The following is a 56,321-nucleotide window of genomic DNA, read 5'->3' as shown; positions in this document are numbered from 1 at the left end:
CCAGCCGTCAACCGAATCGTTGGTGGTGCCGGTCTTGCCGGCCACGTCGTCGCGGCGCAGGTAGCGGCGCACGCCGGCGCCGGTGCCGTCGTCGACCACGCTGCGCAGCAGGCTGTCCATGACGAAGGCGTTGCGGGCGCTGATCACGCGCGGCGCCGGGCTGTCCGTGGCGTTGCCGGGCTCGGCAGAGAACAGCAGCTTGCCTTCGCTGTCGGTGATGCGCGCGATCAGGTAGGGCTCGATGCGGTGGCCGCCGTTGGCAAAGACGCCGTAGGCCGCGGCCAGGCGCAGCGGCGAAGTGGTGCCGGTGCCCAGTGCCAGCGGCAGGTAGCGCGGCAGCCGTCTGGGCGCGAAGCCGAAGCGGCTGGCGAACTCCACCGCGTACGGGATGCCGATCGCCTGCAGCGTGCGGATCGCCGGCAGGTTGCGCGATTCGGCCAGCGCCTGGCGCACGGTGATGGGGCCGACAAAGCGCCCGTCGTCATTGGTCGGCTGCCAGCGCGAACCATTGGGCAGCGGCGCGTCGTTGATCAGCGTGCGGGGCGACACGCCGCGCTCCAGCGCCGCCGCATAGACGAAGGGCTTGAAGGTCGAGCCCGGCTGGCGCTGCGCCTGGGTGGCATGGTTGAAGCGGCTGGTGGCAAAGTCGGCGCCGCCCACCATCGCCTCGATCGCGCCGGTGGCGCCGTCCAGCGATACCAGCGCGGCCTGCGGTCCTTGCGACAGGTCCTTGACGAACTTGCGGTGGCGCCGCGCGTAGCCTTCCAGCCCGCCGTGCACCGCATCGTAAGCCAGCGTCTGGCGCACCGACGACACCGTGGTGTAGACGTTCAGGCCGCGCGTGTAGGCCTCGTCGCCAAAGCGCTCGCGCGCCAGCTGGCGCGCGAGTTCGGCCACGTATTCGGCATGCCCGGCAAAGCTGCCGGGGCTGTCGTCGGAGATTGCCAGGCGCGCGGCGCGGGCCTCGCGGTAGTCGTCCTGGCTGATCATGCCCAGCGCCAGCATGCGGCCCAGCACATATTCCTGGCGCCGCTTGGCGCGCGGGAAGTTGACCACCGGGTTGATGGACGAGGGAGCCTTGGGCAGCCCCGCCAGCATCGCCGTCTCGGCCAGCGACAATGACGCCAGCGGCTTGCCGAAGTACGCATGCGCGGCGCTGCCGAAGCCGTAGGCATGCTCGCCCAGGTAGACCTGGTTCATGTACAGCTCAAGGATGCGGTCCTTGGGCAGGGTCTGGTCGATGCGCCAGGCCAGCAGCATTTCATACCACTTGCGCGCCAGCGTCTTTTCGCGCGACAGGTAGAAATTGCGCGCCACCTGCATGGTGATGGTGGAGGCGCCCTGCGCATAGCCCTGGCCCAGGTTGGCCAGCGCGGCGCGCAGCACGCCGGGGAAGTCGACACCCTCGTGCTGGTAGAACTGGTCGTCCTCGGCTGCCAGCAGCGCCTGGACCATGCGCGACGGCATCTGCCCGAAGGGGATGAACTCGCGGTGCTCGCTGCCGAACTCGCCGATCTGCACGTTGTCGCTGGTGTAGATCCGCAGGGGCACGTCGGGCCGGTAGTCGCGCAGGGCGTCGACTGGGGGAAGCTGCCGCAGGCTTACCACCGCGGCAAAGCCGGCAAGCAAGGCACCGGCTGCAGCCAGCGCCAGTACGGCGCCGCCTGCCTTGACTGCGATTTTTTTCATGCGCGCATTTTACCCGCTGGCTGACTGGTGCTAGCGCCTGGCCGCCAGCGGCAACGGATTGCCGAGCTCGTCATGGTCGACGGGCGGCGTGCCGGCGGCGGCCGGCGGGGCGGGCCGGGCGGGCTGTGCCGTAGCCACGCGCAGCCTGGCCTGGCTGTGATGCCGGGCAAATTCGCACAGCGCCAGCCAGGTTTCCTCGCGTTCGATGATGGTGAAGTGATCCGTGGCTGGCACGGTCTGCAGCGCCACCGGGCCGGGCCAGGCGGCCATGAGCCGTTCAGAGCATTCATGGGGCACGACTTCATCGGTCTCGGCCAGCAGCACCTTGGTGCTCTGCACGACCTTCTTGCAGTGCGAGATCGAATCGAAATGGTGGCGCATCAGCTGGCGCAGCGGCACCAGCGGGAAGCGCTTGCGCACCAGTTCAAGCAGCGAGTCGTAGGGCGTGATCAGCTGCAGGCTCTCGAAGTCCTGCAGGTCCGCCAGCTGGATCGCGACGCCGGTGCCCAGGCTGCGCCCCACCACATGCACGCGGGTGTCGGGGAAGACACGCCGCGCATGCAGCAGGAACTGGCTGGCGTCGGCCACTGCGGCACCCTCGGACGGGAGGCCGTCGGAGTGTCCCAGGCCGCGGTAGTCGTAGGTGGCGAAGGCCATGCCGGCGGGCAGCCAGCGCGCGTACTGCAGCGTTTCGAGCACATCCTCGCCACGCCCGGGCAGGTAGAACAGCAGGTCGCGCACGTTGTCGCCGGGGGTATGGTAGATGTAGCCGCGCACCACGCCGCCGGGGATCAGGTGCGAGTAGCCAATGATGCCGTCGGGCAGGTCGCGCGGCGGGCGCCGGCGCGCATCGAACAGCAGCCGCTCCTGGTTGAGCGTCAGGTAGGTCCAGTAGCAGGCGAAGCCGCTGGCAGTCATCAGCGCGGCTGCCAGCGTACGGCGGGTGATCAATGGCATGGCTAGTCTTCAGTGTCGCTGCCAGGCGAGGCGCACCAGCGCCGGCCTTGCCGCCCAGCCGCGCAGCCTACCTCATTTTTGTCAGGCGCGAGCGCGCAGCGCAAGCCGGCCGGCGCAGTTCTTGTACGATATACCTCATTCACGCGCGCGCGCCCCCTCCCGAGACGACGCGCATACGGAGCAAACAGGCATGAGCGAGCAGAAACACGAGCAATACCGCGCCGAAGAGGCGCAGGCGATGGAACGCGTGGTCGCGGCCACGCGGCAGGTGCAGGTAGCCTTCACCGCCTTGCAGGCCCACTATCCGCCGCAGGGCAGCGGCAAGCCATCCAAGCTTGCGCTGCAGACGTTCGATGCGGCGCTGCAGGCGCTGGAAGATGCCCAGGCCACCTTCGACGAGATCCTGAACGACCTGCTCGACGAAAAACGCTGACCCCGGCCCGGCATGGCGCGGGGGCAATACATGGCCGGGAGCCTGTGATAAGGTTGCCGGACTACAGCCGCCCGGCCTGCCGCCGCACCTGAACTGCACGGCACGCGCCACGGGACGGCAGGGCAGCGGCCGCGACGCGCGCCGCCTGCTGATACAGGAGACCCGCCGTCATGCACCGTGCCGCCCATCCCGCCGCGCCTTCCGATGTTGCCCGCCAGGCTGCCCATGTCGACCCGGCCGATGCCGACCGTGCCGGCCTGATCGCCCGCGCGCATGCGCGCTCGGCCGGCTTCGGGCTGGATGCGCGCCATGCGCCCGGCTTCGATGCCGTCAGCCCGCGCGCGCTGGGTGAGCTGGTGGACGCCAGCCGCGACCTGTTCCGCCATGCCTTGCCGGTGATGGAGACCCTGCACGCGCAGATCGCCAATACCGACAGCATGGTGCTGCTGACCGACAGCAGCGGCGTGATCCTGCACAGCCTGGGCGACGGCGACTTCGTCGCGCGGGCGCGGCGCGTTGCGCTGGCGCCGGGGGTGTCGTGGTCGGAGCCGAGCAAGGGCACCAACGCCATCGGCACCGCACTGGCCGAGGCCCGCCCCACCCTGATCCACGCCAGCGAGCATTTCCTCGAGTCCAACCACCAGCTGACCTGCTCATGCGCGCCGATTGCCAGCCCGACCGGTGCCATCCTGGGCGCGCTCGATGTCAGCGGCGATCATCGCGGCTTCCACCGGCACACCATGGCGCTGGTGCGGATGTCGGCGCAGATGATCGAGAACCACCTGTTTGCCAACCACTTCCCGGACGCGCTACTGGTGCGCTTCCATGCGCGGCCCGAGTTCGTCGGCACGCTGTTCGAGGGCATGGCGGCGTTCTCGCCCGACGGTGCTTTCCTGGCTGCCAACCGCAGCGGCCTGTTCCAGCTGGGGCTGGCCCCGCACGCGCTGGCGGCAGCCGGCTTTGCCGGGCTGTTCGGCCAGCCGGTGCGCGCGGCGATGCAGGCGCGCAGCGGCGCGGCGGGATCGCTGCAGACGCTGACGCTGCCCAGCCGGGTACAGGTGTTTGCCCGCATCGAATACCTGGCCACGCCCATCGCGGTGCGCCAGCCCAGCGCCGAAGATCCGCTGCCGCCGGCACTGGCCGCGCTCGATACCGGCGACGCCGCCGTGGCCGCGGTGCTGCGCCGCGTGCGCAAGGTCAGCGGGCGCGATATCACCATCCTGGTCCAGGGCCGCACCGGCACCGGCAAGGAGTGGCTGGCGCGTGCCATCCACGCCGCCTCGCCGCGCGCCGGCGGGCCTTTCGTCGCGGTCAACTGCGCGGCCATCCCCGAATCGCTGATCGAGGCCGAACTGTTCGGCTACGAAGAAGGCGCCTTCACCGGCGCGCGCCGCCGCGGCAGCGAGGGCAAGGTCGTGCAGGCGCACGGCGGCACGCTGTTCCTGGACGAGATCGGCGACATGCCGCTGGCACAGCAGGTGCGGCTGATGCGCGTGCTGCAGGAGCGCGCGGTCACCCCGCTGGGCAGCGCCCGCGCGCTGCCGGTCGATGTGCGCGTTGTCTGCGCCACCCACCGCGACCTGCGCGCGATGATTGCCGATGGCACTTTCCGCGAAGACCTGTACTACCGCATCAATGCGCTGGCCGTGACCCTGCCGTCGCTATGCGAGCGCAGCGACCTGCCGCTGCTGGTCGATCGCATCCTGCAGCGGCAGGGCGAAGACGCCGGCTTGCAGTCCCCGGTGCATGTCGACGCGCAGGTGCTGGCGCTGCTGCGCCGGCACCCGTGGCCGGGCAATATCCGGCAGCTTGCCAACGTGCTGCGCACGGCGGCGATCCTGGCGGAAGGGGAGGCGGAGATCGGGGTGGAACACCTGCCGGAAGGGTTTGAGCAGGAGTGTGGCGATGAGGTGGAGCGCGGTGATGCAGCGGCTTCTGCGCAGCCGCCGGCATCTTCAAAGGCCAGCCGGATGCGCGACTGGGAAGCTGGCCTGATCCGGCAGGCGCTCGCCAGGCACGGCGGCAATGTCAGCCACGTGGCGCGTGAGCTGGGGGTGTCGCGCAATACGATCTATCGGAGGTTGAGGGAGGGGTTGGAAGGCGAGCCGGAATCGGAGCGCTGAGGCCATATCCCGTCGTGCCGGTTCGCTCCCTCTCCCGCAAGCGGGAGAGGGAGCGAACAATCGGCAAGCTTTTAACCACGCACACCCTCACAACCCCGGCTGCGCCGCCAGCCACGCAGCCTCTTCATCGCTGAACAACTCCGACCGGGTCAGGAACCGCTTCCCCGTCCGTCCCTCCAGCGAGAACATCCCGCCCGCCCCCGGCACCACATCGATCACCAGCCGCGTGTGCTGCCAGTACTCGAACTGCGCCCGCGTCATATAGAACTGCGCGCCGCCGATCTCGCCCAGGCAGACATCGGCCGCACCCACCAGCAGTTCGCCGGCGGGGTAGCACATCGGCGCGCTGCCGTCGCAGCAGCCGCCGGACTGGTGGAACATCAGCGGGCCATGCCGCGCGGCCAGCTCCGCGATCAGCGTGAGCGCGGCCGGGGTTGCCACCACGCGTGCGACCGGCGCGGTGGCGGGAGCGGACGTCGAGCCCGCCATGGTCAGAAGAACCCGAGCGCGTTGGGGCTGTAGCTCACCAGCAGGTTCTTGGTCTGCTGGTAGTGGTCGAGCATCATGCGATGGTTCTCGCGGCCGATGCCGGACTGCTTGTAGCCCCCGAATGCCGCATGCGCGGGGTAGGCATGGTAGCAGTTGGTCCACACGCGCCCCGCCTGGATGCCGCGGCCCATGCGGAATGCGCGCGCGCCGTCACGTGTCCAGACACCGGCACCCAGCCCGTAGAGCGTGTCGTTGGCAATGGCCAGCGCCTCTTCCTCATCCTTGAAGGTGGTCACCGATACCACCGGCCCGAAGATCTCTTCCTGGAAGATGCGCATCTTGTTGTGGCCGGCGAATACGGTCGGCTTGACGTAGTAGCCGCCCGCCAGGTCGCCGTCCAGCACGTTGCGCTCGCCGCCGGTGAGGCACTGCGCGCCTTCCTTGCGGCCCAGGTCGATGTACGACAGGATCTTCTCCAGTTGTTCGGCGGACGCCTGCGCGCCGATCATGGTGCCGGTGTCGAGCGGATGGCCCTGGCGGATCGCGGCCACGCGCTTGAGCGCGCGCTCCATGAAGCGGTCGTAGATCGATTCCTGGATCAGCGCGCGCGACGGGCAGGTGCAGACCTCGCCCTGGTTCAGCGCGAACATGGCAAAGCCTTCCAGCGCCTTGTCGAAGAAGGCGTCGTCGGCGGCCAGCACGTCCTCGAAGAAGATGTTGGGCGACTTGCCGCCCAGCTCCAGCGTCACCGGGATCAGGTTCTGCGACGCGTACTGCATGATCAGCCGGCCGGTGGTGGTCTCGCCGGTGAACGCCACCTTGCTGATGCGCGGGCTCGATGCCAGCGGCTTGCCGGCTTCCAGCCCGAAGCCGTTGATCACATTGATCACGCCCGGCGGCAGCAGGTCGCCGATCACTTCCATCAGCACCAGAATCGAGGCCGGCGTCTGTTCCGCCGGCTTGAGCACCACGCAGTTGCCGGCGGCCAGCGCCGGGGCCAGCTTCCAGGTGGCCATCAGCAGCGGGAAGTTCCACGGGATGATCTGGCCGACCACGCCCAGCGGCTCATGGAAATGGTAGGCAATGGTGTCGGCGTCGATCTCGGAGATGCCGCCTTCCTGCGCACGGATGCAGCCGGCAAAGTAGCGGAAGTGGTCGACCGCCAGCGGCAGGTCGGCGGCGGTGGTTTCGCGCACCGGCTTGCCGTTGTCGATGCTCTCGGCCACGGCCAGCAGCTTCAGGTTGGCCTCGATGCGGTCGGCGATGCGGCTCAGGATACTGGCGCGCTCGGTGGTGGAGGTGTGGGCCCACGCGGCCTTGGCGGCGTGGGCGGCGTCCAGCGCGGCGTCGACATCCTGCTGGCCGGAGCGCGGCACGCGCGTGAACGGCTTGCCGGTGATCGGCGTGATCGATTCGAAGTACTCGCCGCCGGCGGGCGGCACCCAGGCGCCGCCGATGTAGTTCTCGTACTGCTGCTTGTAGGGGTTGCTGACGCCCAGCTGGGCGATTTCCGCCATGTTCATGTCTCGCTCCGTTCAGTGATTTCTGTGGTGTCGTCACGGCATTCCGGCCGTGCGCACAGCAGGCAGATCGCAAGAGCTGTGCCGGGGCGGGAATCGAACGAAAGAACGGGGAAAAACGGGGGGCGCGTGCGCGTGGCACGGGTGGGATATGTCACGCGCCGGCACGGCTGTGCCAGCGCGTGACACCGGGTGTTCCAGAATGGAACACCCGGGGCAGGGCCTCAGTGCCCGGGGCCTGCGGCGCGCAGCGCCTTGACCGCGGCGGGCGTCACATCGGCCGGCTGGCCGCCCCAGGTGGCGCGCAGGTAGTTGGCCAGCTGCGCCAGCTCTTCGTCGCTCATGCGCGCGGCAAAGCCCGGCATGTCCTGCATGGCCTCAACGCCGGGGAAGCGCTGCGCCTCGATGCCGTCGAGCATCGACACGATCAGGTTGCGCGCGTCGGTGTTGCGCACGGTGGAGTTGCCGGCCATCGATACCGCCACGTGCGGCTTGCCTTCGCCCTCGCGGCCGTGGCAGCCGGCGCAGACCGCCACATAGTGGCGGCGGCCCGGTGCCAGTTGCCCGGCATCGGCGCTGACGGGCTTGACTGGCTGCGGTGCGGGCGGCTTGTCCCCCAGCAGGTAGGTCGTCATCGCTGCCAGGTCGCCCTGGTTCAGGTACTGGCTGCTCAGATAGATCGCCGCCAGAATCATTCAGATCCCGGCGGCCGGCCGTCCAAAGATCGGCCGGACAGGTGAAGGCGTTTAGCCCTGCCGCCGGCGCCGGCTGTCGGGCACGAAGTGCTGGAGCGAACCGTCGCCATAGGCGCGCTGCACTTCGGATATCACCACGTGATAGCCGTCATACCACTTGCGGTACTGGCGCTTGGCGTCCAGGTGCCGCGGGTGGGTGGCGAAGGCTTGCAGGGAGTCCTTGTCGCGCCAGTAGTAGCTGGCGTTGGACAACTGGCCATCTGGCGAGCGCCAGGACTCGGCACCGACAAAGCCGGGTATGCCGGCGGCGATCTCGTCGATCAGGGCGCTGAGGCGGTGGAACTCGTCATCGGCCTGGCCGGGCCGGTAAATAAATGCTGCGATATACATCAGGGGCTCTGCGTGGGAAACGGTTTCAGGCCGGGCGTGAGGTCAGCACCAGCCGCAGCGCCAGCAGCACCAGCACGGCTGCCAGACCGCGCGACTGCATCGTTGCGGCCTTGGGATGGCGTGACAGGAAACGGCGCACAGTGCCGCCAGCGGCTCCGAGCAACGCATGGAACACGGTGGCGATCACCGTCAGGACCAGGCCAAGCACAAGCAGCTGCCGGGCCACGCCGCCCTTGCCGGGATCCACGAACTGCGGCAGGAAGACCATGAAGAACAGCAACGCCTTGGGATTGAGCAGGCTGTTCAGCATGGCGCGCACAAACACCGAGCGCAGGGACGCCTGCGTCACCACGGCCTCTTTCAGCGCAAGCGGCTGCCGCAGCGCCTTGACCGCCATCCACAGCAGATAGGCCGCGCCGGCATAGCGGATCAGGTCGAACGCCGACGCCCATGCCATCACCAGGGCGGTGATGCCGGTGGCTGTCAGGACCGTGAGGATCAGGTCGGCCACGGCAATCCCCAGTGCCGTCGCAACGCCGCCCCGAGGGCCATAGGTGATGCCATGCGCCATCACAAATGCCATGTTCGGGCCGGGTGACAGGAGCAGCAGCATCACTGCCGCGGCGAAGATCGACAGGGTGGTCAGGGCAATCATGTGCAGGAAATGGTTAGCGTTGACTAGGCATGCAGGCTATTCTTCTGGTCTGATACACGCAAAGCATTGTTCTAGATACAAAGCATGGCCCACGCGCGCTACAAGACCATTGTTGACGAGATTGCTGCGCGCATTCATCGCGGCGAGCTGCCTCCGGGCACGCAACTGCCGACGGTGCGTGCGCTGATGAAGCAGTACGGCGTGGCGCTGGCGACCGCGGCACGCGTCTACGTCGAACTGGAGGCTGTCGGGCTGGTGGTCGGCGAGACCGGCAGGGGCACGTTCGTGCGCGATACCTCGCTGCCGCGCGGCCTGGGGCTTGAGCAGCATCCGGTGCGCGCCGGCGCGGTGGATCTGACCTTCAACTATCCGTCGCTGCCCGGGCAGGTTGAACTGTTGCGCGATGGCTTGCGCAGCATCGCGGCCTCGGGCGATCTCGACGCGCTGCTGCACTCCGCGCCGCAGGGCGGGCGCCCGCATGAACGGCAGGCCGTCGCCAGGCACCTGCGCAACCGCGGCATCCGGGTGCCGGGCAGCCAGGTGCTGATCGTCAACGGCGCGCAGCAGGGCCTGGCGGTGACGGTGATGGGGCTGCTCAATCCCGGTGACGTCTTGGCGGTTGACGCGCTGACATATCCGGGCATGAAGGCGCTGGCGCAGCTGTACCGGCTCGACCTGGAGCCGTTGCCGGCGACTGCCGCGGGCCTGGACCTGGATCGGCTTGCCGCGCTCTGCAAGCGGCGTCCGGTGCGGGCGGTCTACACCATGCCGACCATGCACAATCCGCTGGGCTATGTCATGAGCGAGACGGACCGCAGCCGTCTTGCGGCCCTGGCGCAACGGCATGATCTGCTGATCATTGAAGACGGTGCCTACGCCTTCCTTGCCGAACCGGCGCCGAAACCGGTGTTCACCTTCGCGCCGGAGCGGACCGTCTACGTCTCGGGCTTGTCGAAAAGCGTGGCATCGGGCCTGAGGATGGGATTCGTCGCGGCGCCCGGGCCGCTGGTGCCGGCCCTGGAGCGCGCCATTCGCGTGTCAACCTGGAACACGCCGTCGCTGACCGTGGCGCTCGGCTGCCTGTGGATCGAAGCGGGCACCGTCGATGACCTGGAGGATCGCAAGCGCAAGGACGCGCGGCGCAGGCAAAGCCTGGCGCGGCGCATCCTGCGCGGCTGCCGCGTCACGGCGCACCCGTCTTCGTACTACCTGTGGCTTGAACTCGAGGAGGACCTGCGCGCCGACCAGGTCGCGGCCGCCCTGGAGCAAGAGGGTGTGCTGGTGACGACGGCCGAGCCGTTCGCGGTCGGCGCGAGCGTGCCGCATGCGCTGCGGCTGGCGCTCGGATCGATCTCCGTGGATGCGCTGGAGCAGGCGTTGCGCAAGGTCCGGCGGGTGGTGGCCGGCTGAAGCGGCGGCAAAGGCTGCCGCTTCAGCGGAACACCAGCGTCCTGCCGCCGTTGCGCAGGACCCGATGTTCCGCATGCCATTTCACCGCCCGCGCCAGCGCCACGCATTCCACGTCGCGTCCGATGGCGGTCAGCTGCGCGGCGTCCATGGCATGGTCCACGCGCGCGACTTCCTGTTCGATGATGGGACCTTCGTCGAGGTCGCCGGTCACGTAGTGCGCTGTGGCGCCGATCAGCTTGACGCCGCGCTCATAGGCTTGCGCGTAGGGGCGCGCGCCCTTGAAGCTGGGCAGGAAGGAATGATGGATGTTGATGGCGCGGCCCTCCAGGCGGCGGCACAGGTCGTCGGACAAGACCTGCATGTAGCGGGCCAGGACGACCAGGTCGATACTGTAGTCGCAGACCAGGTCCCACAGTCTCGCTTCCTGCGCGGCCTTGCCTTGCGGCGTGGCATTGAGCAGCGGCAGGTGATGGAACGGGATGTCGTAGCTCGCCGCAAGCTGGTAGAAGTCCTTGTGGTTGGAGACGATGGCCGGAATCTCGATGGGCAGCTGGCCGGTGCGGTAGCGGAACAGCAGGTCGTTCAGGCAGTGGCCGATCTTTGACACCATCAGCATCACGCGCGGCTTGCGCGCGGCGTCGTGGAGGGACCAGTCCATCTCATGCGCGGCCGCCACGCCCGCCAGCGTGCTGCGCAGGGCAGCGAGCGCATCGCCGGCATCCTGGCCTTCTGGCAGCGGCCGCTGGAAGTGCACGCGCATGAAAAATCGTGCGCTGTCGCGATCGCCGAACTGCGCGGAATCGACGATATTGGCGCCGGCTTCCACCAGCAGGGCCGAGACGGCATGGACAATGCCGGGACGGTCGGGGCACGACAGCGTCAGGATGTAGCTGGCGCTTTCGGTCTGGATCACTGGCATGGGCACTCCGGTATCCGCTTGCATCAATGATCAGGCCTTGGTCCGTTCGCTGGCCGGATCGTACGGCGCGCGCAGGTGGACGCGCGCAGGCAGCAGTTGCCCGGCCAGGTCCACGTGATACGTGCCGCCCTCGATCCATGCCGCGTCGGCCGGACCATCGGCGCGTGCCAGCAAGCCCATGCCCACCGGACAGCCAAGGGTGTGGCCGAACGCAGCCGACGTCACGAAGCCGGCCGGGCGCACGGTGCCGTCCTGGGCGGTGCGCAGGATCGCCTCGCCGCCCCAGAGCATGGCCTCGCTGGCACCGTCCAGCGTGACCACGGCAACGCGCCGCCGCACCTGCGCGGCACCGCCGGCAGCGCGCAGCTTCAACAGCGCGTCGCGCCCGCGGAACGGGATGTCGGTGTTCAGCTTGCAGGCAAACGACAGCCCGGCCTCGAACGGATGGATGTCGGTGGTCAGTTCGCGGCTCCAGGCGCGGTAGCCCTTTTCGATGCGCAGCGATTCGATGGCGTAGTAGCCGGCGTTGACCAGTCCGAAGCGTTTTCCGGCCTCTTGCAGGGTGTCATGGACGTCCACGGCGAATTCCACCGGCACATACAGTTCCCAGCCCAGTTCGCCCACATAGGTCAGGCGTGTGGCGCGCACCGTGGCATAGCCGAGATCGATCTCTTTCGAGGTGCCGAACGGGAACGCCTGATTGGAAAAATCGGTGCGCGACACGCTCTGCAGCAACTCGCGCGAGCGCGGGCCCATCACCGCCAGCACGGCGTACTGGCCGGTGACATCGACGATCGCGCAGCGCTTGTCGGCGGGAATCAGGCGCTCGATATAGTTGAAGTCGCGCGTGGTCTGCGCCGAGCCGGTCACCAGCAGGTACTGGTCGTGCGCCAGCCGCGTCACGGTCAGGTCGGACTCATAGGTGCCGCGGTCGTTGAGCATGGCGGTGTACACGGTCTGCCCCGGCGGCACGGCCACGTCGTTGCTCATCACGTATTGCAACACGGCCTCGGCATCGGCACCCTTGACGATGTACTTGGAGAACGAACTCATATCGAACAGCGCCACTGCCTCGCGGCAGGCGCGGTGTTCCGCGCCGCTCCACGGCAGCCAGTTCTGCTGCCCGAACGAATAGCGGATCTCGGGCGATTGTCCGGCTGGCGCGAAGAAGTTTGGCCGCTCCCAACCCATCTTGCTGCCGAAATTGGCGCCGGCGGCATGCAGGTGGGCATAGAGCGGCGAGCGCCGGAACGGCCGCGCCGTATCCAGTTCCCGGTTGGGCCAGGGCATCGCGTAGTGCAGGCTCAGCGTTTCCTTGACGCGGTCGTGCAGCCAACTCTCGTTGCCGTTGAAGCCGGCAAAGCGGCGGATATCGACCGGCCACAGGTCCATGGTCGGCTCGCCAGCGACGATCCATTCCGCCAGCGCCATGCCGGCGCCGCCGGCAGACGCGATCCCCATCGAGTTGAAGCCCGCGCCCACGTAGAAATTGCGCAGCTCGGGCGCTTCGCCGAGGATGAAGTTGTTGTCCGGCGTGAAGGACTCGGGACCGTTGTAGAACTGCTTGACCTGCGCCGACTCCAGTGCCGGAACGCGGATCAGCGCGTTCTCCATCAGGATCTCGAACTGGTCCCAGTCATCAGGCAGCAACTGGAACTCGAACGGCTCAGGAATGCCATGCATGCCCCACGGCTTGGCATTGGGCTCGAAGCCGCCCATCACCAGCCCGCCCACTTCTTCCTTGAAGTAGATGAAGCCGTCCGGGTCGCGCATCACCGGCAGGTCAGGGTGCACGCCGGCAATGCGCTCGGTGACGATGTAATAGTGCTCGGCCGAGTGCAGCGGCACGGTCACGCCGCACATCTGCCCGACCTTGCGCGCCCACTGGCCGGCGCAGTTGACGACGATCTCCGCCTCGATCCGGCCTTCGTCGCCGGCCTTGTTGCGCCAGCTCACGCCCGTGGCGCGGCCATCGCGGCTGTGGATGGCGGTGACCTTGGTGTCCTGCGCGATCACAGCGCCGCGTGAACGCGCGCCACGTGCCAGGGCCTGCGTAAGGTCCGTCGGGTTGGCCTTGCCGTCGCCCGGCAGCCACACCGCGCCAAGCAGGTCGTCGGTGCGCATCACCGGCCACAGTTCGCCGGCCTGGGACGCAGAGATGACTTCGCATTCAACACCATAGGCCCGCGCCACCGCTGCGGTGCGGCGAAGTTGCGTCATGCGCTCAGCCGTGCGCGCCACCGACAGCGACCCGCATTGCTTCCAGCCGGTGCCAAGGCCGGTCTCCGCTTCCAGCTCGCTGTAGAGGCGGGTTGAGTAGCGGATCAGCCTGGTCATGCTCTCCTGCGCGCGCAACTGGCCGACCAGGCCGGCTGCGTGCCAGGTCGTGCCGCACGAGAGCTGCCCTTGCTCAAGCAGCACCACGTCTTTCCAGCCCAGCTTGGTCAGGTGATAGGCCACGCTGCAGCCAATGATGCCGCCGCCGATGATGACGACGCGGGAGTGGGAGGGCAGTGGTGGGGGCATGTAGGGCACCTTGGAAATGGATGATCAGCGTGTGGCTGAATCTTATTCCACAAAATGCCAAATAACAACACAAAATGCAACAGAAGCGGAAAAGCTCTCGGCGCCATGCGGCAGCAGCAACCAAAGCGCCGAAGGTCAGAAGGGCCTTTTCACCTCAGGATCGCCATGTCCGGCGAACAGCTTCAGCGTCAGGCGCTGCGCAAGGTTGCCATACGGCGGATAGAACAAGCCGATGGGAAAGAAGCGATGCCGCTTGAACACGGTGCGCGCGTGCGACAGCTCCCGGAACCCCTCCTCGCCGTGATAATTGCCCATCCCTGACTGGCCGACGCCGCCGAAGGGCGCATCGTGGTTGACCACGTGCCAGGCCCAGTCGTTGATCGTGACCCCGCCGGAATGCGTGCGCGCCAGCAGCTTCTCGCGTTCAGGCTTGTCATGGCTGAAGCAGTACAGCGCCAGCGGGCGTGCTTGCTGCTGCACCATTTCGATCGCTTGCTCGTGCGTGTCGTAGGGCACCACGGGCAAGACGGGGCCGAAGATCTCCTCGCGCATCAGGCGCATCTGCGGCGTGCAATGCGTGACGATATGGAGTGGCATGCGCCGCCCGCCGCCAACCTCGCCGCATGCGATGACCGTCGCGCCCCTGGCGCGTGCATCGTCCAGCAGGTCCAGTATCCGCGCCGCGTGGCGGTCGGTGGCCAGCGCTGTGTAGTCGGCATTGGTGTCGGTAAGCTTGCCGAACAGTTCCCCAAAACTCTGCTGCAATGCGTCGACGAAGGCGTCCACCTGTTCTCGCGGCACCAGTGCATAGTCAGGTGCCACGCAGATCTGCCCGCAGTTGATCCCCTTGCCATGGGCGATGCTCCTGGCGGCCTCGCGCACCGGATAGTCGCGCAACACGATGGCAGGCGACTTGCCGCCGAGTTCCAGCGTGACCGGCGTGAGGTTGCGCGCTGCCTGGGCCATGACAATGCGGCCCACCGCCGGCGAGCCGGTGAAGACTATGTGGTTGAAGGGCAGGGCGGTGAAGACGGAGGGGTCTTCTAGCTCCTCGCCGATCAGCGCAACATGGTCCTCGGCGAAGACCTCGCCCAGCATCTTCCTGAGCGTGGCGTTGGTGGCCGGGGTGGTCTCCGGCATCCTGATCATGACGCGGTTGCCTGCCGCCAGCGCTGTCACCAGCGGCCCGAGCGACAGGTAGACCGGGAAATTCCAGGTGGCGATAACCCCGACCACGCCCTTGGGCTGGTATCTCACCTGGAGGCTGTTGGTCGCAAACAGCAGTTCGGGCCTGCGCCGGCTCGGGCGCATCCAGCGGCGCAGGTGCGAGATCGCGTGCCGGATTTCGAGCGTGGTGGGCAGGACTTCCAGCATCTTGGTTTCGGCCACGGCCCGCTCGCCGAAGTCGCGCGAAATTGCCTCGGCCAGCACGTCCTGGTAGCGCCGCAGTTGCCGCTTGAGTGCGAGCAGGTGGTTCCGTCTTGTGGCGGCGTCCGGGCAGGTGTCCTGCAGGAAGGCTTGCTGCTGGGCAGCGAATAGTGCTTCCACGCGGGCATGCTCAATGGCCTGGCTGGCCTGCTGATCTGTCAGCGCGCGGTCATTCACGCCGACCTCCGCTGTTCGGTGGCCTGCGGGAGCGTGTCGGATCGGGTTTCCACTTCGGTATAGGCGCGGCCGCCGAAGCGCAGCGCGGAATGTTCGCGACGAGACTGGAACAGCGGGTAGAACATCTGGATGAACCAGCGCTCCTGACCAAAGATCAGATCGTCCTGCAGGCCGACCTTGGCCGGGTACTTGCGCGTGATGTAGGCGGTGCCGAACAGGATGTCCCAGAAGAACAGGAGATTGCCAAAGTTGCCCTTGTAATGCCCGATGCCGTCCTCGTTCGTCAGCGCGTGATGGGCCCAGTGCGTGGCAGGCGTCGAGATGGTCCGTTCCAGCAGCCACATCAGCGGGCGCAGTGCACGGATCCTGTACAAGGGCTCGTCCCAGCGCCATGCGCTATGCGCCCCGAGAATCACGGCGATCTTGATGACGATGTAGACGCCGTAGACCTTGGCAAAGCCGAGGTACAGCAACACACCCGCGAACCAGAGACCCGGCATCATCAGGTAATAGAAGAAGTTGTTGCGGTACGTGATGCGGATGCTCATGTATTGCGCGGTGTGGTGCGCACGGTGCAATGGCCACAACAACGGGGTATGCGAGATCCGATGCCACCAGTACTGGGTCAGGTCATCGCAAACCAGCAGGATCGCGGCCATGGCCCACCAAGGCAGGTCCGCCCAGGCGCCACGCTGCTCCGGAATCAGCCACGTGCAGAGCAAGTTCGTGGCGAGCAAGAGCAGCGGCTGCACGACTGCCAGCAAGCTCAGGAACATGGCCAGTTCCAGCCGGGTGTCGTCCTGTGTGGCGTGAACGCTATGTTTGTAGCGCCGTGTGACGATCTCCAGCCCGGCAAAGCCAAGCATGAGTGTCACGATCAATACGTTCTGTAGCTGCGGACTCATTTGGGTGTCTCCGATCTCGCTTTATGGTCTGTATGACTCCAGTGTCCGAATGACTGTAGGCTTGCCGTGTCAATGCGTCCAATGCATACGCAATGTTCTAATGCGTAGAGAGCATTGAAATGATGGACCTCCGCCGCCTCAGCCACGTCGTGGCGCTCGCCGATGAGCTGCATTTCGCGCGGGCGGCGGAGCGCGTTCACCTTAGCCAGCCAGCCTTCAGTCGCAGCATCCAGGCCATCGAAGGCGACCTTGGCATCCGCCTGTTCGATCGCGACATCGGAGACGTGCGGCCAACCCCGGCCGGCGAATTCGTGATCGCGCGGGCGCGGCGGCTGCTGTTCGATGCACGCTGCCTGCAGCGCGATGTCGATCTCTATCGCGACAGTCAGTTGGGCGACACGGCATTCGGCATCGGGCCCTTCCCGGCCGCGACCCTCTTGCCGCCGGTGCTGACCGAGCTGCGCCGACTGCATCCGGAGGTTGCGTTGCGCGTGGAAGAGAGCAACTGGCAGCAGTTGCTGGAACGCTTGCGCGCGGAGGATATCGAGTTCTTCGTCGCCGACGTGCGCGACCTGCCCGATGACGCGGCGCTGGATGTCCGTCCCCTGGGAAAGCAGCGCGGCGACCTCTACGTCCGCGCCGCGCATCCGCTTGCCGGACGTCAATCCTCATTGAAGGACGCCTGGGCATACGGCGTCGCGGCGACGAAGCTGCCAAGCCCGGTGCGAGCTGCGCTGGCAAGGTTGCTTGGTTTGCCTGCGGGCCAGGACGCCGTCCTTGCGCTGGAATGCGATGACATTGCCGTGCTCCGGCGCGTGGCGTTGTCCACCGACACGGTGCTTGCCGCGACGCAGGAGTCGATGCGGGCAGATGTTGAGTCAGGCGCGCTGTTGCCGCTGCAAATCCGCGGGCTGCCCTCGCTGTATTCCGAAATGGGGGTGGTGAGCCTTCGCAACAGGACGGCATCGCCGATGGCGCAGAATGCCATCGCCTGCTTCACGCGGGTAGCCCGCGAAATGAACAGCTAGCTGACGCGGATCGCTACGGGAAAATGACCCCTACCGCGCCATCTGCAGCGTCACAATGCCGGCAAGCACCAGCGCCGTGGCAATCAGCCGCCGCCGATCAAATGACTCGCGCAGCAGGAAGTGGCCCAGCAACGCGGCAAAGATCACGCTCGATTCACGCAGCGCCGCCAGCTTGGTCACGGGCGCCAGGGTCATCGCCCACAGCATCAGCGCATACGAGCCCACCCGGTTGATGCCGCCGATCCACGCGCGCTTCCATTCCGTGCGCATCAGCGTGACCAGCGCGGTGCCGCGCCGGCTGAAGGCATAGGTCGGCATGAAGATGTGCGACATCGCCTGCAGCCAGACGATGTAGGTGAAGACCTCGCCGTAGCGCTTGACCGCGGTGCCGTCGATCACGGTGCCGCCCGCCAGGCAGGCCCCGGCCAGCAGCGCAAAGCCGAGCAGGTCGGGCGATTGCCGGCGCCAGCGCACCAGGCTGACCAGCCCGCAGCAGATCAGCGCGATGCCGGCATAGCCGCCTGGCCCCAGCCGTTCGCTGCCGGCCAGCAACAGCAGGATCGCCACCATCATCGGCGCCGAGCCACGCATCAGCGGATAGGCCTGGCTGAAGTCGCCGCGGTTGTAGGCGGCCACCAACGACAGCTTGTAGCCGACCTCCAGCGCCACGGTGGCCAGCAGGAAGGGCCAGACCTGCGGCGCGGGCAGCGGCACCAGGAACAGCAAGGGCAACGCCACCAGCAGGCAGAAGGTGTCGATCAGCGCCATCGACGACAACCGGTCGCCGCCGATCTTGACGATGGCGTTCCACGACGCATGCATCAGCGCGGACAGCATCACGGCGGCAAAGGCGAGGCCGTGAAAGTCTGGGGGGAGGGACATGAAGGGTGGGTTTGCGAACCGATGGTTTGCTCCCCTCTCCCGCAGGCGGGAGAGGGGAGCCCGCTGCCAGGCGCTGGAGGAAGGTTGCTTAAGCCGCTTCCGCCAGCGGCGCCTGCGCCTTGATCCCCATCTCGCGCAGCACCTCCCCGATTGCCGTCACGACATTGCGCATCTCGTTGTCATCAATCGCACCAATGCACCCGACGCGGAAGGTCTCCATCTGCGTCAGCTTGCCCGGATACAGGATGTAGCCGCGCTCGCACACCTTGGCGTAGAAGGTCTTGAAGTCATAGCGCGCATCGGCCGGCGCATGGAAGGTGACGATGATCGGCGCCTGCACCGCCGCCGGCAGGAAGGCGCGGAAGCCGAGCGCGGCCATGCCCTGCACCAGCGTGTTGCAGTTCTTGCGGTAGCGCGCGCCGCGCACCGGCTGGCCGCCTTCTTCCAGGAACTGGTCGAGCGCGGTGCGGAAGGCCGCCACCACGTGCGTGGGCGGCGTGAAGCGCCACTGCGTGGTCTTCTGCATGTAGACATACTGGTCGTACAGGTCCAGCGCCAGCGAGTGGCTGTTGCCCTGGCTGGCTTCCAGCACGTCCTTCTTCACCAGCACGAAGCCCATGCCCGGCACGCCCTCGATGCACTTGCCGGTGGCGGCCACCAGCGCGTCGAACGGCATGGTGCGGGCGTCGATCTCGATCGCGCCGAACGAGCTCATCGCGTCGACGATCAGGCCCTTGCCCAGCCGCTGGCACAGCGCGGCGATATCCTGCAGCGGGTTGAGCACGCCGGCGCCGGTCTCGCAGTGCACCTGCGCCACGTGGGTAATGGACGGATCGCGCCGGATGGCCTCTTCGATCACCGCGGCGGTGGCGGGCTGGTCTTCGGGGATCGGCAGTTCCACGCTGGCGCGGCCCAGCACCTTGCAGATCTTGAGGATGCGCTGGCAGTAGGCGCCGTTCTGCGGCACCAGCACCTTGCCGTCGCGCGGCACCACATTGGCAATGGCGGCTTCCACCGAGAAGGTGCCGCTGCCCTGCATCGGCACGCACACATGGGTGCCTTCGCCGTGGACGATGCGCACCAGGTCGTCGCACAGGCTGCGCGTGATGGTGTTGAAGGCGGCGTCCCACGAACCCCAGTCGCGCAGCATGGCCTGTTTGGTGGCGAGCGAAGTGGTCAGGGGGCCGGGGGTCAGAAGGATCGGGTCGTTGCCACGAATCATGGTGAGCTCCTGATTGGGAAGGAGTGGAAATAGGGGAAGGTCAGTCGTTGCCCTGGCGCCAGGCCTGGGTCTTGCAATCGAGCACGCGCTGCAGCAGGTAATAGAGCAGGCAGGCGAAGGCCGAGGTCAGCACCACCAGCGTCGCCATTGCCGCCGCGGGGCCGATGTCGCCGGATTCATCCAGGTTGACGATCTCGACCGAGGCCAGCTTGGTGTCGGCGCCGTACAGGAACACCACTGCCGAGACCGTGGTCATCGCATTGATGAAGAGGTAGCGCGAGATCTCCAGGATGGCGGGCAGGCAGGCCGGCACCGTGACCTTGAAGAAGGTCTTGTAGAACGGCACCTTGAGCGACGCGGACACGGCCTCGAACTCGCTGTCGAGCTGCTTGAGCGCGGTCACCGCGGTCAGGTGGCAGGAGGCGTAATAGTGGACGATGGTCACCAGCACCAGGATCCCCAGCGTCTGGTACAGCCCGTGCATCGGGTTGGCCTGCGGCACGAAGAAGAAGATGTAGCCCAGACCCAGCACCAGCCCTGGTACGCCCATCGGCAGCACCGCCATCAGCCGCACGAAGCTGCGCAGCCAGTCCATGCCGCGGGTCTTCTCCAGCAGGTAGGCGGTGGCGAAGATGAACACCGGCCCGATCACTGCGGCCAGTCCCGCCATGCGCAGGCTGTTCAGGTAGGAATCGACCACGCCGCCCTCGACCAGCCCCACCCGGTAGTGGTTCAGCGACAGCGAGAAGTTGTACGGCCACAGCTTGACGAAGGACGCGTAGACCGCCATGCCCATCACCGCCAGCATCAGCGCCGCCATCAGCCAGCAGAACACCGCCATGGCCAGGTCGAAGCGGCGGCTGCGGCGCGGCACGTAGGGCACCGAGCGTGCCGACATCAGCGCCATCTGGCGGCGCTGCACGCGCGCATCGACGTAGTAGGTGACGGCCACCGGCACCAGCAGCATCAGCGATACCACCGCGCCCTGCGAGAAGTCCTGCATGCCGATCACCAGCTTGTAGATGTCGGTGGCCAGCATATGGAAGTTGCCGCCGATCACCTTGGGGATGCCGAAGTCCGAGATCGCATAGGTGAACACCACCATCGCCGCGCTGACCAGGCCGTAGCGCGCACCCGGCACGGTGATGGTGAAGAACTTGCGCACGGTCGAGGTGCCCAGCGCATCGGCCGCCTCATACAGCCGCGCGTCAGTCAGCGACAGCGCGGTGATCAGGATCATCAGCGCATGCGGGAAGGTGGCGAACACCAGCGAGGCCACGATGCCCAGCGGCCCGTAGATCTGGGCGCTGCCCATCCACGGCTTGAACAGCCCCTGGTTGCCGAACCAGAAGATGAAGGAGATCGCCGCCAGCAGCGATGGCGCCAGCAGCGGGATCAGCGCCAGGTTGCGCAGCAGGCCCTTGCAGGCGATGCGGCTGCGCGTCAGCGCATAGGCAAAGCTGAACGCCAGCGGCACCGTGATGCAGGTGGCCAGGGCAGAGATCCACAGGCTGTTCCACACCGAGCGCAGCAGCGCGGGCGACTCGAAGTACGCGCGGAAGTGCGCGATGCCGGCCAGGCTGCCGTCGCGGTTCTGCACGCTCTTGGCCAGGATCATCACGATCGGCGCCAGCACGAAGCATGCGAGCGCCAGCGCGGCCAGCGCCAGCAGCACGTGGGCGAGGCGGTCGGTCCAGTGTGCGCGCACCGCGGTGGCGACCAGTGCCGGCGGCGCGGGCTGCGCGCCAGGGTTGGCAGGCCCGGCCGGCCCGCTGGTGGCGGGGGCGGGGATGGTATCGGTGGCCGGCATGGTGGCAGACGTAGTGGCAGTCGTAGTGGCCGGCGCCGCAGTGAGGCTCATGCGCATGCGTGGCGGAAAATGCGGATACGGTCAGCGGGAATGGCCAGGCGCAGCAGGTCGCCGGTGTTCGGGCGCAGCTCGTGCAGGTCATTGAGCGAGAGGTCGGCGTACAGTGCGCCGGACGCCGCGTCAGGCAGGCGCAGCGTCAGCCGCGAGAACGCGCCGAGGAACTCGATCTTGTCCACGGTGGCCTCCAGCACGTTGGGGCCATGCTGTTCGATGCCGCGCACGCATACGTCTTCGGGGCGGAAGAACACCTGCACGTCCTCGTCGGCGCAACAGCCCGGGGGCGCGGCGCAGCGCATGCGCACGCCGCCCAGTTGCAGCTCGCCGTCGCCGCAGACGCGCGCGCCCAGCATATTGGTCTTGCCGACGAAGTCCGCCGCGAACGGCGTGGCCGGGCGTTGGTAGATCTGCGCCGGCGTGCCTACTTGCTCGATCGCGCCCTGGTTCATCACCACGATGCGGTCGGCCATCGATAATGCCTCTTCCTGGTCGTGCGTGACCAGGATGGTGGTGATGTTCAGCCGCTGCTGCAGCGCGCGGATCTCGCTGCGCAGCCGCACCCGCACGCGGGCATCGAGCGCTGACAGCGGCTCATCGAGCAACAGCAGGCCGGGCGAGGTGGCCAGCGCGCGCGCAATTGCCACGCGCTGCTGCTGGCCGCCGGAAAGCTGCGCCGGGTACTGGTTGCCGCGCTCGGGCAGCCCCACCAGCGTCAGCAGCTCATCCACGCGGGCGCGGCGCTGGTCGCGCGGCATGCGGCGGTTGACCAGGCCGTAGGCCACGTTGTCCGCCACCGTCAGGTTGGGGAACAGCGCGTAGGACTGGAACACGATGCCGTAGTCGCGCTCCATCGGCGGCAGCGTGGAGATGTCGCGCCCGCCCTGGTGGATGGTGCCTGCGCTCTGCGACTCCAGCCCGGCGATGATGCGCAGCAGCGTGGTCTTGCCGCAGCCCGACGGGCCCAGGAAGCACAGCAGCTCGCCCTGGCGCACGTCCAGGTCGATATGTTGGAGTGCCACGAAGGCGCCGCTGCTGCCGCCGAAGCGCTTGTGGATGCCTTTCAGGCTGAGGTAGGTCTCGGCCGTGGATGGGGAGGTCTGCATGGCGTGTGGACCCGGTGTGTTCTGTTGGAGGACCCGGCGTCCTCTGCCCCAGGGGGCGAGGGTGCCGGTACAGGACGGTGCTCAGGCGCTCAGGGCTGCTTCTCCGACTTGCTGGCATAGCGCTTCTGCCACTCGGTCAGCACGCGCTCGCGGTTCTTGGCAATATGGCTGAAGTCGTTCTTGACCAGCATCTGCTCGTAGTTGGCCGGGATAGTCTCGATCTTCTTCGCCACGCCGGGGTAGGCGACGATGGCCCAGTCCCTGGCAAACAGCTGGTTGGCTTCCTTGCTGGCCAGCCAGTCCATATAGCGCTGCGCGGCCTCCATCTTCCTGGTGCCCTTGACGATGCCGGCAGCCTCGATGTCGTAGCCCAGGCCTTCCTTGGGGAAGATCATCTCGATCGGCGCGCCCGAGGCCAGCGTCTTGTGCGCGCGCAGCTCGAACGAGATGCCGATCGGGAACTCACCCGAGCCGGCCTGCTTGCATGGCTTGGACCCCGAATGGGTGTACTGGGCGATGTTCTCGTGCAGTGCATCCATGTACTTCCACCCATCCTGCTCGCCATAGAGCTGCAGCCAGGCGGTCACGTCCAGGAAGCCGGTGCCGGAAGAGGCCGGGTTGGGCATCACGATGGTGCCCTTGTAGATGGGCTTGGCCAGGTCCTTCCAGGTCTCGGGGCGCGGCAGGTTGCGCTTCTTGGCTTCGATGGTGTTGAAGCAGATGGTGGCGCCCCAGACGTCCAGCCCCACCCACGACGGCGGCGTGGCCTTGTCGCTGTAGTCGCGCGTCAGTTTCTCGAAGCCCTTGGGCGCGTAGGGCGCCAGCATCCCTTCCTGCTTGAGCAGTTCCAGGCTCGACGCCGCCAGCCCGGCGATCACGTCGGCCTGCGGGTTGCCTTTTTCGGCCAGCGCCTTGGCGGTGATGACGCCGGTGGAATCGCGCACGTACTTCAGTTCGATATCGGGCGCCACCTTGGCAAAGCCCTCGGCGTACGGCTTGAGGGTCTCGATCTCCCACGCCGTGTAGACGGTGAGGGTGGTCTTCTGGGCCAGCGCCGTGCCGGAGGCGGCTAGCGCAAGCAGGGCGGCGGCGGTGCGCAGGGTGGATGTGAAGGACGGTTGCATGGGGACTCCTTCTGGCATTGTAGGTGGAGATATGTGTCGATTTGGTGAATATGTTGCATTGCCACGGGGCGTGCCGCACAACATTGAATCACCGTGAAACCCTTGTTTTACAACACTTGCAAGACATGTTCCTGGTTTTCCGCGCTCCATACGTCACCAACTGCGCCACACCGATGTCTTGATTGTTGACAATATACAAACCGCTTGCTTTAATGGCAACAAGGATTTTCGATATTGCGCAATCCGTCACAAACGGGAGTTTTCATGTCACGCCAAGCACCGCTGGCGAGCGAAATCACCATCCTGCAGAGCCAGTCGCTGGCCACCCTGGTGCAGCGCGAACTGGAACTGCGGATCATGTCGGGCGACCTGCCCCCCGGCGCCAAGCTCAATGAGATCGAGGTGGCAGGGCAGCTCAATGTGTCGCGCGGACCGGTGCGGGAAGCCTTCCGGGCGCTGGAGCAGGCCGGCCTGCTGCGCACCGAGAAGAACCGCGGCGTGTTCGTGCGCGCCATCTCGGTGGAAGAAGCCGATGAGATCTATGAACTGCGTGCGGTGCTGGATGAGTTCATCGGCCGGCAGCTGGCCGCCCGCATCACGCCCGAGAGCCTGCGCGAACTGCGCGCGCTGGTGGAGTCGCTGGGCGCCGCCAGCCAGGCGCGCGATGTCGATGAATACACGCGGCTGAACCTGGAGTTCCACGACCGCATGGTCGAACTGGCCGGCAACCGCAAGCTGCTGGATACCTACCGGCGCCTGGTCAAGGAGCTGACGCTGTTCCGGCGCGAAGCGCTGTCCGGCAGCCATGCCGCCATGCCCGACTCCACCCGCGAGCACCGTGCCATCGTCTCGGCGATTGCCGCGCGCGACGGCGAACTGGCCGCGCGGCTGATGCGCGAGCACGTCGAGCGCGGCCGCGCCCGCATGCATGCCGCGGTGGACCCGGCCAGCGCCGACAAAGGCGCTGCCGCCTGAATCCGACCGCATCCATGGAAAGTACCGACCCCATTCGCGCCCAAGCACAGGAACCCCAACATGCCTGACACCAATGCCCGCACCATTACCGTCAACCAGCGCACCTATCGCTGGATGCAGCAGCCCGTCGTGGTGGTCTGCGTCGACGGCTGCGAGTTCGACTACCTGGAAGCCGCCGCCGCCAGCGGCCGCGCGCCCTACCTGAAGCGGCTGCTGGAAGCCGGCTCCGCCTTCCGCGGCGCCTGCGTGGTGCCCACCTTCACCAACCCCAACAACCTGTCCATCGTCTGCGGCGCGCCGCCCGCGGTGCATGGCATCTGCGGCAACTACTTCTTTGACCGCGGCGCCAACGGCGGGCGCGGCGAGGAAGTGATGATGAACGACCCCAAGTACCTGCGCGCCGGCACCATCCTGGCCGCGTTTGCCGACGCCGGGGCCAGCGTCGCCGTGGTGACCGCCAAGGACAAGCTGCGCCGCTTGCTGGGCCACGGCATGCAGGGCATCTGCTTCTCGTCGGAGAAGGCCGACCAGGCCACGGTGGAAGAGAACGGCATCGACGGGGTGGTCGAGCTGGTCGGCATGCCGGTGCCTGACGTGTACAGCGCGGAGTTGTCGGAATTCGTCTTCGCCGCCGGCGTGCGGCTGATGGAGACGCGCCGCCCGGACCTGATGTACCTGTCCACCACCGACTATATCCAGCACAAGTTCGCACCCGGCTCGGACGGCGCCAACGCCTTCTACGCCATGATGGACAAATATCTGGCGCAACTGGACGCGCTGGGCTGCGTGGTCGCGCTGACCGCCGACCACGGCATGAACGCCAAGCACGACGACGCCACCAAGGCGCCCAACGTGATCTACCTGCAGGACCAGCTGGACGCATGGCTGGGCCGCGGCGTGGAAGACGGCGGCGCGCGCGTGATCCTGCCGATCACGGATCCCTACGTGGTCCACCACGGCGCGCTCGGGTCCTACGCCACCATCTATCTGCCCGACGATGCCGACCCGGCCGCGATCCAGGCCCGGCTGACCGACCTGCAGGGCGTGGAAAGCGTGCTGACCAACGCCGAGGCCTGCGCGCGCTTCGAACTGCCGCCCGACCGCGTCGGCGACCTAGTGGTGACCAGCGACAAGCATGTGGTGCTGGGCACCAGCCGCAGCCGCCACGACCTGTCCGGGCTGGACGCGCCGCTGCGCTCGCACGGCGGCGTGTCGGAGCAGACCGTGCCGCTGGTATTCAACCGCGCCACGGCCGGCATTCCCGGCAAGGCCCAGCTGCGCAACTTCGACATCTTCGATGTCGCGCTGAACCATCTGCACTGAGTGCATTGAGCCGTACCGAACTCTATTGACCGGAGGAGACTCTTGAACGCCCCCCAATTCCCCGCTGGTGCCGTCAACCCCCATTTCCGCGCCGAGGCCCTGCGCATCGACGGCCAGAAGATCGTGCGCGAGCGCGTGATCGAAGTGCGCAATCCGTATGACGGCACGCTGGTCGGTACCGTGCCCAAGGCCACGCTGGACGATGTGCGCCGTGCCTTCGAAGTGGGCCAGGCCTACCGCTCCACGCTGACCCGCTATGAGCGCGCCGCCATCCTGAACCGCGCCGCCGCGCTGCTGCGCGAGCGCACCGAGGAAGCGTCGGACCTGATCACGCTGGAATCCGGCCTGTCCAAGAAGGATTCGCTGTATGAGATCGGCCGCGTCGCCGACGTACTGGGCTTTGCCGCCACCGAGGCGCTGCGCGACGATGGCCAGTTGTTCTCGTGCGACCTGACTCCGCACGGCAAGAAGCGCCGCGTGATGACCCAGCGCGAGCCGCTGCTGGGCGTGATCTGTGCCATCACGCCGTTCAACCACCCGATGAACCAGGTGGCGCACAAGGTGGCGCCGTCGATCGCCACCAACAACCGCATGGTGCTCAAGCCGTCGGAAAAGGTGCCGTTGTCGGCGTTCTACCTGGCCGACCTGCTGTATGAAGCCGGCCTGCCGCCGCAGATGCTGCAGGTGATCACTGGCGACCCGCGCGAGATCGCCGACGAGCTGATCACGCACCCCGCTGTGGACCTGGTGACCTTTACCGGCGGCGTGGCGATCGGCAAGTACATTGCCAGCAAGGCCGGCTACAAGCGCGTGGTGCTGGAACTGGGCGGCAACGACCCGCTGATCGTGCTGGACGACGCCGACCTGGACCGCGCCTCGGACCTGGCGGTGCAGGGCTCGTACAAGAACTCCGGCCAGCGCTGCACCGCGGTCAAGCGCATGCTGGTGCATGAAGCCGTGGCCGCGCGCTTTACCGAACTGGTGGTGGAGAAGACCCGCGCGTGGAAATACGGCGACCCGATGGACCGCGGCGTCGACATGGGCACCGTGATCGACGAGCAGGCCGCGCAGCTGTTCGAGGCCCGCGTCAATGAGGCAGTGGCGCAGGGTGCGCGGCTGCTGGTGGGCAACCAGCGCAACGGGGCCAGCTATTCGCCGACGGTGCTGGACCGCGTGGACCCGTCGATGACGGTGGTGCGCGAGGAAACCTTCGGGCCGGTTTCGCCGATCATCACCTTCCGCGACGTGGACGATGCCATCCGGATTTCCAACGGCACTGCGTTTGGGCTGTCCTCTGCCGTCTGTACCAACCGCATCGAGGATTTCACGAAAATCGCCAATTCACTGCATGTGGGTACGGTCAACCTTTGGGAGGTGCCGGGCTACCGTATTGAACTGACGCCGTTCGGCGGCATCAAGGATTCGGGGCTGGGCTACAAGGAAGGCGTGCAGGAGGCGGCCAAGAGCTTTACGAATCTGAAGACGATTACGTTGCCTTGGGGGTGAGGAAGGGCGGCGCATCCCTGGCAAGCCGGCCATTGCGCCGGCTTTTGCCTGCATTGCGCTAGAATCGGCGCCCAACAGGTACTTTCCCGCCCATCGCGCCCCAATCCGGAGTCACCGTGCTCGCCGAACAACGGCAGAAATACATCCTCGACCAGCTGTCCGCCACCGGCGCGCTCGCCATCAGCGAACTCGTTACCGAGCTCGACGTCTCACGCGAGACCATCCGGCGCGACCTCAACGCGCTGGCCGCGCGTGGCCTGCTGGTGCTGACCCACGGCGGCGCGCTGGCCTCGGACCGCACCGAGCCCGATACCCAGACCCGCGCCGCGGTCAATGCCGAAGGCAAGCGCGCCATCGGCGTGCGTGCGGCGGAGCTGGTGCGCGACGGCGCCTCGCTGATCCTGGACTACGGCACCACCACCCACGCGGTGGCGCAGGCGCTGCATGGCCACCACAACCTGCTGGTCTACACCAACGACCTTGCCATCGCCCAGCTGCTGGGCCGGCGCAACGGCAACCGGGTGATCGTGCTGGGCGGGGAGCTGCAGGACAACGAAGACGCCACGCACGGCTGGGACACCATCGAACAGCTGTCGCGCTACCACACCGACTTTGCCTTTGTCGGCATCGGCGGCGTCACGCCGCGCGGCGAGATCTGCGATTTCTCCCGCGCCGCGGCGGAGCTGCGCAGCCGGATGCTGCTGGCCGCCGACGTGGCCTGCGTGGTGGCTGACCATACCAAGTTCGGGCGCAATACCGGGGTCAACATCAAGCATTCCGAACTGGCTGCCTGGCTGATCACTGACATGGCGCCGGAGCCCGAACTGGGCGCAGCGTTAAAGGAACGGGGCACCAAGCTGCTCATCGCCTGAAGGCCGGGGAGCCCCCGCCGGACACAGCGCTGTCCGCTGATCGCACGGAAATCCCGCCTCACGCACAAAAATGCGGCTCTCACGCCGCTGTCACAGGTGTTTTGACTGTTGTGTGCCCCACGCTGGTGCTAAAGTGCCGCATTGTCCGACATTCACGGCCCGCCGTGAATGTGCAGACAACCGGAGGCCACCCACCTTCCATCGGCGCAACGCCAGACGGCACCACAGACCGGCACCAAGCCGGCAAGGCTGCCGGATCCAGCCACTCCAGCACAGCAGAGACATCCGTGAATTCTCCCTCCCTTGACGCATTCCTGGCGGGGGTTGCCCGCCGCGACCCCAATCAACCTGAATTCCTCCAGGCCGTGAAGGAAGTGATGATGACGCTCTGGCCCTTTGTCGAGCGCAATCCGCGCTACTCCGACCAGGCCCTGCTTGAGCGGCTGGTGGAGCCCGAGCGCGTGATCCAGTTCCGCGTGGCCTGGACCGACGACCAGAACCGCGTGCAGGTCAACCGCGCCTTCCGCGTGCAGCACAGCTCGGCCATCGGCCCGTTCAAGGGCGGCATGCGCTTCCACCCGACCGTGAACCTGTCGGTCCTGAAGTTCCTGGGCTTCGAGCAGACTTTCAAGAACGCGCTGACCACGCTGCCCATGGGCGGCGGCAAGGGCGGCTCGGACTTCGATCCCAAGGGCAAGTCCGACGGCGAAGTGATGCGCTTCTGCCAGGCGCTGGTGACTGAGTTGTTCCGCCACCTGGGCCCGGATACCGACATCCCGGCCGGCGACATCGGCGTGGGCGCACGTGAAGTCGGCTTTATGGCCGGCATGATGAAGAAGCTGTCGAACCAGTCCGCCTGTGTCTTTACCGGCAAGGGCCTGGCCTACGGCGGCAGCCTGATGCGCCCGGAAGCGACCGGCTACGGCACGGTCTACTTTGCGCAGGAGATGCTGCACCGTCGCGGGCGCGCTTTCGACGGCCTGCGCGTGCTGATCTCCGGCTCGGGCAACGTGGCCCAGTACGCGGCCGAGAAGGCGATCGAGCTGGGCGCCACGGTGCTGACGCTGTCCGATTCCGGCGGCGTGTTGCACTACCCGCAGGGCATGACCACCGGGCAGCTAGCCGAAGTGATGGCCTTCAAGAATGAAGAGCGCGGCCGCCTGTCCGACTTTGCCGCCCGCCACGGCATGACCTTCGAAGCCGGCCGCACCCCGTGGCACGTGCCCGCCGATGTGGCGCTGCCGTGCGCCACCCAGAACGAGCTGGACGGCAACGACGCCGAGACCCTGCTTGGCAATGGCGTGATCTGCGTGGCCGAAGGCGCCAACATGCCGTCGACGCTGGAAGCCGTCGATCGCTTTGTCGACGCGAAGATCCTCTACGCCCCGGGCAAGGCCAGCAATGCCGGCGGCGTTGCCACTTCCGGACTTGAAATGTCGCAGAACGCCATGCGCCTGTCCTGGCACCACGCCGAGGTCGACGAGAAGCTGCACGCAATCATGAAGGACATCCACCAGAACTGCATCCACCACGGCCAGAAGGCGGGTGGCTATATCAACTACGTGGAAGGCGCGAACATCGCCGGCTTCGTCAAGGTGGCCGACGCCATGCTGGCGCAAGGCGTGATCTGACCTGAAGTTCCGGCCGGCGCAATGCCGGCCGTGGCCGGGCGGGTGCAGGCACGCGCCCGTCTGGCGCATCTCCCCCTGATTCTTCCCCCAGGCAGTACCCATCCCGCAGCGCTGGGCAGCGCCCCCCATGCCGTCGCCCGCCGCCACGGCCCGCCGCCCGGCTGATCTCCCGATTATTCGCAAACCACGAACACTGTCCTCGGACTTTGCCACGTAGTCAGTGCAAGGCACCTTGCCTACTATGCACACACACCAAGCAAACGACGCAGGTGAATGAATGTGTCGGTAGCAACCACTAACTTTCAAGCCAGCCTGCTCAGGCGCCCCCGACCGGAGATCCTCATGACGAACCCCAAGCTCGAAGTCCTGACCCCGCAAAACAGCCAGATCATCTTTATCGACCACCAGCCGCAGATGGCTTTCGGGGTGCAGTCGATGGACCGCCAGGCCCTGAAGAACAACACCGTTGGCCTGGCCAAGGCGGCCAAGATCTTCAATATCCCGACCACCATCACCACGGTGGAAACGGAGTCGTTCTCGGGCTTCACCTACCCGGAACTGCTGGATGTGTTCCCGGACCACAAGCTGCTGGAGCGCACCTCGATGAACTCCTGGGACGACCAGAAGGTGCGTGATGCGCTCAAGGCCAACGGCCGCAAGAAGGTGGTGGTGTCCGGCCTGTGGACCGAGGTCTGCAACAACAGCTTTGCCCTTTGCGCCATGGCCGAAGGCGACTATGAGATCTACATGGTGGCCGATGCCTCCGGCGGCACCTCGAAGGAAGCCCACGACTACGCCATGCAGCGCATGGTCCAGGCGGGCGTGGTACCGGTCACCTGGCAGCAGGTGCTGCTGGAATGGCAGCGCGACTGGGCCCACCGCGACACGTATGACGCGGTGATGAAACTGGTCAAGGAGCACTCGGGCGCCTACGGTATGGGAGTGGACTACGCCTACACCATGGTCCACAAGGCCGCGCAGCGTACCGCCACGCCGCATGAGGCACTGGCCGCCGTGCCTGCCCGCTGAGCCGGCACTGAACCCGCCGCAAGCTCACCCGATCCCCCCCATTGCATCCAGGAGCCCCATCATGAGCATCATCACGACGCAGGACGGCACGCAGATCTTCTACAAGGACTGGGGCAGTGGCCAGCCCGTGGTTTTCTCCCACGGCTGGCCCCTCAATGCCGATGCGTGGGATGCGCAGATGCTGTTCCTGGTGCGGCAGGGGTTCCGGGTGATCGCCCATGACCGCCGCGGCCATGGCCGATCGGACCAGCCGGCGCAGGGCAACGACATGGACACCTATGCCGATGACCTGGCCGCGCTGCTGGACGCGCTGGACCTGCGCGATGCCACGCTGGTGGGCCATTCCACCGGTGGCGGCGAGGTGGCGCACTACATCGGCCGCCATGGCACCGGCCGTGTCGCCAGGGCGGTGCTGATCGGCGCGGTGCCGCCGATCATGCTCAAGACCGCGGCCAACCCCGGCGGGCTGCCGATCGATGTGTTCGACGGCATCCGCAAGGGCGTGGCCGACAACCGCTCGCAGTTCTACCAGGACCTGGCGACGCCGTTCTTCGGCTTCAACCGCCCCGGCGCAAAGGTCTCGCAAGGCACCATCGATGCCTTCTGGGCGCAGGGCATGGCCGGCGGCATCGTAGGCCAGTACGCCTGCATCAGGGAATTCTCGGAAGTCGACTACACCGAGGACCTGAAGAAGTTCGACGTGCCCACGCTGATCCTGCATGGCGATGACGACCAGATCGTGCCCATCGACGCTTCGGCGAAGCGGTCGGCGGAACTGGTCAAGGGCGCGACCCTCAAGGTGTATCCGGGCGCTTCGCACGGCATGTGCGTGGTCAATGCCGACCAGGTCAACGCCGACCTGCTGGCCTTCCTGAAGGCCTGAGCCAGATGTCAGTCACCCGCCGGCAATTTATCGCTTCGGCCGCCGCGCTCGGCGCGGCGCCTTTTTCGGAGACCTTCGCCATGTCGCCTGGCAGCCAACCCAGCCTCATCCTCGTCAACGGCAAGTTCACTACGCTCGACAAGTCCAAGCCGCAGGCGGACGCCGTCGCGATCCGCGACGGACGCTTCGTCGCCGTCGGCACGCGCCAGGACATCATGAAGCTGGCCGGCGCGCAGACCAAGGTGGTCGACCTGAACGGCCGGCGGGCCATTCCCGGGCTGATTGACAGCCATATGCATATTATCCGCGGCGGCCTGAACTACAACATGGAGTTGCGCTGGGACGGCGTGCGTTCGCTCGCCGACGCAATGCGCATGCTGAAGGACCAGGTCGCGCGCACGCCAGCGCCGCAATGGGTGCGGGTGGTGGGCGGCTTTACTGAGCACCAGTTCGCCGAGAAGCGGCTGCCCACCATCGACGAACTGAATGCCGTGGCGCCCGATACCCCGGTATTCATCCTGCACCTCTATGACCGCGCCATTCTGAACGGCGCCGCACTGCGTGCCGTTGGCTACACCAAGGACACGCCGAACCCTCCGGGCGGCGAGATCGTGCGCGATGCACGCGGCAATCCCACCGGCCTGCTACTGGCCAAGCCCAACGCGACGATCCTCTACGCCACGCTGGCCAAGGGCCCGAAGCTACCGCCCGAGTACCAGAAGAACTCGACGCGCCACTTCATGCGCGAGGTGAACCGCCTGGGCGTGACCGGCGTGATCGATGCGGGCGGCGGCTACCAGAACTATCCCGAGGACTACAGCATCATCGAGGAACTGCACAAGGAAGGCCACCTCACGGTGCGCCTGGCCTACAACCTGTTCACGCAGAAGCCCAAGGAAGAGCTGAGCGATTTCAAGACCTGGACGTCGACCGTGAAGCCAGGCCAGGGCGATGACCTCTATCGCCACAATGGCGCCGGCGAAATGCTGGTCTACACGGCGGCCGACTTCGAGGACTTCCGTGTCGAGCGCCCCGACATGGCGCCGTCAATGGAAGCCGACCTGGAGCCGGTGATCCGCCTGCTGGCCGAAAAGCGCTGGCCGTGGCGCCTGCATGCGACCTACGACCAGACCATCACGCGCGCGCTCGACGTCTACGAGAAGGTCGCCAAGGACATCCCGTTCAGCGGCCTGAACTGGTTCTTCGACCACGCCGAGACGATTTCCGACCGCAATATCGACCGCATCGCCGCGCTCGGTGGCGGCATCGCGGTGCAGCACCGCATGGCCTACCAGGGCGAGTACTTTGTCGAGCGCTATGGCGCACGCGCTGCCGAAGCCACGCCGCCGATCAAGAAGATGCTCGAGAAGGGCGTCAAGGTCGGCGCCGGCACCGATGCCACGCGCGTGGCCTCGTACAACCCGTGGGTGTCGCTGTACTGGCTGACCACCGGCAAGACCGTGGGCGGCATGTCGATGTACCCGCAGGCCAACCTGATCGACCGCGAGACCGCGCTGCGGCTGTGGACCGAGGCCAATACCTGGTTCTCGTCCGAAACCGGCAAGAAGGGCCAGATCAAGGCGGGCCAGCTGGCCGACCTGGCGGTGCTGTCGGCGGATTACTTCAGCGTGCCGGGCGACGAGATCCAGGACATCACCTCGGTGCTGACCATCCTGGGCGGCGAAGTGGTCTATGGCGACGGCGACTTCGGCAAGCTGTCGCCCGCCATCCCGCCGGCGATGCCCGACTGGTCGCCGGCCCGCCACGGCAGCCAGTACCAGCCGCGCCCGCAAGCCCAAAAACTGGCCTTGAACACGGCGTGCGGCTGTGCCAGTTCGTGCGGCGTGCACGGCCATGCGCATGCCAGGGCCTGGACGGCCGGCGTGCCCACCTCGGACGAGAGTACGTTCTGGGGTGCACTGGGTTGCTCATGCTGGGCGTTCTGATGCCGCTGCATTGCCGATACCAGGAGGCCCGACCATGACTGCCCATCCCATCCTCCCCACGGCGGGCGCGGCGGCCACGCCCTCGGCCTGGCTGCGCTGGCTGGCGCTGCTGGCACTGTCCGCGCCCTACCTGCAGGGTGGACTGGTCAAGGTGGCTGACTTTGGTGCCGCCATCGCCGAGATGCAGCACTTCGGCCTGGCGCCGGCCGCACCGCTGGCGGCGGCCGTGATCGTGCTGGAACTGGGCGCGGCCGCACTGATGCTGAGCGGGCGGCTGCGGTGGCTGGGCGCGCTGGCGCTGGCCGTCTTCACCGTGCTGGCAACCTTTGTCGCCAACCGCTTCTGGCAGGCGCCGCCGGATGCGCGCTTCGGGCAGGCCAACGCCTTCTTCGAGCATATCGCGCTGGCCGGCGGCCTGTGCCTGGTGGCCTGGGAAGACCTGCGGCAACGCCGCGCGGCCATGGGCCAGGCATGAGCCAGGCCGCCAAGCCCGCGCCGATCCCCGGCGCCGGCGCCCCCGCCGGCGGCAGCTTCGCGCCGCTGGCGCATGGCACCTTCGCCGTGCTACGCATTCCCCGTCCCCAAGGACCCCCATGCACAACCAGCTGTTTATCGACGGCCGCTTCGTCGATGCCCTCGACGGGGACACCCTCGACATCGTCAATCCGCACGACGGCAGCCTGATCACGCGCGTGGCCGCGGGCGCGCAGCTCGATATCGACCGAGCCGTGGCCGCGGCACGCCGCGCCTTTCCCGCATGGTCGCGTCTCGCCGCCGGCGAACGGGGCAGGCTGCTGGCACGGCTGGCCGACGCCATCGAGGCTGACACGGGGCTGGCCGAACTCGAAAGCGCCGACACCGGCCATCCCATCCGCGATGCGCGCGGCCTCGACGTGCCGCGCACCGCGGCGTGCTTCCGCTATTTCGCGGGCATGGCCGACAAGATCGAAGGCACCGTGGTGCCGGTCGAACCCGGTTTTCTCAACTACGTGCAACGGGCCCCGGTCGGCGTGGTGGGGCAGATCGTGCCGTGGAACTTCCCGCTGATGTTCACCGGCTGGAAGCTGGGGCCGGCACTGGCGGCGGGCAACACGGTGGTGCTCAAGCCGTCGGAGCTGACGCCGCTGTCCGCGCTGCGCGTGGCGGCGCTGGCGGCTGACGTCGGTTTCCCGCGGGGCGTGATCAACGTCGTGCCCGGCTTCGGCAACGTGGCCGGGCAGCGGCTGGCCAACCATCCCGACGTGGACAAGATCGCCTTCACGGGCTCCACTGCCACCGGGCGGCGCATCGTCGAGGCCTCGCGCGGCAACCTCAAGCGCATCCAGCTTGAGCTGGGCGGCAAGGGCGCCAATATGGTCTTTGCCGATGCCGACCTGGATGCCGCGGTGGCGGGCGCGGCCTGGGCCAGCTTCCACAACCAGGGCCAGGCCTGCATTGCCGGCTCGCGCCTGCTGTTGCATGAGGGCATCGCCGATGCCTTCCTGGAGCGCTTCGTGGCGCTGGCGCAATCGATCCGCGTGGGCGATCCGGCCGACCGCGCCACTGAGATGGGGCCGCTGACCTCGGCCGCCCATCGCGACCGCGTGCTGGAGTCTGTGGAGATGGCACGGGCCCAGGGCGGCACCGTGCTGGCCGGCGGCAAGGCGCCCGCAGACCCCCGCTTGCGCCAGGGCTTCTATGTCGAGCCCACCGTGGTCGCGGCGCGCCCGCAGGACCGCATCGCCCAGGAAGAGGTCTTCGGGCCTGTCGTCACGGTGCTGCGCTTTGCCAGCGACGAGCAGGCGCTGGCCATTGCCAACGCCACGCAATACGGGCTGGGCAACGGGCTCTGGACGCGCGACCTGGCCCGCGCGCACCGCCTCGCGCGAGATATCCGCGGCGGCATGTGCTGGATCAACTGCTACAAGCGCGTCCATCCGGGCAGCCCCTTTGGCGGCGTAGGCGAATCCGGCTACGGGCGCGACATGGGGTTCGAGGCGATGCACGGCTACACCGAGTCACGCTCGGTGTGGATCAACGTGGATGCCGGCGTTGCGCCGCACTTTGCGCGCTGACGCCCGCGCGGCACCACCAACCATTTCAGGGAGAAAGCAATGAAGCTCTATCTGGTATCACTGGCCGCCGGCATCCTGGTCGGCATCATCTATGCACTGTTGCAGGTGCGCTCGCCGGCGCCGCCGGTGGTGGCGCTTATCGGCTTGCTGGGCATGCTGATCGGCGAGCAAGTGGTGCCGCCCGTCAAGCGCCTGCTGGCGGGCGAGCCGGTCACGGTGGCCTGGTTCCGTGGCGAGTGCGTGCCGAAGATCACCGGCGCACCGGCGGCGCCGACGGCGGCACGCCCGGCAGCGCGGGACGCCGGGGACCAGACGCAGGCGCATTAGGCATCGCGCTAGCCCAGCGCCAGCGTGCGTTGCCGCGCCAGTTCCGCCCAGCGCGCCGCTTCGGAAGCGACCAGCGCATTCATCGCCTCGCGTCCGCTGGCCACGACTTCGAAGCCATTGTCGTAAAGGCGCTGCGTTACGGCCGCTTCGCGCAGCGTCTGGCTGACTGCGGCGGCCAGGCGGTCGAGTTGCGCGGCCGGCGTACCGGCCGGCGCGATCATGCCGACCCAGGAGTAGCTGACCAGGCCCGGCCAGGTGTCGGCCAGCGTGGGCACCGTCGGCAGATACGGATTGCGCGCAGAAGCGCTGACCGCCAGCGCCCGCAGCTTGCCGGCCTGCAGTTGCGCCAGCACCAGCGGCAGGCTGGCAAACATCGAGTCGACATGGCCGCCCAGCAGGTCTTTCAGTGCCGGGGCGCCGCCGCGGAACGGCACGTGCAGGCCATGGGTGCCGGCGGCCTGGTGGAACCATTCGGCGGTCAGGTGGTTGGAACTGCCGACACCCACGGAGGCATAAGACACCTCGCGCGACTGCCGGCACGCCCGCACATAGTCCTGCAGCGTGCGCCACGGCGAAGCGGCCGGCACCACCAGCGCCATCGGCGCACGCACCATGTAAGACACGCCGGTGAGATCGCGCCCGGCGCGGTAAGGCCGGTTCGGATAAGCCATCGGCTCGGTCGCATACGAGTCATAGACCAGGCCGATGGTGTGGCCGTCGGCCTTGCTGCGCGCCACGATGCTGGTGCCGATGGTGCCGCCCGCGCCGTCGTGGTTCTCGATCACCACGGTCTGGCCGAGCCGCCGTCCGAGGCCCGCATGGACTTCGCGCGCGGTCTTGTCGACCACGCCGCCTGGCGCAAACGGCACGACCAGCACCAGCGGGCCGTTGCTGCGCGCCTGTGCGCCGGCGCGGCCGGCCAGCAGCACGGCCGCGGCGCCGCCCAGCACCAGCCGGCGGCGATGCAATGCTCGGATCTGCATGACGGATCTGCCCCTCGTTCGCTATGATTGCCGTCGAACTGCCTTCTGATCGCGGCTGGAATGGCGCCGCGCGTCAACGTTGTGCAACCAAGCGCGGCAAGTTGCCGGGCGCTCGCATCGGCCCGGCGAGCGCCAGATGGTAGCACTGCCGCGTGTCAACATCGATCCCTTCGCCGCCGGGTTTGCCATGGACCGTTTTCTAAGTATCGAAGCCTTTGTCAGGGTCGCGGACACGCTTAGCTTTGCCGAGGCCGCGCGCCAGCTCGGCGTGACCAATTCCGTCGTCAGCCACCGCGTGCAGCAGCTCGAGAAGTACATCAACGCGCCGCTGTTCCATCGCAGCACGCGGCACGTGCGCCTGTCGGAAGTGGGCGAGACCTACTACCGTCAATGTGCCGATGTGGTCGCCAACCTGGCCGACCTGACCGACCAGATGCGCGACCTGCGCGCCACCCCGGCCGGGCGCCTGCGCATCCAGGTGCTGCCCGGGTTTGCCATCCGGCACTTCGCCGACATCCTGGCCGGCTTCAGCCAGCAGTATCCGGATATCGAACTGGACATCGTCGTCAACGACCGCGTCATCGATCCGATCGAAGAAGGCTTCGACGTGGCCTTCCAGATCTTTGCACCCCAGAACGATTCGCTGATCGCGCGGCGCCTGTTCACGCTGCGCCGCATCTTCTGCGTGGCCCCGGCGTTCATCGAACGCTGGGGCAAGCCGGAGCGGCCGGCGGACCTGATCTGCAGCAAGGTGGCGCTGTATTCCGCCTATCCGACCCGCAACAAGTGGACGTTCTCGCGCGACGCCGAATCGGTCGAGATCGACCTGGCCCCGCGCATGCGCACCAACTCCGTCCACCTGTTGCGTGACTACGCCGTCAGTGGCGCCGCCGTGGTCTGCCTGCCCACGCTGGTCGCCAGCGAAGACCTGCTGGCCGGCCGGCTGGTGCCGGTGCTGCACGACTATTCGCTGTCATCGTTCGAGTTCGCGGCCGTGTATCCGGCCACGCAGCGGCAGGCGCTGAAGGTGCGGGTGCTGGTGGACTACCTGGCGGAAAGCCTGCAGGGCGAGCCGCCGTGGGATGTGCCGTTGATGGAGCGGGGATGGGTGCGGTGAGGGCGCCTTCAAGGAGCCGGGACCCGCGGCGGTAGTGCCAGGGTCGTCGCCTGCCGCGGCGGTGGCACGGCTTGCGGCTACGATAGCGTAGGTCCCCAATCGTTCATCCACACAGGAAGCAAGCGATATGCTGGAACTCAGACCGGGCTGCGAGCATTGCAACAAGCCCCTGCCACCCGCATCCACCGAAGCCCGCATCTGCTCGTACGAATGCACCTTCTGCGCAGACTGCGTCGATACGCTCGGCAATGTCTGCCCGAACTGCGGGGGCGGCTTCGTGCCGCGGCCAGTGCGCCCGGCACGCGACTGGAAGAACGGTAACTACCTCGGCAACGACCCCGCCAGTACCAGGGTGAAGCACCGGCCGGTGGACCTCGAGGCGCACGCCCGCTTTGCCGGGGCGATTGCCCCGGTCCCGCCCGAGCAGCGCTAGCGGTGGTCTGCGCTAGCCTTTGGTTTTCGGCTTGAGCAACTCGCCAGCCTCCTTCACATTCTGCTCGGCGCGCTTGCTGATCACCGCAAGCGCCTCGGCCTGCGCCTTCTGCGCGGTTTCGGCCAGCGCGCGCATGTTCTCCAAGGCCTGGTGCAGCTGCTGCTGCACGAATTCACTGTGCTTGGCCATGGCCTCGGCGGGATTGCCAGCGGTGCTGTACTGCTGAGCGGCCGCCTGCAGCTGCTGCATGGTCTGGGCGAAGATCTCCTGCTGCTTCTGCACTACGGCCTGGATACCCTCATAGGCCAGCTTGTTGGCCTCGGTCAGGGCCTCGATGTCCTTGCGGCGCGCTTCGATTACCGCGCTCATGTCCACGCCCGGCAGGCGGAACTGTTCCATCATCTTGGTGAAGTCTGCAAAGGGATTGGGAGGCGTGGCCATGCTGGGTCTCCTTCTGGAAGGACTGGCAGGGTGGCCGGCGGCGGGGTTGGCATGCTCCCTTCGGCCGGATTCCTGTCCACTATAGCCGGTATCCGCACACTTCTGGCCGTCAATCGAGGAAGACCCTAAAGTTTCCGGACCCCATGCCGTTGGTATCCATAGCCCGCAAGTGCGTCGGCCCGGCCGGGCCCGTCCGCGGACGATGAGAGCGAAGAACATCGCGCCGGTCTCAGGCGCGGACCGGCACTTCGCCGTAACCAGTGCTAATCAGGTAGAAGACATGAAGAATCTAGGCATCGGGGTCCGCCTCGGCATCGGCTTTGGGGTGGTATTGCTGCTTTCTGCGCTCATGACGGTATTCGGCATGATGCGCCTGCAACAGGTGGCTGAGCGCACGCACGCAATGATGCAGCAGCCGCTGACCAAGGAGCGGCTGGTCAGCGACTGGTACCGCCTCATGCACACCAGCGTGCGCCGCACCACGGCGGTGGCGCGCAGTGCCGACCCGTCGCTCGGCGCATTCTTCGCGGACGAGACCAAGGCGTCGATCGAAGGCATCGCCGCGCTGCGCGACAAGCTCCAGCCGATGCTCAGCTCGGCCGAGGAGAAGGCCGCATTCCAGAAGATCCTGAGTGTGCGCGACCCGTACAACAACGGCCGCGACAAGATCACCAAACTCAAGCAAGAGGGGCTGACCGAAGAGGCCAACCAGGTGCTGGAGAAAGAGTTCGTTCCCGCCGGCGACGCCTACCTGGGCGAGATCCAGAAGCTGCTCGACATCCAGCGCGCCAGCATCGACGCCACCGCGCGCGAGATCAACGGCATCTACGTCAACGCCCGCAACAGCCTGATCGGGCTGGGCGTGGTGGTGCTGGCGATCGGCATCGCGTTCTCGGTATGGCTGACGGCGGGCATCACACGGCCGCTGCATCGCGCCGTGGCGGTGGCGCGCACCGTGGCGTCGGGCGACCTCACCAGCCGCATCGACGTCGACAGCCGCGATGAAACCGGACAGCTGCTGCAGGCGCTGGCGGACATGAACGCCAATATCCTGCGCATCGTGCGCCAGGTGCGCGCGGGCACGGAGTCGATCGTGTCCGGCACCAGCCAGATCGCGGCCGGCAACACCGACCTGTCGCAGCGCACGGAAGAACAGGCCTCGTCGCTGCAGCAGACCGCGGCCAGCATGGAAGAGCTGACCAGCATCGTGCGCCAGAACGCCGACAATGCGCGCCAGGCCAGCACACTGGCGGTCAATGCCTCGGACATCGCCGAGAAGGGCGGCGACGCGGCCGGCAAGGTTGCCGAGACCATGGAAGAGATCAACGGCGCGTCGAGGAAGGTGGTCGACATCATCGCCGTGATTGAAGGCATCGCTTTCCAGACCAATATCCTGGCGCTCAATGCCGCGGTGGAAGCGGCGCGTGCCGGCGAGCAGGGCCGCGGCTTCGCCGTGGTCGCGGGCGAGGTGCGCACGCTGGCGCAGCGCAGCGCGTCCGCCGCCAAGGAGATCAAGGCGCTGATCGGCGATTCGGTCGATCGCGTCGAGAAGGGTTCCATGCAGGTGACGCAGGCCGGCCAGACCATGGTGGAGATCGTTGCCGCGGTCAAGCGCGTGACCGACATCATGGGCGAGATCAGCGCGGCCTCGGCCGAGCAGAGCGCGGGGATCGAGCAGGTCAACCAGGCGGTGACGCAGATGGATACCGTGACGCAGCAGAACGCGGCGCTGGTGGAAGAGGCCGCTGCTGCGGCAGGCTCGCTGGAGGAGCAGGCGCAGCGGCTGAAAGAGGCAGTGTCGACGTTCAGGCTGGCGGCGTAAGCGCAAGCCGCTGGTTTTCTCCCATCTCCCACAAGCGGGAGATGGGAGCGCACTCATCGCGGCGCGACGCTCACCGCGCCTTCAAGAACTCCCCCACCTCCAGCAACACCAGCTCATTGTCGTCCGCCTGGTTCGGCTCGCGGCTGCTGCTGAAGGGCAGGTTGTTGTCGTTGCCCACCACGATATGCGTGGCGTCGACCACGTCGACGTTCTCGATGGTGAAGAACGGGAACGCCAGCACGCCATCCGTCAACGGCTTGCGCGCAAGCTTGCCCGGGTCGGCAATGCGCAGCAGGTCGATATAGCCGATCTTGCGCAGCGGCCCGCCGGCGTTGGCATCGCTCAGTTCGACCTTGTACACGCGCTTGAACTTGGCCACGTCGTCAAAGCAGTCCGGGCGCTTCTGCCCGGCCGGGCAGGCCTTGTCCGGCGTGCCTTCGCCGTTGTCGCGCTCGATGATAAGGCCGGTGGTAGCATCGATCATGTTGAAGTCGCCAATGGCATGGCCGGCGCCTTCCAGCACGTATTTCCAGTGGCGGCCGGTCCAGGCCTGCTGCCTGACATCAAACTCCAGCACGCGCAGGTAGGGCTTGCCGCCTTCGTTCTCGTAGCCCTTAGCGGCCTCGTCCCACAGCGCGCCTTCCAGCAGCGCGTACAGCTTGCTGCCGTCGGGCGAGGACGCCATGCCCTCGAAACCCTTGGAGCGCCGCACCTGGAACTTCACGCTGCCGTCCGGCGCGCCGGGCGCGGTGACGGCGGGATGGTCGGGCGAGCGCACCACCTTGCCGTCGACCATGGTGTCGAACACGGCCAGCACCTTGCCGTCCATGTCCGCCTTGATCAGGAACGGGCCGAATTCGTCGCCGATCCACAGCGCGCCGCCGGCGAACTGGAAGCTCTCCGTATCGAAATCCGACCCCGTCAGGTAGCGCTGCCTGGTGCCCTCGTGGACGATGCGGAACGGCACCTTCTTGTCCGGGTCGTGCAGGAAGATGGTCTTCAGGCGCTGCAGGCGGCCGCTGCCGAAGTCCAGCTTGTAGTGGTTCAGGTACAGCATGAAGTCCGGCGAGTTGGCCTTGGCCCCGGCGCCGTTGTCGGTCAGCACCCAGAAACTGCCGTCGGCCATGCGCTTGATGCCGGAATGCCCCTGTGCCGGCTGGCCGCGGAACGGCAGCGACACGCCGGTGGGGCGTCCATTGGACTTGCCTTCGACCGTGCCCGGCGTGTCCACGCGCTGCGCGGTGGTGAACTTGCCGCTGACCTGCAGGTCAGCGGGCGCGTCCTTCGGCACGGCAAGCAGGGTCTGGGCCGGCAGCACCGCGTGGCCGGCCAGCGTGGCGGGGTAGGCAGCAGGGGCCTGCGCCCAGGCCTGCGCCGCCCCCAGGCAGCCCAGTGCGATGGCCGCCGGGGCCAGCAGCAAATGACGAGACATTGTGGTTTTCCTTGGCGTTGAAGAGGACAAAACCCTGCATTGTCGGCGCCAAGTTTGACAGAACTGTGATCTGCGGGGCGCACGGCCCGGTCATGTTGCGCCGCAGCGTAGGCGCCATGCGGGCACCGTGCCGGTGCAATCTGCGAACAATCATGCTGCGCGGGCCGCCCAACGCGGCACCGGCGTCCGGATTTTTGCCGATAGCCGCGCAAAAAGCAGTGGGTTTTCAGGCCCCTGAAAGCAAACTGAGGCAAAATTCTACTTTTCGCCTAGTTTGCCGTCGGCTGTGACCCAGCAGGCGGATGTCCCACCACCCGTTCGAGGATCTGAGAGAAGCAATGAGTAACCAGCAACCCACCATCATCTACACGCTGACCGACGAAGCTCCGCTGCTGGCGACCAGTGCGTTCCTCCCGATCATCCAGACCTTCACCAAGCCGGCCGGCATCAACGTGACCACCAGCGACATCTCGGTGGCTGGCCGTATCCTGGGCGAATTCCCCGAATTCCTGACCGAAGCACAGCGCGTGCCGGACAACCTGGCCGAGCTGGGCAAGCTGACGCAGCTGCCGGACACCAACATCATCAAGCTGCCGAACATCAGCGCCTCGGTGCACCAGCTGGTGAGCGCCGTCCGTGAACTGCAGGGCAAGGGCTACAAGGTGCCGGACTATCCGGAAGACCCGAAGACCGACGAAGAAAAGGCGATCCAGAAGCGCTACTCCAAGTGCCTGGGCAGCGCCGTGAACCCGGTCCTGCGCGAAGGCAACTCCGACCGCCGCGCACCGGCAGCGGTCAAGAACTTCGCGCGCAAGCACCCGCACAGCATGGGCGAGTGGAGCATGGCTTCGCGCACGCACGTGGCGCACATGAAGCATGGCGACTTCTACCACGGCGAAAAGTCCATGACCCTGGACAAGGCGCGTGACGTCAAGATGGAACTGGTCACCAAGAGCGGCAAGACCATCGTGCTCAAGCCCAAGGTCTCGCTGCTGGATGGCGAGATCATCGACAGCATGTTCATGAGCAAGAAGGCGCTGTGCGACTTCTATGAAGAGCAGTTCGAAGACGCGCGCAAGACCGGCGTGATGCTGTCGCTGCACGTCAAGGCCACCATGATGAAGGTGTCGCACCCGATCGTGTTCGGCCACGCCGTCAAGATCTTCTACAAGGAAGCCTTTGCCAAGCACGGCGCGCTGTTCGATGAACTGGGCGTGAACGTCAACAACGGCCTGGTCAACCTGTACGAAAAGATCGAGTCGCTGCCCAGCTCCAAGCGCGAAGAGATCATCCGCGACCTGCACGCCTGCCACGAGCATCGCCCGGAACTGGCGATGGTGGATTCGGCCAAGGGTATCTCGAACCTGCACGCACCGAACGACGTGATCGTCGACGCTTCGATGCCGGCCATGATCCGCATCGGCGGCAAGATGTGGGGTGCCGACGGCCGTCCGAAGGACACCAAGGCCGTGATCCCGGAAAGCACCTTTGCCCGCATCTACCAGGAGATCATCAACTTCTGCAAGACCAACGGCAACTTCGACCCGACCACCATGGGCACCGTGCCCAACGTGGGCCTGATGGCGCAGAAGGCCGAAGAATACGGCTCGCACGACAAGACCTTCGAGATCGCCGAAGACGGCGTGGCCAACATCGTCGACCTGGCCACCGGTGAAGTGCTGCTGACGCAGGACGTCGAGCAGGGCGACATCTGGCGCATGTGCCAGGTCAAGGACGCGCCGATCCGCGACTGGGTCAAGCTGGCCGTCACGCGCGCGCGCAACTCGGGCATGCCGGCCGTGTTCTGGCTGGACCCGTACCGTCCGCACGAGGCCGAGCTGATCAAGAAGGTCGAGGCCTACCTGAAGGGCTACGACACCACCGGCCTGGACATCCAGATCATGTCGCAGGTGCGCGCCATGCGCTACACGCTCGAGCGCGTGATCCGCGGCCTGGACACCATCTCGGTGACCGGCAACATCTTGCGCGACTACCTGACCGACCTGTTCCCGATCATGGAACTGGGCACCAGCGCCAAGATGCTGTCGATCGTCCCGCTGATGGCGGGTGGCGGCATGTATGAGACCGGCGCCGGCGGTTCGGCACCGAAGCATGTCAAGCAGCTGGTGGAAGAGAACCACCTGCGCTGGGATTCGCTGGGCGAGTTCCTGGCGCTGGCGGTGTCGCTGGAAGACGTGGGCATCAAGACCGGCAACGCGCGCGCCAAGATCCTGGCCAAGACGCTGGATGCCGCTACCGGCAAGCTGCTGGACAACAACAAGAGCCCGTCGCCCAAGACCGGCCAGCTGGACAACCGCGGCAGCCAGTTCTACCTGGCGATGTACTGGGCGCAGGAACTCGCCGTCCAGTCGGAGGACGCAGAACTGGCCACCAAGTTCGCGCCGCTGGCCAAGACGCTGACCGACAACGAGCAGAAGATTGTTGGCGAACTGGGCGCCGTGCAGGGCAAGCCGGTGGATATCGGCGGCTATTATATGCCGGAAGCCGACAAGCTCAGCGCCGCAATGCGCCCGAGCCAGACGCTGAACGCCGCGCTGTCGACTGTGACGGCCTGACCGGACTGGCCCGCCTGGCGGGCCGGCAGGTGTCGCAACCCCGGGCCCTGGCCCGGGGTTTTTCTTTTTGCGCCGCAAATGGCGTTATGGCTGCTGCGCTTCTATATGGATGTCCCACCCCTGTTCCGGACCGCTCTTCTGGTCCCGGTAGGTCCAGAGCGCGCCGCAGTCCTGGCAGACGAAGCTGCTGATGGTGATGGCGGCGGAACCGGCGGGCTTGATGCGTCGGGTGTCGGTGATGCGCAGTGCCGCGTGCCCGGGGGCGCCGCGCACGTGGCGTTCAATGGCCTGGCAGGCAGTGCAGAGTGTCATCCGTGTCTGTTCCGTTCGGTCGGCCACTGTAGCATGCCGGCGCCTTCGGGGCCGGAAGTGGACGGGTACATGCGGCGCACACGGGATTTCGCCCAGCGAGACCCTCAACCCGCACTTTCCATGTGATTTAGGCCCGATCCGGTGAAGTTCATTGACATGCCTGAGTGGGGCCTGTATAAGGTTGAGTGCAGGATCTTTCAAGCAGCAACCTAGAAGTCCAGGTGCTTGCCCACACGGCGCCACTTTTTCTCCTTGTGTCTTCCTTGATCGTCATGCCTTGCCGGCGCTTTTGCCGGTGAGAAAAAACTTATTAAGGAATCCAACATGGAAACCGGTACCGTCAAGTGGTTTAACGATTCGAAGGGTTTTGGCTTCATTACGCCTGATGCAGGTGGCAACGACCTGTTCGCGCACTTCTCCGAAATCCAGGGCAACGGCTTCAAGTCGCTGCAAGAAGGCCAGAAGGTGCGTTACGTCGCTGGCGTCGGCCAAAAGGGCCCGGCCGCGACCAAGATCGAGCCGATCTGAATCGCACCGACCTGAGTTGAGCTGAGCGCCGAGGCGCCAGTCCAATGAAAAAAGCTCCGCCAACGCGGAGCTTTTTTATTTCCGTTGCCGCTATTCCCCGCAACGGTGAAATAAAGCCACTGCTGGCGCGGCAACAAGCGTAGAGTGGGGGCAGGATCACCAAACGGCGGAGGCTGCCATGGATATCTATCCGGCTGCAACTTACAAGGGCTACGACCTCTATCCCCTCGTGTACAAGCACGCCGCCGAGCGCATATGGCCCGAGCCGCGGCCCGACCGTTCCTTTGATGCTGCCGTGGTGATCTGCCTGGAAGGCGAGTCGCCCGAAGGCATGCAGGCGCGCACGTTCCGCCTGGACGCCGCACCGTGGGATAACGTCGGTGGTGCGCGGCGCGGTGCGTTGCGCTATGCCGAGGCCATCATCAATGGCGCGGTGCCGGGGGTATCGGTAACAACGGCCGGCGCGCCGATGGCGTCCTGAAGGTCCGACGACGGGCCCTGGCGCGGTGGTGCATTCTGCGCCGCTGACGCCCGCGCAGGGCCATGGCTCATGTCGTGCGCGTGATCCACATGAGTTCAGCAATCCTTCCCATCAGCGCGGCACGATGCCGCATGGAGATGTCGTGAGCGACAGCAGTCCCAGCCGCAGTCCCGGCAACACTGTTCCCGGCAGTACGCCCTTTGCCAGCTACAAGGGTTTCGATCTGTATCCCCTGGTTTATCGCCATCGGCCTGAGCAGGCCTGGCCGCGCATCAAGCCCGACAACAGCTTCCTCGCGTCGATCGTGATTTGCCGCGAGGGCTATCGCCCTGGCAGCGACCATGCGCGCGTGTACCCCATGGGCGAGTCGCGCTGGGAGAACATCGGCTCGGCGCGCCGCGGTGCGCTGCAGTTCGGCGAAGATATCATCAATGGCCTGGTCGCCGGCGAATCCGTGACGTCGATCTAGGTATCCGGTTCCGCAGCGGCCTGATACGGGCCGTTTGCGGAGCGGGGAAACAGGCGCGGCGCTATCCGTCAGACTGCAAGGAGTCCGTTCATGGACATGCGTTCGGGATCATCTGGTTTTCTGTGCACGTTGCCCGGTGAGGGCAAAGGCATCACCTATCACGTTGCAGTCTGCTTTATCGATGCGGAGCGTCCCACCGGGGTGCTGTTCACCAGCTTCGTGGGTGTGGGGCGGCGGTCGTTCGGCGTGCTGGCCGAGCAAGGCGCCCTGCAGGGTCAGCTTGCCGCCAGCGGCGAGGCGCTGTGCCGCCTGGCCATCGGCCAGGTGGTGCGCGACCAGTTGCATGACAAGGCGCGCGAGGGTGATTCGGTGCTGGACCTCGCCGCCGTGCCATGGGACGGCGAGCTGAGGCCGGTCGGCGCGGGGCTCAGGACGGCCCGGCCGCATGTGCGCGTGCTTGGCTGAGGCCGCACGCAGTCGTCAGGCCAGGTCAGTCAGATCTGGAATACCGGGTCGCCGTGGCGCTCCAGCAGCGCCTCGATCAGCGCCATGTCGGCGATCTCGGGAGTACGGTCTTCCACCGCGCGCGACGGCCCGCAATAGGTCGCCGTCACATGGCGCCTGACGGTCAGCACGCCTGACGCGGGCGGTGCGACTTCAACCGCCTGCCACGGTGCATGCCGGTAACTGCCTGCCTGCCAGCCTTCGGGCGTCAGGTGCACGGCTTCCCATTCTTCGATGACGGACATGATCGGTTCTCCTTGATTGAGGGATGAATCGTTAGCGGGACGGCACGCGCCGGCGCGGCGCATGCCATGGCGAGGGGACGCTGGCCTACGACTTGTGCCGGTAGTTGATGCGTCCCTTGGTAAGGTCATAGGGCGACATCTCCAGCGTGACGCGGTCGCCCGCCAGCACGCGGATGCGGTTCTTCTTCAGCCGCCCGGACGAATACGCCCAGACTTCGAAGCCGTTTTCCAGGATCACGCGGAAACGGTTGTCGGGCAGGACTTCCGACACCTTGCCGCCAAATTCGACCAGTTCTTCTTTTGCCAAGGAGGCTCCTTGCTGTAGCCGCGCCGCTTGTGCGCGAGCTGTTGTGACGGCCAACTGGACACCAACTGGCCGATGGGATGGGGCTTGCGATGCCTGGCTTACTGCTGGCGCAGGCGTGCCGCGGCGCGTTCGCCGGCACGGCGGGCTGACTGCCTCGCGCGGGCTTCAGAGCGGTGCGTGTCGTGGCGCATTGCCACGTTGGCGACGATGCGTTCGGCGCCATTGCGGTATTCCGCAATCATGTAGGTCGCGAACCAGAGGCCGGGTTCCTGCTGGATGGGATAGACGGAAACGGTGTAAGGGGTAGGGTTGATTCGATTCAATGTGATGCCTGTTCATGGGCGCGGCCGCAGGTGGCGCGGTGCATCGGGTCGCCGATGCTGAGCGTCGCGCGGTGGCGGCCGTTCGCCGTTGCTGTGTGCCAGCGTCGGGCCCGCGCGGCAGCACGGGCGTTGAATCTGGCGTGAAGTGGACCATGCCTGCGCAAGCCGATGCGCCGGGTACAGGGGCGATCGTTGCGGAGCGGACATGCCGCCGGTCAGATAAGGGTGATGGGCCGTTCGGCCCAAAGACGCATCGGGTGTACGCCCGATATGCCGCCGCTGAATGCTTTTGTGAGATTGTCTTGCGGCTGGCGCACGGATGTCGGGCGTTGCCGATCCGTGCATAGAATGTCGAATGATACCACTTCCGGGCCAATCCTGCCCGCGTGACGGGCAGTGCCCCTGATGTCGCCGCCTTGCGGTGCTTAGAGTTCGCTGATCTGCGCGAAGCGCTGCGACAGGAAGTCGATCAGTTCACGCACCGAAGGCAGCAGCCCGCGCCGTGACGGGAACACGGCGTGGATCACGCCGCCCCTGACCGACCAGTCCGGCAGGACCTTCACCAGCCGCCCATCGCGCAGCTCGTCGGTCATCATCATGACCGGCAGCTGCACGATGCCGGCACCGGCCACGGCCGCGGTGCGCAGCATGATCATGTCGTCGGTGACCAGCCGGGGCTTGTGGTGCAGGTCGGCGCTGGCGCCATCGGGGCCATACAGCGACCAGGTGTGCGAGGGGCGCGGCGGGCCCAGGTCCAGCGTTGGCAGCGCGTTGAGGTCCGCGGGCGCCAGCAGCGGCCCCTGGCCGGCCACCAGCGCCGGGCTGGCCACGAAGCACCAGGCGCGCTCGGCCAGCACGCGCATCACCAGGTCGCTGTCTTCCAGTGGCGGCACGCGCACGCGGATGGCCAGGTCGATCCCCTCCGCCACCACGTCCACGCGCCGGTTGGTGGCTTCCAGGTGCACGATGACCTTGGGGTTCGCCGCCATGAAATCCGCAATCATGTCGCCCACGCGCGCGTGCAGCAGCGCCACCGGGCAGCTCATGCGCACCAGGCCGCTGGGTTCGGCGCGGGTTTGCACGATCGCGCTCTCGGCCGCTTCGGCCTCCACCAGCATGGCCTTGCAGTGGGCGTAATACGTCTGTCCCAGTTCTGTCACGGAGAAGCGCCGCGTCGAGCGCTGGATCAGGCGCACGCCCAGGCGTTCTTCCAGCATGGCCACACGCCGGCTCAGTTTGGACTTGGGTATGCCGAGCACGCGCCCGGCAGGCGCAAAGCCCTGGTGGTCGACTACCTGCGCGAAGTAATACAGGTCATTCAGGTCGGGATGCAAGCGGGCGGCTCCTGTCGTCCTGCCAGTAGGACGCTGAGGGCAGATTTTCCGTCCTACCGGTGCGATCTGCCAAGACCTATGCTTTGCCCACACGGTCGGCTTGGGACTGCCCCGAGTCGCCGGTTTCGCCAACCGCATAGGAGAACGCCATATGACCACACCCGCGAATTTCAACGGCAAGCGTCCGGTACTGGATCCCGCCGATACGGCCATGCTGCTGATCGACCACCAGAGCGGCCTATTCCAGACCGTTGGCGACATGCCGATGCCTGAGCTGCGCGCCCGTGCGGCCGCGCTGGCCAAGATGGCGACGCTGTGCAAGCTGCCGGTGGTCACCACGGCATCCGTGCCGCAAGGCCCGAACGGCCCGCTGATCCCGGAGATCCACGAAAACGCCCCCCATGCCAAATACGTCGCGCGCAAGGGCGAGATCAACGCCTGGGACAACCCCGACTTTGTCGCCGCGGTGCGTGAGACCGGCAAGAAGACCCTGATCATCGCCGGCACCATCACCAGCGTGTGCATGGCGTTCCCGTCGATCAGCGCGGTGGCCGACGGCTACAAGGTGTTCGCCGTGGTGGATGCCTCGGGCACCTATTCCAAGATGGCGCAGGAAATCACCCTGGCACGCATCGTCCAGGCCGGCGTGGTGCCGATGGATACCGCCGCCGTGGCCTCCGAGCTGCAGCAGAGCTGGAACCGCCCCGACGCGCAGCAATGGGCCGAGGTCTACACGCAGATCTTCCCGGCGTACCGCCTGCTGATCGAAAGCTATCTCAAGGCCCAGGACGTGGAGAAGAACCACGAGATCCTGGACTCCAAGCGCTGACGCCAGGCCGGCAACGGCCTGCACACCCCGGGTGTGGACCCGCGGCCTTCGCTGCGGGTCCGCGCCTTCTGTTCACAGGAGAACGTCATGAGCAAGCCCTACAAGCGCCTGGACAAGAGCCAGGCCGCCGTCCTGATGGTCGATCACCAGGCCGGCCTGCTGTCGCTGGTGCGGGATATCGAGCCCGACAAGTTCAAGAACAACGTGCTGGCACTGGCCGACCTGGCCAAGTACTTCAAGCTGCCGACCGTCCTGACCACCAGCTTCGAGGATGGCCCCAACGGACCGATGGTGCCCGAGCTCAAGGCCATGTTCCCCGACGCGCCGTTCATTCCGCGCCCGGGCCAGATCAACGCCTGGGATAACGAGGACTTCGTGGCCGCGGTGCGTGCCACCGGCAAGAAGCAGCTGCTGATCGCCGGCGTGGTCACCGAGGTGTGCGTGGCCTTCCCGGCGTTGTCGGCGATTGAAGAGGGTTTCGAAGTCTTTGTCGTGACCGATGCCTCTGGCACTTTCAACGAAATCACGCGCGATTCGGCCTGGCGACGGATGTCTGACGCTGGCGCGCAGCTGATGTCGTGGTTCGGCGTGGCTTGCGAACTGCATCGCGACTGGCGCAACGACATCGAGGGTCTGGGCACGCTGTTCTCGAACCATATTCCGGACTATCGGAATTTGATTACGGCGTACACGGCGGTGAAGGGCAGCAAGTAAGCTACGTTCTTCAGCAAGCTGCCGGTTTGCTCCCCTCTCCCGCTTGCGGGAGAGGGGAGCACCCAAGTGGCAAGCAAGGTCCCTCAGGCTTCCTTCACAGACCCCCTCACCGGCGGCGCAGCGACTTCCGCCTGCGCCGACGCCGACCTCCGGTGATTGATCATCGACACCGCCCCCACCGCAATCACCGCCGGGATCGCCATCGCCAGGAAGTTCTGCTGCAGCGGCAACGACATCCCCACCAGCACGCCGATCACGATCGGTGCCAGGATGGCGCCGCTGCGTCCCACGCCGGAAGCCCAGCCGATGCCGGTGCCGCGCACTGCCATCGGATAGAACTGGCCCGCATAGGCATAGGTGACGATCTGCGTGCCGATGGTGGAAGCACCTGCCAGGCCCACCACGACGAATAGCGCTGCGCTGGGCATCGGGTAGCCCAGCAGCGTGATCGACACCGCGGCCAGCGAGTACATAGCGATCAGCACGTACTTGATCGGCAGCCGGTCGGCCAGCCAGCCGCCACCGATCGCGCCGAGCATGGCGCCGAAGTTCAGCACCAGCACGAAAGTCAGCGCCGAGCCCAGGCTGTAGCCCGCGCCGGCCATCAGCTTGGTCAGCCACGAGCTGAGCGCGTACACCATGAACAGGCACATAAAGAACGCCACCCAGAACATCACCGTGCTGAAGCCGCGGCCGTCCTGGAACAGGCGGCGGATCGGCGCGCTGCCGGCTTTGTCGTCCGCAGCCAGCGTGAAGACGTCGCCGGCTTGCGCGCGATGCGACGGCACCAGGCGCGATACCACGGATTGCAGAGCGTCGGTCTGGCCGGTGCGGATCAGGTAGGGCATCGACTCCGGCAGCGAGCGCAGCACCAGCGGGACCAGCAGCACCGGCAGGCCGGCGGCGAGAAAAACCGACTGCCAGCCATAGCTTTCGATCAGCCCCTTGCCCAGCAGCGCGGCCAGCATGCCGCCGACCGAATAGCCGCTGAACATCAGCGTCACCAGCGTGCCGCGCAGCTTGCGTGGCGAGTACTCGGTCATCTGCGCCACCACGTTTGGCATCACGCCGCCGATGCCCAGGCCTGCGAGAAAGCGCGTGATGCTGAACGTTACCGGGTCGCTGGTAGAGCCAGCCGCCGCGGTGAAGACGCTGAATAGCGCAATACAGATGGCGATGGCGCGCCTGCGGCCGATGCGGTCGGCCACGGTGCCAAGGAAGATCGCGCCGAACATCATGCCGAACAGCGCCGAGCTGACCATGAAGCCCGCGCTGGTGGCGGTCACGCCCATCTGCTTCATGATCGATGGCAGCGCGATGCCGGCCACGGCCAGGTCATAGCCGTCGAAGATGATGATGATTGCGCACCAGAACAGGATAAGCGCATGGAAGCGGTTGAAGCGGGCCTCGTCGGCCAGCTTGTGGGCATCGATATGACGCATGGTTTGTCTCCGGTATGGTGGTATGACGGGGCGGGCGGCGTTGCCGCTCACGCCACCGCGACGGCGCGCTCTGCGGCGGCCTTCAGTTCGCGTTCGCGCAGCATGAAGCGCTGGATCTTGCCGGTGGCGGTCTTGGGCAGTGCCTCGACAAACTCGATTGCGCGCGGGTACTTGTAGGCGGCCAGCCGCTCCTTGACGAAGGCCTTCAGTTCGTCGTCGCTCAGCTGCGTCCCCGCCTTCAGCACCACGAAGGCCTTGGTCTTGATCAGTCCTTCATGGTCGGGTACGCCGATCACCGCGGCTTCCAGCACGGCCGGGTGCTGCACCAGCGTGGCTTCGACCTCGAACGGCGATACGTAGATGCCGCTGACCTTGAGCATGTCGTCGCTGCGCCCGGCGTAGCTGTAGGTGCCGTCGGGGTTGCGCACGTACTTGTCGCCGCTCTTGGTCCAGCCGCCACGGAAGGTCTCGCGCGACTTCTCGCGGTTGGCCCAGTACATCATGGCGGCGCTGGGGCCCTGGATATAGAGGTCGCCGATTTCGCCGTCGGGCACCGGGCGGCCGTCTTCGTCGCGCAGTTCGATGGTGTAGCCCGGCACCGGCCACCCGGTGGTGCCGTAGCGCACCTGGCCGGGCCGGTTCGACAGGAAGATATGCAGCATCTCGGTGGAGCCGATGCCGTCGATGATCTCGCAGCCGAAATGTGCGGTGAAGCGCTGGCCGATGTCGGCGGGCAACGCCTCGCCGGCGGACGAGCACAGCCGCAGCGCCACCTCGTCGCGCCCGGGCAGCACCGGCGATGCGAGCATGCCGGCATAGCCCGTGGGCGCGCCGAAGAATACGGTCGGCTTCTGCTCGCGCCAGCGGCGGAAGGTGGCTTCGGGCGTGGGCCGCTCGGCCATCAGCAATACCGTCGCGCCCACGCTGAGCGGGAAGCTGAGGCCGTTGCCGAGCCCGTAGGCGAAATAGAGCTTGGCCGCGGAAAAACAGATGTCGTGTTCCTGCAGGCCGAGCACGGGACCCGCATACAGGCCGGCCGTCCAGTACGGATTGCCGTGGCTGTGCACCACGCCCTTGGGCTGCCCGGTCGAGCCGGACGAATAGAGCCAGAAGCCGGGATCGTCGGGACTGGTCGCGGCAGGCGCGGACAACGGCGTTTGCGTGGCGAGCACGGTATCTAGCGCCACCATGCCGTCCGCCAGCGCCCCGCGCGCCCGCGACACGAACACCTTGCCGACTTCATGCCCGGGCCGCGCCAGCGCTTCCTGCAGCAGCGGCAGCAGCGCGGCCGAGACCAGTACCGCCTGCGCGCGGCTGTGCTGCAGCATGTAGACGTAGTCGTCGGCGGTCAGCAGCGTATTCACGGCAACCGGCACGATGCCGGCATACATCGCGCCCAGGAAGCACACCGGCCAGTCGGTGCAGTCGTGCATCAGCAGCAGCACGCGCTCCTCGCGGCGGATGCCGGCATCAAGCAGCGCGGCGGCCAGGCGCCGAACCTGCTGCGCCAGTTCGCCATAGGTAAGCTGGCCGTCGTCGTCGATATACGCGGCCTTGCCGGCGCGCGCCGCGTTGCAGCCGAGCAGGTGCGCCGCAAAGTTGAACGACGTCCCCGGCGGCTGGACCGGGACGTCTGCGGTGATGGCGGTCATGCGTGTCTCCCCGTTTCTGGTGTACGGTGTGCTGCGCGCCGCCATGCGGACGTGGCGGCGCGGTAAAGCCGGATGGCTGACTGTCAGGCGAGGGTGTCGAGCACTGCGGTGCTGGCCTGGATGGCGCTGCGACGGTGGTAGAAGTTCAGCGCGCGCAGGCCGCCCAGTTCCTCGCCGCCGCCGGCGCGGCCGGGGCCGCCGTGCAGCGATTGCGGCATCACGTTGCCATGGCCGGTGTGCAGTTGCGCGACGTCGGGCGAGATCACATGCACGCGGCCGTGGCTGTCGGCCAGCTCCACCGCGGCGGTGCCCAGCGCGGCAGCGTCGTTGCCATAGAGCGATGTCACCAGCGAGCCCTGGCCGCGGCGCACCAGCGCGAGCGCGTGGACGGTATCCCGGTAGGGCAGCAGGGTGGCTACAGGGCCGAAGACTTCGGTGTCATGCACCGCGGCGGCGGCGTCCGCATCGTTGACGCCGAGCAAGATCGGGCCGATGCAGCAGGCCACGGCGGGATCGGCATCGACCAGCGGGTGCTGCGTGCCGTCATGCAGCACCTGTGCTTGCTTGCGCAGGTTTGCCAGGCCTTCCTGTACGGCGTTGAACTGTGCGCGGCTGACCAGCGCGCCCATGCGCACGGCGTCGTTGCGCGGGTTGCCCACGGTGACTTTCGACAGGCGCGCACCGATGGCCTCGGCAGCTTGCGCGAACAGCGCCTCGGGCACGAACACGCGCCGGATCGCGGTGCATTTCTGGCCTGACTTGACCGTCATCTCTCGCACCACTTCCTTGACCAGCAGGTCGAAGGCGGCGGTGTCCGGGCCATCGCTTGGCAGCAATACCGCGGAATTGATGCTGTCCGCCTCGATATTCACGCGTACCGAGCGCTGTGCGATCGCCGGATGCGAACGGATCACCGCAGCCGTATCGGCCGAACCGGTGAACGACACCACGTCGAACGGCTGCAACTGGTCGAGCAGTCCGGCCGAGCTGCCGCACACCACCGACAGTGCTCCTGCAGGCAGCACGCCGGCCTCAACCACGTCGCGCACCATGCGCTGGGTCAGCCAGGCAGTGGCCGTGGCGGGTTTGACGATCACTGGCACGCCAGCCAGCAGCGCGGGCGCGGCCTTTTCCCACAGGCCCCAGCTCGGGAAGTTGAAGGCATTGATAAACAGCGCCACGCCGCGCGTCGGCACGAGCACGTGCTGCGATTGGAACAGCGGATCCTTGCCAAGTCGCGCGGCCTCGCCGTCGAGCAGGTAATGCCGGTCGCCGGGCATGTCGCCCAGCTTTGCATACGTGCCCACCGTGAAGATGCCGCCGTCGATGTCGACCGCCGAGTCGTTCTTGACGGTACCGCTGTTGGCGGTGGCGATCTCATAGTAGGCGTCGCGGTTGGCCTGCAGCACCTTGACGACTTCGGCCAGCAGCGCGGCGCGCTGGCGGTAGGTCAGTGCGCGCAGTGCGGCACCGCCCTGTTCCCGCGCAAAGGCGAAACCGGCCGCCAGGTCCAGCCCGGTGGCGTCCACGCGCACCAGCTCATCGTCGAGCACCGGATCGAACAGCGCCGTGCCGGTGCCGCTGCCGGCCTGCCACTTGCCGCCGAGGTAGTTGGAAAGCAATTCAGTCATGGGGATCTCAGCGCGTGAAGTCGATGCGGCCTTCCGGCAGCAGGTAGAGCACCAGCGCGCGGCCGTTGCTGACGGTGGGGCGGTGGGCGCTGCCCGGCGGGCACACCAGCCAGCCGGCCGGGCGGCCGTCGAACTGTGCATCGCCCTCGAGCGGCATGATCAGGTCGATCTCGCCGTTGGGATGGGTATGGTGCGGGCCGGCAATGTCCTGCATGTCGACCACGTCGACGGAAAAGCCGTGCAGGTCGTCGGCAGGCTTGAAGATGCGGCCGTAGCGGATGCCGCCGCCTTCACGGTCGCACAGCCAGCCTTCGGCCACGCCGGCCTGGCAGGCTTCCTTCAGTTGCTGGTAGGTGGTGCTGCCGGCGCCGTGCTCGGCATTGAGCCAGGCATCGAGTGCGGTATCCAGCGGGCGGCCTGCCAGTTGCGTGGTGAGCTGCGCGATCTGGCTGCGGAATTCTGTGGGGGACATGGTGAGGGGCTCCGTCTGATTCGCCAGTTGCTATCGCTGGCTTCATGCATTATTGTGCATGTATGAAAAATAGAGCCGCGCAGAGATCATGTCAAGCACTATATTGCATAAAGCTGGGTTAACCCCGGAAACCGACCTGCATCATGATTCAGATGCAAGCGCTGCCAACGGCACTGAGAAGAACCC

At 66.6% G+C, this 56,321-nt stretch carries 53 protein-coding genes and 1 pseudogene (2 of these 54 running past the window's edge); 26 read left to right on the top strand and 28 right to left on the bottom strand.

The genetic code is table 11. The features are described from left to right. Together AC07UK_RS12880 and AC07UK_RS12875 are read right to left on the bottom strand one after the other, a co-directional pair. Positions 1-1,689 carry the 5' portion of a penicillin-binding protein 1A gene (locus AC07UK_RS12880; protein ID WP_494686401.1) on the bottom strand. It extends 420 nt beyond the left edge of the window, so only the first 1,689 of its 2,109 coding nucleotides appear in the window; its start codon is at positions 1,687-1,689; the stop codon falls past the left edge of the window. Positions 1,690-1,719: 30 nt separating this feature from the next. Then, complete coding sequence (locus tag AC07UK_RS12875) at positions 1,720-2,646, bottom strand: alpha/beta hydrolase (RefSeq protein ID WP_013953566.1); 927 nt, start codon at positions 2,644-2,646, stop codon at positions 1,720-1,722. A 190-nt stretch (positions 2,647-2,836) separates the two neighbouring features. Here AC07UK_RS12875 and AC07UK_RS12870 point away from each other — a divergent pair, with 190 nt between their 5' ends. After that, on the top strand, positions 2,837-3,079 hold the full coding sequence (locus tag AC07UK_RS12870) for a hypothetical protein (RefSeq protein ID WP_010812795.1): 243 nt from the start codon (positions 2,837-2,839) through the stop codon (positions 3,077-3,079). A 170-nt stretch (positions 3,080-3,249) separates the two neighbouring features. Next, positions 3,250-5,202, top strand: a complete 1,953-nt coding sequence (locus AC07UK_RS12865) for a sigma-54-dependent Fis family transcriptional regulator (protein ID WP_494686402.1) — start codon at positions 3,250-3,252, stop codon at positions 5,200-5,202. 87 nt (positions 5,203-5,289) lie between these two features. Here the strand turns inward: AC07UK_RS12865 and AC07UK_RS12860 are convergent, their stop codons facing one another. From AC07UK_RS12860 to AC07UK_RS12840, 5 genes and pseudogenes are all read right to left on the bottom strand, one after another. Next, complete coding sequence (locus tag AC07UK_RS12860) at positions 5,290-5,691, bottom strand: DUF779 domain-containing protein (RefSeq protein WP_436225003.1); 402 nt, start codon at positions 5,689-5,691, stop codon at positions 5,290-5,292. 2 nt (positions 5,692-5,693) lie between these two features. Next, a complete protein-coding gene (gene adh, locus AC07UK_RS12855; RefSeq protein ID WP_494686403.1) occupies positions 5,694-7,214 on the bottom strand; it encodes an aldehyde dehydrogenase in 1,521 nt (506 codons plus the stop codon). Between the two features lie 221 nt (positions 7,215-7,435). Next, positions 7,436-7,891 (bottom strand): annotated as a pseudogene (locus tag AC07UK_RS12850) (c-type cytochrome); the annotation flags it as partial. 66 nt (positions 7,892-7,957) lie between these two features. Beyond that, the gene (locus tag AC07UK_RS12845) at positions 7,958-8,296 is read right to left on the bottom strand and encodes an antibiotic biosynthesis monooxygenase family protein (protein ID WP_436225005.1); all 339 of its coding nucleotides are present in this window, start codon (positions 8,294-8,296) and stop codon (positions 7,958-7,960) included. Positions 8,297-8,321: 25 nt separating this feature from the next. Then, positions 8,322-8,951, bottom strand: coding sequence for a LysE family translocator (locus tag AC07UK_RS12840; RefSeq protein ID WP_494686404.1), 630 nt, complete (start codon positions 8,949-8,951; stop codon positions 8,322-8,324). An 84-nt stretch (positions 8,952-9,035) separates the two neighbouring features. Between AC07UK_RS12840 and AC07UK_RS12835 the strand changes: the two genes are divergently transcribed. Beyond that, a complete protein-coding gene (locus AC07UK_RS12835; protein ID WP_436225007.1) occupies positions 9,036-10,361 on the top strand; it encodes an aminotransferase-like domain-containing protein in 1,326 nt (441 codons plus the stop codon). 22 nt (positions 10,362-10,383) lie between these two features. Here the strand turns inward: AC07UK_RS12835 and purU are convergent, their stop codons facing one another. The 4 genes from purU to AC07UK_RS12815 form a co-directional block, all read right to left on the bottom strand. Beyond that, entirely contained in the window at positions 10,384-11,280 is an 897-nt protein-coding gene (purU, locus tag AC07UK_RS12830) for a formyltetrahydrofolate deformylase (protein ID WP_436225008.1), read from the bottom strand. Between the two features lie 30 nt (positions 11,281-11,310). After that, entirely contained in the window at positions 11,311-13,806 is a 2,496-nt protein-coding gene (locus AC07UK_RS12825; RefSeq protein ID WP_494686405.1) for a GcvT family protein, read from the bottom strand. A gap of 135 nt (positions 13,807-13,941) precedes the next feature. Further along, entirely contained in the window at positions 13,942-15,411 is a 1,470-nt protein-coding gene (locus AC07UK_RS12820; protein WP_436225010.1) for a coniferyl aldehyde dehydrogenase, read from the bottom strand. Beyond that, positions 15,408-16,316: a sterol desaturase family protein gene (locus AC07UK_RS12815; RefSeq protein ID WP_436225011.1), complete on the bottom strand. Its 909-nt coding sequence runs from the start codon at positions 16,314-16,316 to the stop codon at positions 15,408-15,410. Before AC07UK_RS12815 ends, AC07UK_RS12820 begins: the two co-directional genes overlap by 4 nt. 119 nt (positions 16,317-16,435) lie before the next feature. Between AC07UK_RS12815 and AC07UK_RS12810 the strand changes: the two genes are divergently transcribed. Continuing rightward, entirely contained in the window at positions 16,436-17,344 is a 909-nt protein-coding gene (locus tag AC07UK_RS12810) for a LysR family transcriptional regulator (protein WP_436225012.1), read from the top strand. A gap of 30 nt (positions 17,345-17,374) precedes the next feature. On the opposite strand, the gene AC07UK_RS12805 is transcribed toward AC07UK_RS12810, so the two are convergent. From AC07UK_RS12805 to AC07UK_RS12785, 5 genes are all read right to left on the bottom strand, one after another. Then, complete coding sequence (locus tag AC07UK_RS12805) at positions 17,375-18,226, bottom strand: EamA family transporter (protein ID WP_436225013.1); 852 nt, start codon at positions 18,224-18,226, stop codon at positions 17,375-17,377. An 88-nt stretch (positions 18,227-18,314) separates the two neighbouring features. Then, positions 18,315-19,448: a 2-aminoethylphosphonate--pyruvate transaminase gene (locus tag AC07UK_RS12800; protein WP_436225014.1), complete on the bottom strand. Its 1,134-nt coding sequence runs from the start codon at positions 19,446-19,448 to the stop codon at positions 18,315-18,317. 40 nt (positions 19,449-19,488) lie between these two features. Continuing rightward, the gene (locus tag AC07UK_RS12795; protein WP_436225015.1) at positions 19,489-21,315 is read right to left on the bottom strand and encodes a putative 2-aminoethylphosphonate ABC transporter permease subunit; all 1,827 of its coding nucleotides are present in this window, start codon (positions 21,313-21,315) and stop codon (positions 19,489-19,491) included. After that, the gene (locus AC07UK_RS12790; protein ID WP_436225016.1) at positions 21,306-22,418 is read right to left on the bottom strand and encodes a putative 2-aminoethylphosphonate ABC transporter ATP-binding protein; all 1,113 of its coding nucleotides are present in this window, start codon (positions 22,416-22,418) and stop codon (positions 21,306-21,308) included. Before AC07UK_RS12790 ends, AC07UK_RS12795 begins: the two co-directional genes overlap by 10 nt. An 89-nt stretch (positions 22,419-22,507) precedes the next feature. Beyond that, positions 22,508-23,542 (bottom strand): putative 2-aminoethylphosphonate ABC transporter substrate-binding protein, encoded by a 1,035-nt coding sequence (locus AC07UK_RS12785; RefSeq protein WP_436225017.1) that lies wholly within the window; start codon positions 23,540-23,542, stop codon positions 22,508-22,510. A gap of 264 nt (positions 23,543-23,806) precedes the next feature. Here AC07UK_RS12785 and AC07UK_RS12780 point away from each other — a divergent pair, with 264 nt between their 5' ends. From AC07UK_RS12780 to AC07UK_RS12730, 11 genes are all read left to right on the top strand, one after another. Then, the gene (locus AC07UK_RS12780; RefSeq protein ID WP_436225018.1) at positions 23,807-24,517 is read left to right on the top strand and encodes a phosphonate utilization associated transcriptional regulator; all 711 of its coding nucleotides are present in this window, start codon (positions 23,807-23,809) and stop codon (positions 24,515-24,517) included. A 60-nt stretch (positions 24,518-24,577) separates the two neighbouring features. Further along, positions 24,578-25,840 carry a phosphonoacetate hydrolase gene (gene phnA / locus AC07UK_RS12775; protein ID WP_436225019.1) on the top strand — a complete coding sequence of 421 codons (1,263 nt, stop codon included), beginning with the start codon at positions 24,578-24,580 and terminating at the stop codon, positions 25,838-25,840. Positions 25,841-25,882: 42 nt separating this feature from the next. Then, positions 25,883-27,346, top strand: coding sequence for a phosphonoacetaldehyde dehydrogenase (gene phnY / locus AC07UK_RS12770; RefSeq protein ID WP_436225020.1), 1,464 nt, complete (start codon positions 25,883-25,885; stop codon positions 27,344-27,346). Positions 27,347-27,462: 116 nt separating this feature from the next. Beyond that, complete coding sequence (locus AC07UK_RS12765) at positions 27,463-28,218, top strand: DeoR/GlpR family DNA-binding transcription regulator (RefSeq protein ID WP_436225021.1); 756 nt, start codon at positions 27,463-27,465, stop codon at positions 28,216-28,218. A gap of 287 nt (positions 28,219-28,505) precedes the next feature. Next, positions 28,506-29,849 (top strand): NADP-specific glutamate dehydrogenase, encoded by a 1,344-nt coding sequence (gdhA, locus tag AC07UK_RS12760; RefSeq protein WP_436225022.1) that lies wholly within the window; start codon positions 28,506-28,508, stop codon positions 29,847-29,849. 342 nt (positions 29,850-30,191) lie between these two features. Further along, positions 30,192-30,878, top strand: coding sequence for a hydrolase (locus AC07UK_RS12755; protein WP_316156766.1), 687 nt, complete (start codon positions 30,192-30,194; stop codon positions 30,876-30,878). 61 nt (positions 30,879-30,939) lie between these two features. Next, complete coding sequence (locus tag AC07UK_RS12750) at positions 30,940-31,761, top strand: alpha/beta fold hydrolase (RefSeq protein ID WP_211981900.1); 822 nt, start codon at positions 30,940-30,942, stop codon at positions 31,759-31,761. 5 nt (positions 31,762-31,766) lie between these two features. Further along, on the top strand, positions 31,767-33,707 hold the full coding sequence (locus AC07UK_RS12745) for an amidohydrolase (protein ID WP_436225024.1): 1,941 nt from the start codon (positions 31,767-31,769) through the stop codon (positions 33,705-33,707). 34 nt (positions 33,708-33,741) lie between these two features. Next, on the top strand, positions 33,742-34,182 hold the full coding sequence (locus AC07UK_RS12740) for a DoxX family protein (RefSeq protein WP_494686406.1): 441 nt from the start codon (positions 33,742-33,744) through the stop codon (positions 34,180-34,182). 118 nt (positions 34,183-34,300) lie between these two features. Beyond that, entirely contained in the window at positions 34,301-35,761 is a 1,461-nt protein-coding gene (locus AC07UK_RS12735; RefSeq protein ID WP_436225026.1) for an aldehyde dehydrogenase family protein, read from the top strand. A 39-nt stretch (positions 35,762-35,800) separates the two neighbouring features. Beyond that, positions 35,801-36,088, top strand: a complete 288-nt coding sequence (locus AC07UK_RS12730; protein WP_436225027.1) for a XapX domain-containing protein — start codon at positions 35,801-35,803, stop codon at positions 36,086-36,088. Between the two features lie 8 nt (positions 36,089-36,096). On the opposite strand, the gene AC07UK_RS12725 is transcribed toward AC07UK_RS12730, so the two are convergent. Then, positions 36,097-37,071 (bottom strand): tripartite tricarboxylate transporter substrate-binding protein, encoded by a 975-nt coding sequence (locus AC07UK_RS12725; RefSeq protein WP_494686407.1) that lies wholly within the window; start codon positions 37,069-37,071, stop codon positions 36,097-36,099. Positions 37,072-37,258: 187 nt separating this feature from the next. On the opposite strand from AC07UK_RS12725, the gene AC07UK_RS12720 reads away from it, so the two are divergent. Further along, positions 37,259-38,188: a LysR family transcriptional regulator gene (locus AC07UK_RS12720; RefSeq protein ID WP_436225368.1), complete on the top strand. Its 930-nt coding sequence runs from the start codon at positions 37,259-37,261 to the stop codon at positions 38,186-38,188. Positions 38,189-38,315: 127 nt separating this feature from the next. Further along, positions 38,316-38,621, top strand: a complete 306-nt coding sequence (locus AC07UK_RS12715; protein ID WP_436225029.1) for a DUF1272 domain-containing protein — start codon at positions 38,316-38,318, stop codon at positions 38,619-38,621. A gap of 12 nt (positions 38,622-38,633) precedes the next feature. Here the strand turns inward: AC07UK_RS12715 and AC07UK_RS12710 are convergent, their stop codons facing one another. Then, the gene (locus tag AC07UK_RS12710) at positions 38,634-39,062 is read right to left on the bottom strand and encodes a phasin family protein (protein ID WP_013953534.1); all 429 of its coding nucleotides are present in this window, start codon (positions 39,060-39,062) and stop codon (positions 38,634-38,636) included. A gap of 280 nt (positions 39,063-39,342) precedes the next feature. Between AC07UK_RS12710 and AC07UK_RS12705 the strand changes: the two genes are divergently transcribed. Then, positions 39,343-40,884: a methyl-accepting chemotaxis protein gene (locus AC07UK_RS12705; protein WP_436225030.1), complete on the top strand. Its 1,542-nt coding sequence runs from the start codon at positions 39,343-39,345 to the stop codon at positions 40,882-40,884. Between the two features lie 70 nt (positions 40,885-40,954). On the opposite strand, the gene AC07UK_RS12700 is transcribed toward AC07UK_RS12705, so the two are convergent. Beyond that, positions 40,955-42,316 carry an esterase-like activity of phytase family protein gene (locus AC07UK_RS12700; RefSeq protein ID WP_494686408.1) on the bottom strand — a complete coding sequence of 454 codons (1,362 nt, stop codon included), beginning with the start codon at positions 42,314-42,316 and terminating at the stop codon, positions 40,955-40,957. Positions 42,317-42,654: 338 nt separating this feature from the next. Between AC07UK_RS12700 and AC07UK_RS12695 the strand changes: the two genes are divergently transcribed. After that, entirely contained in the window at positions 42,655-44,892 is a 2,238-nt protein-coding gene (locus AC07UK_RS12695) for an NADP-dependent isocitrate dehydrogenase (protein WP_436225032.1), read from the top strand. An 84-nt stretch (positions 44,893-44,976) separates the two neighbouring features. On the opposite strand, the gene AC07UK_RS12690 is transcribed toward AC07UK_RS12695, so the two are convergent. Beyond that, positions 44,977-45,204, bottom strand: coding sequence for a hypothetical protein (locus AC07UK_RS12690; protein WP_436225033.1), 228 nt, complete (start codon positions 45,202-45,204; stop codon positions 44,977-44,979). 324 nt (positions 45,205-45,528) lie between these two features. Here AC07UK_RS12690 and AC07UK_RS12685 point away from each other — a divergent pair, with 324 nt between their 5' ends. From AC07UK_RS12685 to AC07UK_RS12670, 4 genes are all read left to right on the top strand, one after another. Continuing rightward, positions 45,529-45,732: a cold-shock protein gene (locus AC07UK_RS12685; protein WP_010812830.1), complete on the top strand. Its 204-nt coding sequence runs from the start codon at positions 45,529-45,531 to the stop codon at positions 45,730-45,732. Between the two features lie 178 nt (positions 45,733-45,910). Then, entirely contained in the window at positions 45,911-46,213 is a 303-nt protein-coding gene (locus AC07UK_RS12680; protein ID WP_013953528.1) for a hypothetical protein, read from the top strand. Between the two features lie 142 nt (positions 46,214-46,355). Beyond that, positions 46,356-46,682, top strand: a complete 327-nt coding sequence (locus tag AC07UK_RS12675; protein ID WP_041228690.1) for a hypothetical protein — start codon at positions 46,356-46,358, stop codon at positions 46,680-46,682. Between the two features lie 90 nt (positions 46,683-46,772). Further along, on the top strand, positions 46,773-47,147 hold the full coding sequence (locus AC07UK_RS12670; protein WP_436225034.1) for a hypothetical protein: 375 nt from the start codon (positions 46,773-46,775) through the stop codon (positions 47,145-47,147). Between the two features lie 29 nt (positions 47,148-47,176). On the opposite strand, the gene AC07UK_RS12665 is transcribed toward AC07UK_RS12670, so the two are convergent. The 4 genes from AC07UK_RS12665 to AC07UK_RS12650 all read right to left on the bottom strand — a co-directional run bounded on the left by AC07UK_RS12665 (position 47,177) and on the right by AC07UK_RS12650 (position 49,395). Continuing rightward, positions 47,177-47,431, bottom strand: coding sequence for a hypothetical protein (locus tag AC07UK_RS12665; RefSeq protein WP_013953525.1), 255 nt, complete (start codon positions 47,429-47,431; stop codon positions 47,177-47,179). Between the two features lie 85 nt (positions 47,432-47,516). Beyond that, on the bottom strand, positions 47,517-47,738 hold the full coding sequence (gene infA, locus AC07UK_RS12660) for a translation initiation factor IF-1 (protein WP_008646230.1): 222 nt from the start codon (positions 47,736-47,738) through the stop codon (positions 47,517-47,519). A 98-nt stretch (positions 47,739-47,836) separates the two neighbouring features. After that, positions 47,837-48,061 (bottom strand): hypothetical protein, encoded by a 225-nt coding sequence (locus AC07UK_RS12655; protein ID WP_013953524.1) that lies wholly within the window; start codon positions 48,059-48,061, stop codon positions 47,837-47,839. Positions 48,062-48,486: 425 nt separating this feature from the next. Then, positions 48,487-49,395: a LysR family transcriptional regulator gene (locus tag AC07UK_RS12650; protein ID WP_436225035.1), complete on the bottom strand. Its 909-nt coding sequence runs from the start codon at positions 49,393-49,395 to the stop codon at positions 48,487-48,489. 151 nt (positions 49,396-49,546) lie between these two features. Between AC07UK_RS12650 and AC07UK_RS12645 the strand changes: the two genes are divergently transcribed. Together AC07UK_RS12645 and ycaC are read left to right on the top strand one after the other, a co-directional pair. Then, positions 49,547-50,224 (top strand): isochorismatase family protein, encoded by a 678-nt coding sequence (locus AC07UK_RS12645; protein ID WP_436225036.1) that lies wholly within the window; start codon positions 49,547-49,549, stop codon positions 50,222-50,224. Between the two features lie 87 nt (positions 50,225-50,311). Then, positions 50,312-50,938, top strand: a complete 627-nt coding sequence (gene ycaC, locus AC07UK_RS12640) for an isochorismate family cysteine hydrolase YcaC (RefSeq protein WP_436225037.1) — start codon at positions 50,312-50,314, stop codon at positions 50,936-50,938. An 83-nt stretch (positions 50,939-51,021) separates the two neighbouring features. On the opposite strand, the gene AC07UK_RS12635 is transcribed toward ycaC, so the two are convergent. From AC07UK_RS12635 to AC07UK_RS12620, 4 genes are all read right to left on the bottom strand, one after another. Further along, the gene (locus tag AC07UK_RS12635) at positions 51,022-52,380 is read right to left on the bottom strand and encodes an MFS transporter (RefSeq protein ID WP_494686409.1); all 1,359 of its coding nucleotides are present in this window, start codon (positions 52,378-52,380) and stop codon (positions 51,022-51,024) included. A 47-nt stretch (positions 52,381-52,427) separates the two neighbouring features. Next, positions 52,428-54,032, bottom strand: a complete 1,605-nt coding sequence (locus AC07UK_RS12630; RefSeq protein WP_436225039.1) for a benzoate-CoA ligase family protein — start codon at positions 54,030-54,032, stop codon at positions 52,428-52,430. An 83-nt stretch (positions 54,033-54,115) separates the two neighbouring features. Next, positions 54,116-55,663 carry a 3,4-dehydroadipyl-CoA semialdehyde dehydrogenase gene (locus tag AC07UK_RS12625; RefSeq protein ID WP_436225040.1) on the bottom strand — a complete coding sequence of 516 codons (1,548 nt, stop codon included), beginning with the start codon at positions 55,661-55,663 and terminating at the stop codon, positions 54,116-54,118. 7 nt (positions 55,664-55,670) lie between these two features. Further along, entirely contained in the window at positions 55,671-56,135 is a 465-nt protein-coding gene (locus AC07UK_RS12620) for a DUF4863 family protein (protein ID WP_494686410.1), read from the bottom strand. 88 nt (positions 56,136-56,223) lie between these two features. Between AC07UK_RS12620 and AC07UK_RS12615 the strand changes: the two genes are divergently transcribed. After that, on the top strand, positions 56,224-56,321 hold the 5' end (the start) of the coding sequence (locus AC07UK_RS12615; RefSeq protein ID WP_436225042.1) for a helix-turn-helix transcriptional regulator. The gene runs 865 nt beyond the window's last position; only the first 98 of its 963 coding nucleotides appear in the window; the start codon lies at positions 56,224-56,226; the stop codon falls past the right edge of the window.

The organism is Cupriavidus sp. GW821-FHT07C08 (assembly GCF_059419025.1).
Note: the sequence above shows the minus strand (reverse complement) of the source record. Positions and strands in the feature narration are given on the sequence as shown.

Bases quoted from the DNA above. Each gene is read 5' to 3' on its own strand.
- AC07UK_RS12860 (WP_436225003.1), bottom strand. From the start codon at position 5,691: ATGGCGGGCTCGACGTCCGCTCCCGCCACCGCGCCGGTCGCACGCGTG.
- AC07UK_RS12630 (WP_436225039.1), bottom strand. From the start codon at position 54,032: ATGACCGCCATCACCGCAGACGTCCCGGTCCAGCCGCCGGGGACGTCG.
- AC07UK_RS12785 (WP_436225017.1), bottom strand. From the start codon at position 23,542: ATGCAACCGTCCTTCACATCCACCCTGCGCACCGCCGCCGCCCTGCTT.
- AC07UK_RS12625 (WP_436225040.1), bottom strand. From the start codon at position 55,663: ATGACTGAATTGCTTTCCAACTACCTCGGCGGCAAGTGGCAGGCCGGC.
- phnA (WP_436225019.1), top strand. From the start codon at position 24,578: ATGCCTGACACCAATGCCCGCACCATTACCGTCAACCAGCGCACCTAT.
- AC07UK_RS12795 (WP_436225015.1), bottom strand. From the start codon at position 21,315: ATGCGCATGAGCCTCACTGCGGCGCCGGCCACTACGACTGCCACTACG.
- AC07UK_RS12875 (WP_013953566.1), bottom strand. From the start codon at position 2,646: ATGCCATTGATCACCCGCCGTACGCTGGCAGCCGCGCTGATGACTGCC.
- AC07UK_RS12810 (WP_436225012.1), top strand. From the start codon at position 16,436: ATGATGGACCTCCGCCGCCTCAGCCACGTCGTGGCGCTCGCCGATGAG.
- AC07UK_RS12635 (WP_494686409.1), bottom strand. From the start codon at position 52,380: ATGCGTCATATCGATGCCCACAAGCTGGCCGACGAGGCCCGCTTCAAC.
- AC07UK_RS12730 (WP_436225027.1), top strand. From the start codon at position 35,801: ATGAAGCTCTATCTGGTATCACTGGCCGCCGGCATCCTGGTCGGCATC.
- AC07UK_RS12700 (WP_494686408.1), bottom strand. From the start codon at position 42,316: ATGTCTCGTCATTTGCTGCTGGCCCCGGCGGCCATCGCACTGGGCTGC.
- AC07UK_RS12845 (WP_436225005.1), bottom strand. From the start codon at position 8,296: ATGTATATCGCAGCATTTATTTACCGGCCCGGCCAGGCCGATGACGAG.
- AC07UK_RS12665 (WP_013953525.1), bottom strand. From the start codon at position 47,431: ATGTCCGTCATCGAAGAATGGGAAGCCGTGCACCTGACGCCCGAAGGC.
- AC07UK_RS12715 (WP_436225029.1), top strand. From the start codon at position 38,316: ATGCTGGAACTCAGACCGGGCTGCGAGCATTGCAACAAGCCCCTGCCA.
- AC07UK_RS12720 (WP_436225368.1), top strand. From the start codon at position 37,259: ATGGACCGTTTTCTAAGTATCGAAGCCTTTGTCAGGGTCGCGGACACG.
- AC07UK_RS12745 (WP_436225024.1), top strand. From the start codon at position 31,767: ATGTCAGTCACCCGCCGGCAATTTATCGCTTCGGCCGCCGCGCTCGGC.
- AC07UK_RS12835 (WP_436225007.1), top strand. From the start codon at position 9,036: ATGGCCCACGCGCGCTACAAGACCATTGTTGACGAGATTGCTGCGCGC.
- AC07UK_RS12685 (WP_010812830.1), top strand. From the start codon at position 45,529: ATGGAAACCGGTACCGTCAAGTGGTTTAACGATTCGAAGGGTTTTGGC.
- AC07UK_RS12805 (WP_436225013.1), bottom strand. From the start codon at position 18,226: ATGTCCCTCCCCCCAGACTTTCACGGCCTCGCCTTTGCCGCCGTGATG.
- AC07UK_RS12725 (WP_494686407.1), bottom strand. From the start codon at position 37,071: ATGCAGATCCGAGCATTGCATCGCCGCCGGCTGGTGCTGGGCGGCGCC.
- AC07UK_RS12690 (WP_436225033.1), bottom strand. From the start codon at position 45,204: ATGACACTCTGCACTGCCTGCCAGGCCATTGAACGCCACGTGCGCGGC.
- AC07UK_RS12870 (WP_010812795.1), top strand. From the start codon at position 2,837: ATGAGCGAGCAGAAACACGAGCAATACCGCGCCGAAGAGGCGCAGGCG.
- purU (WP_436225008.1), bottom strand. From the start codon at position 11,280: ATGCCAGTGATCCAGACCGAAAGCGCCAGCTACATCCTGACGCTGTCG.
- AC07UK_RS12780 (WP_436225018.1), top strand. From the start codon at position 23,807: ATGTCACGCCAAGCACCGCTGGCGAGCGAAATCACCATCCTGCAGAGC.
- AC07UK_RS12800 (WP_436225014.1), bottom strand. From the start codon at position 19,448: ATGATTCGTGGCAACGACCCGATCCTTCTGACCCCCGGCCCCCTGACC.
- AC07UK_RS12645 (WP_436225036.1), top strand. From the start codon at position 49,547: ATGACCACACCCGCGAATTTCAACGGCAAGCGTCCGGTACTGGATCCC.
- AC07UK_RS12680 (WP_013953528.1), top strand. From the start codon at position 45,911: ATGGATATCTATCCGGCTGCAACTTACAAGGGCTACGACCTCTATCCC.
- AC07UK_RS12620 (WP_494686410.1), bottom strand. From the start codon at position 56,135: ATGTCCCCCACAGAATTCCGCAGCCAGATCGCGCAGCTCACCACGCAA.
- AC07UK_RS12750 (WP_211981900.1), top strand. From the start codon at position 30,940: ATGAGCATCATCACGACGCAGGACGGCACGCAGATCTTCTACAAGGAC.
- AC07UK_RS12755 (WP_316156766.1), top strand. From the start codon at position 30,192: ATGACGAACCCCAAGCTCGAAGTCCTGACCCCGCAAAACAGCCAGATC.
- AC07UK_RS12815 (WP_436225011.1), bottom strand. From the start codon at position 16,316: ATGAGTCCGCAGCTACAGAACGTATTGATCGTGACACTCATGCTTGGC.
- AC07UK_RS12825 (WP_494686405.1), bottom strand. From the start codon at position 13,806: ATGCCCCCACCACTGCCCTCCCACTCCCGCGTCGTCATCATCGGCGGC.
- adh (WP_494686403.1), bottom strand. From the start codon at position 7,214: ATGAACATGGCGGAAATCGCCCAGCTGGGCGTCAGCAACCCCTACAAG.
- AC07UK_RS12670 (WP_436225034.1), top strand. From the start codon at position 46,773: ATGGACATGCGTTCGGGATCATCTGGTTTTCTGTGCACGTTGCCCGGT.
- ycaC (WP_436225037.1), top strand. From the start codon at position 50,312: ATGAGCAAGCCCTACAAGCGCCTGGACAAGAGCCAGGCCGCCGTCCTG.
- AC07UK_RS12790 (WP_436225016.1), bottom strand. From the start codon at position 22,418: ATGCAGACCTCCCCATCCACGGCCGAGACCTACCTCAGCCTGAAAGGC.
- AC07UK_RS12740 (WP_494686406.1), top strand. From the start codon at position 33,742: ATGACTGCCCATCCCATCCTCCCCACGGCGGGCGCGGCGGCCACGCCC.
- AC07UK_RS12840 (WP_494686404.1), bottom strand. From the start codon at position 8,951: ATGATTGCCCTGACCACCCTGTCGATCTTCGCCGCGGCAGTGATGCTG.
- AC07UK_RS12705 (WP_436225030.1), top strand. From the start codon at position 39,343: ATGAAGAATCTAGGCATCGGGGTCCGCCTCGGCATCGGCTTTGGGGTG.
- AC07UK_RS12710 (WP_013953534.1), bottom strand. From the start codon at position 39,062: ATGGCCACGCCTCCCAATCCCTTTGCAGACTTCACCAAGATGATGGAA.
- AC07UK_RS12695 (WP_436225032.1), top strand. From the start codon at position 42,655: ATGAGTAACCAGCAACCCACCATCATCTACACGCTGACCGACGAAGCT.
- AC07UK_RS12735 (WP_436225026.1), top strand. From the start codon at position 34,301: ATGCACAACCAGCTGTTTATCGACGGCCGCTTCGTCGATGCCCTCGAC.
- AC07UK_RS12865 (WP_494686402.1), top strand. From the start codon at position 3,250: ATGCACCGTGCCGCCCATCCCGCCGCGCCTTCCGATGTTGCCCGCCAG.